General features: G+C 70.1%; 57 protein-coding genes and 1 tRNA gene (1 of these 58 cut by a window edge). 27 read left to right on the top strand and 31 right to left on the bottom strand.

Features of this window, described 5'->3' with window-relative positions; translation table 11 throughout:
- Positions 1-79 precede the first annotated feature (79 nt).
- The 5 genes from ACIBEJ_RS19825 to ACIBEJ_RS19845 all read right to left on the bottom strand — a co-directional run bounded on the left by ACIBEJ_RS19825 (position 80) and on the right by ACIBEJ_RS19845 (position 5,153).
- Positions 80-868 (bottom strand): type II secretion system F family protein, encoded by a 789-nt coding sequence (locus ACIBEJ_RS19825; protein WP_397184187.1) that lies wholly within the window; start codon positions 866-868, stop codon positions 80-82.
- Positions 869-870: 2 nt separating this feature from the next.
- A complete protein-coding gene (locus tag ACIBEJ_RS19830; protein ID WP_397184188.1) occupies positions 871-1,563 on the bottom strand; it encodes a type II secretion system F family protein in 693 nt (230 codons plus the stop codon).
- Complete coding sequence (locus ACIBEJ_RS19835; RefSeq protein WP_397184189.1) at positions 1,560-2,711, bottom strand: TadA family conjugal transfer-associated ATPase; 1,152 nt, start codon at positions 2,709-2,711, stop codon at positions 1,560-1,562. Before ACIBEJ_RS19835 ends, ACIBEJ_RS19830 begins: the two co-directional genes overlap by 4 nt.
- The gene (ssd, locus tag ACIBEJ_RS19840; protein WP_397184190.1) at positions 2,711-3,754 is read right to left on the bottom strand and encodes a septum site-determining protein Ssd; all 1,044 of its coding nucleotides are present in this window, start codon (positions 3,752-3,754) and stop codon (positions 2,711-2,713) included. The genes ACIBEJ_RS19835 and ssd overlap by 1 nt, the downstream gene beginning before the upstream one ends.
- Positions 3,755-4,427: 673 nt before the next feature.
- Positions 4,428-5,153: an oxidoreductase gene (locus ACIBEJ_RS19845; protein WP_397184191.1), complete on the bottom strand. Its 726-nt coding sequence runs from the start codon at positions 5,151-5,153 to the stop codon at positions 4,428-4,430.
- A 237-nt stretch (positions 5,154-5,390) separates the two neighbouring features.
- Between ACIBEJ_RS19845 and acs the strand changes: the two genes are divergently transcribed.
- From acs to ACIBEJ_RS19875, 6 genes are all read left to right on the top strand, one after another.
- On the top strand, positions 5,391-7,364 hold the full coding sequence (gene acs / locus ACIBEJ_RS19850; RefSeq protein ID WP_397184192.1) for an acetate--CoA ligase: 1,974 nt from the start codon (positions 5,391-5,393) through the stop codon (positions 7,362-7,364).
- Between the two features lie 145 nt (positions 7,365-7,509).
- Complete coding sequence (nhaA, locus tag ACIBEJ_RS19855) at positions 7,510-8,736, top strand: Na+/H+ antiporter NhaA (RefSeq protein WP_397184193.1); 1,227 nt, start codon at positions 7,510-7,512, stop codon at positions 8,734-8,736.
- Between the two features lie 31 nt (positions 8,737-8,767).
- Positions 8,768-9,217, top strand: a complete 450-nt coding sequence (locus tag ACIBEJ_RS19860) for a phage holin family protein (RefSeq protein ID WP_397184194.1) — start codon at positions 8,768-8,770, stop codon at positions 9,215-9,217.
- On the top strand, positions 9,207-10,121 hold the full coding sequence (locus ACIBEJ_RS19865) for an alpha/beta fold hydrolase (RefSeq protein ID WP_397184195.1): 915 nt from the start codon (positions 9,207-9,209) through the stop codon (positions 10,119-10,121). The genes ACIBEJ_RS19860 and ACIBEJ_RS19865 overlap by 11 nt, the downstream gene beginning before the upstream one ends.
- Positions 10,118-10,564, top strand: coding sequence for a DUF309 domain-containing protein (locus tag ACIBEJ_RS19870; RefSeq protein WP_397184196.1), 447 nt, complete (start codon positions 10,118-10,120; stop codon positions 10,562-10,564). Before ACIBEJ_RS19865 ends, ACIBEJ_RS19870 begins: the two co-directional genes overlap by 4 nt.
- Before the next feature lie 21 nt (positions 10,565-10,585).
- Positions 10,586-11,200 (top strand): pentapeptide repeat-containing protein, encoded by a 615-nt coding sequence (locus tag ACIBEJ_RS19875; protein WP_397184197.1) that lies wholly within the window; start codon positions 10,586-10,588, stop codon positions 11,198-11,200.
- On the opposite strand, the gene ACIBEJ_RS19880 is transcribed toward ACIBEJ_RS19875, so the two are convergent.
- Positions 11,197-12,387, bottom strand: coding sequence for a MarP family serine protease (locus tag ACIBEJ_RS19880; protein ID WP_397184198.1), 1,191 nt, complete (start codon positions 12,385-12,387; stop codon positions 11,197-11,199). The genes ACIBEJ_RS19875 and ACIBEJ_RS19880 overlap by 4 nt on opposite strands.
- Positions 12,388-12,468: 81 nt before the next feature.
- On the opposite strand from ACIBEJ_RS19880, the gene ACIBEJ_RS19885 reads away from it, so the two are divergent.
- The gene (locus ACIBEJ_RS19885) at positions 12,469-12,789 is read left to right on the top strand and encodes a hypothetical protein (RefSeq protein ID WP_397184199.1); all 321 of its coding nucleotides are present in this window, start codon (positions 12,469-12,471) and stop codon (positions 12,787-12,789) included.
- Here ACIBEJ_RS19885 and ACIBEJ_RS19890 read toward each other — a convergent pair.
- Positions 12,736-13,386, bottom strand: coding sequence for an NUDIX hydrolase (locus ACIBEJ_RS19890; RefSeq protein WP_397184200.1), 651 nt, complete (start codon positions 13,384-13,386; stop codon positions 12,736-12,738). The two genes, ACIBEJ_RS19885 and ACIBEJ_RS19890, sit on opposite strands and share 54 nt — an antisense overlap.
- Positions 13,387-13,583: 197 nt before the next feature.
- A complete protein-coding gene (nth, locus tag ACIBEJ_RS19895) occupies positions 13,584-14,240 on the bottom strand; it encodes an endonuclease III (protein WP_397184201.1) in 657 nt (218 codons plus the stop codon).
- A 107-nt stretch (positions 14,241-14,347) separates the two neighbouring features.
- Between nth and ACIBEJ_RS19900 the strand changes: the two genes are divergently transcribed.
- The 3 genes from ACIBEJ_RS19900 (at position 14,348) to ACIBEJ_RS19910 (ending at position 16,807) form a co-directional block, all read left to right on the top strand.
- Complete coding sequence (locus ACIBEJ_RS19900; protein WP_157248725.1) at positions 14,348-15,028, top strand: Crp/Fnr family transcriptional regulator; 681 nt, start codon at positions 14,348-14,350, stop codon at positions 15,026-15,028.
- Positions 15,029-15,391: 363 nt separating this feature from the next.
- Positions 15,392-16,069: an alpha/beta fold hydrolase gene (locus tag ACIBEJ_RS19905; RefSeq protein WP_397184202.1), complete on the top strand. Its 678-nt coding sequence runs from the start codon at positions 15,392-15,394 to the stop codon at positions 16,067-16,069.
- Positions 16,070-16,258: 189 nt separating this feature from the next.
- Complete coding sequence (locus ACIBEJ_RS19910; RefSeq protein ID WP_397184203.1) at positions 16,259-16,807, top strand: MFS transporter; 549 nt, start codon at positions 16,259-16,261, stop codon at positions 16,805-16,807.
- A 12-nt stretch (positions 16,808-16,819) separates the two neighbouring features.
- On the opposite strand, the gene ACIBEJ_RS19915 is transcribed toward ACIBEJ_RS19910, so the two are convergent.
- The 3 genes from ACIBEJ_RS19915 to ACIBEJ_RS19925 are packed head-to-tail and all read right to left on the bottom strand — an operon-like array spanning position 16,820 to position 19,543.
- A complete protein-coding gene (locus ACIBEJ_RS19915) occupies positions 16,820-17,170 on the bottom strand; it encodes a DUF3703 domain-containing protein (RefSeq protein ID WP_397184204.1) in 351 nt (116 codons plus the stop codon).
- Positions 17,167-19,173 carry a heavy metal translocating P-type ATPase gene (locus ACIBEJ_RS19920; protein ID WP_397184205.1) on the bottom strand — a complete coding sequence of 669 codons (2,007 nt, stop codon included), beginning with the start codon at positions 19,171-19,173 and terminating at the stop codon, positions 17,167-17,169. Before ACIBEJ_RS19920 ends, ACIBEJ_RS19915 begins: the two co-directional genes overlap by 4 nt.
- The gene (locus ACIBEJ_RS19925; RefSeq protein ID WP_397184206.1) at positions 19,166-19,543 is read right to left on the bottom strand and encodes a winged helix-turn-helix domain-containing protein; all 378 of its coding nucleotides are present in this window, start codon (positions 19,541-19,543) and stop codon (positions 19,166-19,168) included. The genes ACIBEJ_RS19920 and ACIBEJ_RS19925 overlap by 8 nt, the downstream gene beginning before the upstream one ends.
- A 180-nt stretch (positions 19,544-19,723) precedes the next feature.
- Between ACIBEJ_RS19925 and ACIBEJ_RS19930 the strand changes: the two genes are divergently transcribed.
- On the top strand, positions 19,724-20,248 hold the full coding sequence (locus ACIBEJ_RS19930; protein ID WP_397184207.1) for a hypothetical protein: 525 nt from the start codon (positions 19,724-19,726) through the stop codon (positions 20,246-20,248).
- 108 nt (positions 20,249-20,356) lie between these two features.
- Here ACIBEJ_RS19930 and ACIBEJ_RS19935 read toward each other — a convergent pair whose 3' ends face one another.
- From ACIBEJ_RS19935 to ACIBEJ_RS19955, 5 genes are all read right to left on the bottom strand, one after another.
- On the bottom strand, positions 20,357-20,680 hold the full coding sequence (locus tag ACIBEJ_RS19935; RefSeq protein ID WP_397184208.1) for a DUF6247 family protein: 324 nt from the start codon (positions 20,678-20,680) through the stop codon (positions 20,357-20,359).
- Between the two features lie 88 nt (positions 20,681-20,768).
- On the bottom strand, positions 20,769-21,557 hold the full coding sequence (locus tag ACIBEJ_RS19940; protein WP_397184209.1) for an MBL fold metallo-hydrolase: 789 nt from the start codon (positions 21,555-21,557) through the stop codon (positions 20,769-20,771).
- Positions 21,554-22,393 (bottom strand): NUDIX hydrolase, encoded by an 840-nt coding sequence (locus ACIBEJ_RS19945; protein WP_397184334.1) that lies wholly within the window; start codon positions 22,391-22,393, stop codon positions 21,554-21,556. Before ACIBEJ_RS19945 ends, ACIBEJ_RS19940 begins: the two co-directional genes overlap by 4 nt.
- 59 nt (positions 22,394-22,452) lie before the next feature.
- Entirely contained in the window at positions 22,453-22,911 is a 459-nt protein-coding gene (locus ACIBEJ_RS19950; RefSeq protein ID WP_397184210.1) for a RidA family protein, read from the bottom strand.
- Positions 22,908-23,063, bottom strand: a complete 156-nt coding sequence (locus tag ACIBEJ_RS19955) for a DUF4177 domain-containing protein (RefSeq protein WP_181019660.1) — start codon at positions 23,061-23,063, stop codon at positions 22,908-22,910. Before ACIBEJ_RS19955 ends, ACIBEJ_RS19950 begins: the two co-directional genes overlap by 4 nt.
- A 77-nt stretch (positions 23,064-23,140) precedes the next feature.
- Between ACIBEJ_RS19955 and ACIBEJ_RS19960 the strand changes: the two genes are divergently transcribed.
- Positions 23,141-24,142 (top strand): ArsA-related P-loop ATPase, encoded by a 1,002-nt coding sequence (locus ACIBEJ_RS19960; RefSeq protein WP_397184211.1) that lies wholly within the window; start codon positions 23,141-23,143, stop codon positions 24,140-24,142.
- On the top strand, positions 24,139-25,272 hold the full coding sequence (locus ACIBEJ_RS19965) for an ArsA family ATPase (protein WP_397184212.1): 1,134 nt from the start codon (positions 24,139-24,141) through the stop codon (positions 25,270-25,272). The genes ACIBEJ_RS19960 and ACIBEJ_RS19965 overlap by 4 nt, the downstream gene beginning before the upstream one ends.
- Positions 25,273-25,313: 41 nt before the next feature.
- Here the strand turns inward: ACIBEJ_RS19965 and ACIBEJ_RS19970 are convergent, their stop codons facing one another.
- Positions 25,314-25,610 (bottom strand): WhiB family transcriptional regulator, encoded by a 297-nt coding sequence (locus tag ACIBEJ_RS19970; RefSeq protein WP_148036282.1) that lies wholly within the window; start codon positions 25,608-25,610, stop codon positions 25,314-25,316.
- A gap of 242 nt (positions 25,611-25,852) precedes the next feature.
- Here ACIBEJ_RS19970 and ACIBEJ_RS19975 point away from each other — a divergent pair, with 242 nt between their 5' ends.
- Positions 25,853-28,069 carry a transglycosylase domain-containing protein gene (locus ACIBEJ_RS19975; protein ID WP_397184213.1) on the top strand — a complete coding sequence of 739 codons (2,217 nt, stop codon included), beginning with the start codon at positions 25,853-25,855 and terminating at the stop codon, positions 28,067-28,069.
- 357 nt (positions 28,070-28,426) lie between these two features.
- Here ACIBEJ_RS19975 and ACIBEJ_RS19980 read toward each other — a convergent pair whose 3' ends face one another.
- A complete protein-coding gene (locus ACIBEJ_RS19980) occupies positions 28,427-28,882 on the bottom strand; it encodes a GatB/YqeY domain-containing protein (protein WP_397184215.1) in 456 nt (151 codons plus the stop codon).
- A 60-nt stretch (positions 28,883-28,942) separates the two neighbouring features.
- Between ACIBEJ_RS19980 and ACIBEJ_RS19985 the strand changes: the two genes are divergently transcribed.
- Positions 28,943-29,836, top strand: a complete 894-nt coding sequence (locus ACIBEJ_RS19985; RefSeq protein WP_397184216.1) for a metallophosphoesterase — start codon at positions 28,943-28,945, stop codon at positions 29,834-29,836.
- Positions 29,837-29,908: 72 nt separating this feature from the next.
- Positions 29,909-29,982: transfer RNA gene (locus ACIBEJ_RS19990), tRNA-Pro, on the top strand.
- 94 nt (positions 29,983-30,076) lie between these two features.
- Here the strand turns inward: ACIBEJ_RS19990 and ACIBEJ_RS19995 are convergent.
- Entirely contained in the window at positions 30,077-30,322 is a 246-nt protein-coding gene (locus ACIBEJ_RS19995; RefSeq protein ID WP_397184217.1) for a hypothetical protein, read from the bottom strand.
- Between the two features lie 201 nt (positions 30,323-30,523).
- On the opposite strand from ACIBEJ_RS19995, the gene ACIBEJ_RS20000 reads away from it, so the two are divergent.
- The gene (locus tag ACIBEJ_RS20000; RefSeq protein WP_397184218.1) at positions 30,524-31,162 is read left to right on the top strand and encodes a hypothetical protein; all 639 of its coding nucleotides are present in this window, start codon (positions 30,524-30,526) and stop codon (positions 31,160-31,162) included.
- Positions 31,163-31,308: 146 nt separating this feature from the next.
- Here the strand turns inward: ACIBEJ_RS20000 and ACIBEJ_RS20005 are convergent, their stop codons facing one another.
- The 3 genes from ACIBEJ_RS20005 to ACIBEJ_RS20015 all read right to left on the bottom strand — a co-directional run bounded on the left by ACIBEJ_RS20005 (position 31,309) and on the right by ACIBEJ_RS20015 (position 34,562).
- Positions 31,309-32,856 carry a CBS domain-containing protein gene (locus ACIBEJ_RS20005; RefSeq protein ID WP_397184219.1) on the bottom strand — a complete coding sequence of 516 codons (1,548 nt, stop codon included), beginning with the start codon at positions 32,854-32,856 and terminating at the stop codon, positions 31,309-31,311.
- A gap of 321 nt (positions 32,857-33,177) precedes the next feature.
- Positions 33,178-34,002 (bottom strand): HNH endonuclease, encoded by an 825-nt coding sequence (locus tag ACIBEJ_RS20010; protein ID WP_397184220.1) that lies wholly within the window; start codon positions 34,000-34,002, stop codon positions 33,178-33,180.
- 284 nt (positions 34,003-34,286) lie between these two features.
- Positions 34,287-34,562: a hypothetical protein gene (locus tag ACIBEJ_RS20015; protein WP_397184221.1), complete on the bottom strand. Its 276-nt coding sequence runs from the start codon at positions 34,560-34,562 to the stop codon at positions 34,287-34,289.
- A 619-nt stretch (positions 34,563-35,181) separates the two neighbouring features.
- Here ACIBEJ_RS20015 and ACIBEJ_RS20020 point away from each other — a divergent pair.
- On the top strand, positions 35,182-35,568 hold the full coding sequence (locus ACIBEJ_RS20020; protein WP_397184222.1) for a RidA family protein: 387 nt from the start codon (positions 35,182-35,184) through the stop codon (positions 35,566-35,568).
- Between the two features lie 39 nt (positions 35,569-35,607).
- Here ACIBEJ_RS20020 and ACIBEJ_RS20025 read toward each other — a convergent pair whose 3' ends face one another.
- Positions 35,608-38,580 (bottom strand): BTAD domain-containing putative transcriptional regulator, encoded by a 2,973-nt coding sequence (locus tag ACIBEJ_RS20025; protein WP_397184223.1) that lies wholly within the window; start codon positions 38,578-38,580, stop codon positions 35,608-35,610.
- Positions 38,581-38,699: 119 nt separating this feature from the next.
- Between ACIBEJ_RS20025 and ACIBEJ_RS20030 the strand changes: the two genes are divergently transcribed.
- Together ACIBEJ_RS20030 and ACIBEJ_RS20035 are read left to right on the top strand one after the other, a co-directional pair.
- Positions 38,700-39,200, top strand: a complete 501-nt coding sequence (locus ACIBEJ_RS20030; protein ID WP_397184224.1) for a hypothetical protein — start codon at positions 38,700-38,702, stop codon at positions 39,198-39,200.
- Complete coding sequence (locus ACIBEJ_RS20035; RefSeq protein ID WP_397184225.1) at positions 39,197-40,723, top strand: MFS transporter; 1,527 nt, start codon at positions 39,197-39,199, stop codon at positions 40,721-40,723. The genes ACIBEJ_RS20030 and ACIBEJ_RS20035 overlap by 4 nt, the downstream gene beginning before the upstream one ends.
- A 123-nt stretch (positions 40,724-40,846) precedes the next feature.
- Here the strand turns inward: ACIBEJ_RS20035 and ACIBEJ_RS20040 are convergent, their stop codons facing one another.
- From ACIBEJ_RS20040 to ACIBEJ_RS20055, 4 genes are read right to left on the bottom strand one after another with little or no spacing between them, the layout of a single operon-like run.
- Positions 40,847-41,359, bottom strand: coding sequence for an AAA family ATPase (locus ACIBEJ_RS20040; protein WP_397184226.1), 513 nt, complete (start codon positions 41,357-41,359; stop codon positions 40,847-40,849).
- The gene (lysS, locus tag ACIBEJ_RS20045) at positions 41,356-42,948 is read right to left on the bottom strand and encodes a lysine--tRNA ligase (RefSeq protein ID WP_397184227.1); all 1,593 of its coding nucleotides are present in this window, start codon (positions 42,946-42,948) and stop codon (positions 41,356-41,358) included. The genes ACIBEJ_RS20040 and lysS overlap by 4 nt, the downstream gene beginning before the upstream one ends.
- Positions 42,945-44,351, bottom strand: coding sequence for a purine-cytosine permease family protein (locus ACIBEJ_RS20050; RefSeq protein ID WP_397184228.1), 1,407 nt, complete (start codon positions 44,349-44,351; stop codon positions 42,945-42,947). Before ACIBEJ_RS20050 ends, lysS begins: the two co-directional genes overlap by 4 nt.
- A 9-nt stretch (positions 44,352-44,360) precedes the next feature.
- Positions 44,361-44,711 carry a YybH family protein gene (locus ACIBEJ_RS20055; protein WP_397184229.1) on the bottom strand — a complete coding sequence of 117 codons (351 nt, stop codon included), beginning with the start codon at positions 44,709-44,711 and terminating at the stop codon, positions 44,361-44,363.
- Positions 44,712-44,788: 77 nt separating this feature from the next.
- On the opposite strand from ACIBEJ_RS20055, the gene ACIBEJ_RS20060 reads away from it, so the two are divergent.
- Both ACIBEJ_RS20060 and ACIBEJ_RS20065 read left to right on the top strand, forming a co-directional pair.
- Complete coding sequence (locus ACIBEJ_RS20060; protein WP_397184230.1) at positions 44,789-45,517, top strand: glycosyltransferase family 2 protein; 729 nt, start codon at positions 44,789-44,791, stop codon at positions 45,515-45,517.
- Positions 45,502-46,470 carry a ketopantoate reductase family protein gene (locus tag ACIBEJ_RS20065; protein ID WP_397184231.1) on the top strand — a complete coding sequence of 323 codons (969 nt, stop codon included), beginning with the start codon at positions 45,502-45,504 and terminating at the stop codon, positions 46,468-46,470. Before ACIBEJ_RS20060 ends, ACIBEJ_RS20065 begins: the two co-directional genes overlap by 16 nt.
- On the opposite strand, the gene ACIBEJ_RS20070 is transcribed toward ACIBEJ_RS20065, so the two are convergent.
- Positions 46,436-46,963 (bottom strand): DUF6886 family protein, encoded by a 528-nt coding sequence (locus ACIBEJ_RS20070; protein ID WP_397184232.1) that lies wholly within the window; start codon positions 46,961-46,963, stop codon positions 46,436-46,438. The two genes, ACIBEJ_RS20065 and ACIBEJ_RS20070, sit on opposite strands and share 35 nt — an antisense overlap.
- Positions 46,964-47,076: 113 nt before the next feature.
- Here ACIBEJ_RS20070 and ACIBEJ_RS20075 point away from each other — a divergent pair, with 113 nt between their 5' ends.
- Both ACIBEJ_RS20075 and ACIBEJ_RS20080 read left to right on the top strand, forming a co-directional pair.
- The gene (locus ACIBEJ_RS20075; protein WP_397184233.1) at positions 47,077-47,475 is read left to right on the top strand and encodes a hypothetical protein; all 399 of its coding nucleotides are present in this window, start codon (positions 47,077-47,079) and stop codon (positions 47,473-47,475) included.
- A 63-nt stretch (positions 47,476-47,538) separates the two neighbouring features.
- Positions 47,539-49,443, top strand: coding sequence for a nitrate- and nitrite sensing domain-containing protein (locus ACIBEJ_RS20080; protein WP_397184234.1), 1,905 nt, complete (start codon positions 47,539-47,541; stop codon positions 49,441-49,443).
- 24 nt (positions 49,444-49,467) lie between these two features.
- On the opposite strand, the gene ACIBEJ_RS20085 is transcribed toward ACIBEJ_RS20080, so the two are convergent.
- The 3 genes from ACIBEJ_RS20085 to ACIBEJ_RS20095 are packed head-to-tail and all read right to left on the bottom strand — an operon-like array spanning position 49,468 to position 51,253.
- Complete coding sequence (locus tag ACIBEJ_RS20085; protein WP_397184235.1) at positions 49,468-50,316, bottom strand: TolB family protein; 849 nt, start codon at positions 50,314-50,316, stop codon at positions 49,468-49,470.
- Between the two features lie 40 nt (positions 50,317-50,356).
- Entirely contained in the window at positions 50,357-51,097 is a 741-nt protein-coding gene (locus tag ACIBEJ_RS20090; RefSeq protein ID WP_397184237.1) for an MBL fold metallo-hydrolase, read from the bottom strand.
- A gap of 15 nt (positions 51,098-51,112) precedes the next feature.
- Entirely contained in the window at positions 51,113-51,253 is a 141-nt protein-coding gene (locus ACIBEJ_RS20095; RefSeq protein ID WP_397184238.1) for a hypothetical protein, read from the bottom strand.
- Positions 51,254-51,567: 314 nt separating this feature from the next.
- Here ACIBEJ_RS20095 and rho point away from each other — a divergent pair, with 314 nt between their 5' ends.
- The 3 genes from rho to ACIBEJ_RS20110 form a co-directional block, all read left to right on the top strand.
- A complete protein-coding gene (rho, locus tag ACIBEJ_RS20100; RefSeq protein ID WP_397184239.1) occupies positions 51,568-52,650 on the top strand; it encodes a transcription termination factor Rho in 1,083 nt (360 codons plus the stop codon).
- 16 nt (positions 52,651-52,666) lie between these two features.
- Positions 52,667-53,518 (top strand): putative RNA methyltransferase, encoded by an 852-nt coding sequence (locus ACIBEJ_RS20105; protein ID WP_397184240.1) that lies wholly within the window; start codon positions 52,667-52,669, stop codon positions 53,516-53,518.
- Positions 53,519-53,662: 144 nt separating this feature from the next.
- Positions 53,663-54,659, top strand: the 5' portion of a protein-coding gene (locus ACIBEJ_RS20110; RefSeq protein WP_397184241.1) for a prolyl oligopeptidase family serine peptidase. 767 nt of this gene lie beyond the right edge of the window; 997 of the gene's 1,764 nt are visible here — the first part of the coding sequence; its start codon is at positions 53,663-53,665; the stop codon falls past the right edge of the window.

Here is a 54,659-nt window from a genome sequence, read left to right on the forward strand (position 1 = left end):
CTGCGTGCGTGCGCGGCTGTGGACGCGCCCTTCGCGCGTGTTGCGAGTGCGTGCACAGGTGTGGACAAGCGGGCGAGGGTCAGGGCAGGACGATGGTGGAGGCCAGGCCGGCGATGATCGGGACTACGCCCAGCAGTACGAACGCGGGCAGGAAGCACAGACCCAGCGGTGCCACCGCCTTCACCGCCACCCTGCGCGCAGCGGCCAGCGACGCGGCGCGCGACTCTTCCCTGGCGTCGTCGGCGAGGCGGGTGAGGACGTCGGCCACCGGCGCCCCGCTCAGCGCGGCCCTGGTCATGGCTCGGGCCAGCGGTGCGGTGGCGGGGTCGCGGGCCAGGTAGGCCCAGGTGGGCTCTGCCTCGGCCCCCAGCCGCAACTGGGTCCTCACCCACGACAGGCGGGTCGCCAGCGGACCGGGTACGGCCTCGGCCGCAGTGTCCACGGCTGTGCTGACCGGTTGGCCCGCCATCAGGCAGGCGACCATCAGGTCCGCGGCGAAGGGCAGATCGGCCTCGACCTTCCGGCGTTCCAGGCGGACCACCTGCGGCTCCTGCCGATGCAGGACCCAACCGGCCCCCATGGAGACGAGCACTCCGGCGGCCACCCCCACCAGCCCCCCGACCGCCAGCCCGGTCAACAACCCGGCGCAGGCCGCGTAGACGAGCGTGCGCCGGTCCGGCGGCCGGCGATCCGGACGTTCGAACCACCGGGGCGCACCTTCCCCAGGGTCACGCCCCAACCCCTCACCGGAGGACCGCAGGAACCGGTCATCAGGAGGTCGCAGGCGGAGGAGGCGGCGGGCAGGGGTGTCGGCAGGTAGCCAGCACCAGGCCGCCGCAGCGGCGAGCAAAGCTGCGAGCACGTACATGGTCAGGAGTCCAGCGCCGTCCTGGCCATGCGGCCGGTCCACCACAGGCCGCACGCGTCCAGCGAGATGCCCGCCACCAGACAGGCGAACCCAGGCAGCCCACCGAACAAGAAGTCGAGGGGACGCATCCCCATCCCCGCCGCCATCCCCACACCCAGCACAGGCAACCCGGCCAGCAACCTGGCCGTGGCCCGCGGCCCGGCCAGTTGGGCGGCGACGTCCTGCCGGTGCGCTCGAGCCGCCCGCAACGCCATGGCCACCCGCTCCACCAGGGCAGCCATCCCCGCCCCCACACCCACCCCGACGCTCCAGCACGCCGCCAGCCGCCGCAGCCCCTCACCGCCCTCCGGGGGAGCCGCGGCCACGAGAGCAGCGGCCACGTCGCCGCCGTCCCGCGCCGCCGCCGTCACCTCGCGCAGGTCGCCGGGCACGTCGACGGCCGCGATGGCCCGTGCCAGCGCCTCCCCCGGCGTACGCCCGGCCACCAACTCGGCCGACAACGCGTGACAAAGCTCGATCGAGGCCCGGCTCCAGTCATCAGCCACCCGCCCCGGCCGAGAAATCCGGAGCCGAAGCCCAGGCCCACGATCACGGCCCAGCACCCTGGCCAACCGGGCCGCGGGCGCGAGGCGAGCCCCGCCCCACACCCACACGAACCCGCCCACCGCCAGCGCGGCCACCACCACGGCGCTCACAGAACCTCCTCCAGCCGCCCGAAAGCCGGTCCAGCCAGCCCGCCACCCGCCGCGGGAAACGTCATGGCCGTCCGGGCCTCCACCAGCCCAGAAGGGGTGCGCTCCAGCAGGCAGATCTCCGCCACCCGCCGCCGTCCGTCGGCCCGGCTTCTGGCCAGGTGGACGACCACGTCGAGCGCGGCGGCGAGCTGGCTGTGGACCGCCTCCCTGCTCAGCCCCGCCGCGCACCCCAGCGCCTCCAGCCGCGCCGGCACGTCGCCCGCCGCGTTCGCGTGGAGGGTGCCGCAGCCGCCCTCGTGCCCGGTGTTGAGCGCCGCCAGCAGATCGACGACCTCGGCGCCCCTGACCTCGCCCACCACCACGCGGTCCGGCCGCATGCGCAGCGCCTGCCGGACGAGATCGCGCAGCCCGATCCCGCCCGCGCCCTCCAGGTTGGCCGGGCGGGACTCCAGCCGGACCACGTGCGGGTGCTCGGGACGCAGTTCGGCGGAGTCCTCGACGAGCAGCAGCCGTTCGCCGGGATCGGCCAGGGACAGCAGGGCGGACAGGAGCGTGGTCTTGCCGGTGCCGGTGCCGCCGGTGACCAGGAAGGCGAGCCGGGCGGCGACCATGCGGCCCAGAATCGCCGCGGCCTGCGTGGACAGCGTGCCCGCGGCCACCAGCGTGTCCAGCGTGAACGTCTGCCTCGGTGGCAGGCGCAGCGAGACGCACGTCCCGCCGGAGGCCACGGGCGGGAGGACCGCGTGCAGGCGTACGCCGCCCGCGAGCCGGGCGTCCACGTACGGGCAGGCGTCGTCCAGGCGGCGCCCCGCAGCGGCGGCCAGGCGCTGGGCCAGCCTGCGCACCGCGGCATCGTCGGCGAAGGCCACCCGGGTACGGCGCAGCCCGCGCCCGTCGTCCACCCACACCTCACGTGGCCCGTTGACCAGGACGTCGGTGACCTCTGGAACGGCCAGCAGAGGCTCCAGCGGCCCGGCCCCGATCAGGTCGGCGCACAGGGCGCGGGCGACGGCCAGGATCTCGGCGTCGCCGTACACGGACTTCTCGGCGCGCAGGGCGAGCGCGACCTGGGCGGCGCTCGGCTCGACCCCGGTGCGCGCCAGGCGGGCGCGCACGGCCTCGACCAGGTCGGCGGGCGGGGACTCCATCAGCGGTCCTGGGCGAGCGTGTGGACGAGGGCGGCGCACAGGCCGCCCAGGGCGGTGCGCGGCCCGAGGCGTGGGAGTTCGCCGCGGTTGAGTACGGCGGACAGGCGCGAGTGGTCGGACAGGGTGCCGGCGAGCGGGAGGTCCAGGCTCTCGGCCACGGCCCGCTCGTCGAGGACGCCGGGTCTGACCACGGCCCTGATGTCGGAGGTGTGCTCGCGCAGGTCGTGCACGACCTGCGCGGTGGCGAGGACGCCGCGCACGTCCGCCGTGGCCACCGCGAACGTGGTGTCGGCCCTGGCCAGGGCTTCCACAGCGGCGGGGTCGAGGTGGCGTGGCAGGTCGACCACGACGAGGTCGAAGCCGCGCCGCCCGGCTTCGAGGACCGCGCGCATGGCCGCGGGTGGAATAGGCGCGGCCCGTCCCCTTCCGAAGCTCAGCAGGGCCAGGTCGCCGAAGGCGGGCAGGGCGGCGCGGAGCGCGCCCGCGTTGACGCGGCCCTCGCGGGCCAGCAGGTCGCTCCAGCGGGCGCCCGCGGCCTCCTCGCGGCCCAGCAGCGCGTCGATGCCGCCGCCGAGCCGGTCGGCGTCCACGAGGAGGGTGGCGAGGCGGTCGGACGACGCCTTCAAGGCCAGACACGCGGCCAGCACGCTGGCGCCCGCGCCGCCGCGCCCGCCGGCCACGCAGGCCACCACACCCGCGCGGGATGCGGGCTCCAGGGCCTCCGCGAACTCCTCCACCAGGCGGCGCTCGTCGCCGGGCAGGTCCATGACGGCCTGGGCGCCGACCTCCACGCAGCGCCGCCAGGCGGCGGGGTCGGCGGGCTCGCGGGCGGCCAGGAAGACGCGCTCGCGCGCGGGCGGTGCGGTCTCGGCCACCTGCTCCGCCAGGTCGTCGCCGACCACGACCACGGGGGCGATGCCCCAGTAGGGGCGGGCCACGGCCGGGCTGGGCGCCACGTCGAGCTGTGTGCCCGCCGCGGCGGCCACGCGGACGAGGTCGTCGAGGAGGTCTTGGTCCTCGGTGATGACCAGGGGACGGTGCAATGGATGCCTCCCGGGGGGTTGGGAGGACAACCATGCGGGAGGGCGGGGGTGGGGGGTGGGGCCGAGCGGGGTTCTGTGGATGGGCCGCCGGCTGGGGAAAAGGGGCGACCCCCGCCGGGGGGGAGAGCGGGGGTCGCCTGATCGGTCCGGCTCCGGGGGGGTAGAGCCGGTCCCGTTTCAGAAGAAAGCTTTCAACACTTAACCAGAGCATGGCAAGGGACTTGCAATGCAAACCCGTGCACAGTCGCTCCAGTTTCGGGAGATACCACCGTATGCTGCCCGATCGACTCGAGTTTCGTCGAGGAGCAATCTCGCATTTTCGCTAAGTTTTTTCCCCGGGAGCTAACGATCACATAAAGGAGATCACTCAGCGTGATCATCACGGGAAGGTCACCCCGAGGCCCCTCCCGGACGGACCGCAGAGGTCGGACCGGTGCGCCACGCCGCAGTAAAGGTCTTGGTCCCAGGGGTTCCCATCAGGCCGAATCCGACGTAGAAAGGGGACACGGACCACTTGTCCGGGTGCGTCAGCCGGGTACCCACGCGCGACCAGCCGCGGGAGGCGCGTCGAGACGGGCTTGACCCGATCCGACGAATACAGGTGCACGCTTGGTAACCCGGTGTGATGCGCGGCAGACGGCGTCTCACGAACGAGGCGCCGTCAGCTATGTCATCACCCGCGCTGCATGGCCTCGCAGATCGCCGTCGTCTCCCTGACCCCGAGGCTTACCGCGGAGGCACACTGGCGTACCCACTGGGCCACCCCGTCGGAGGAACCCCGCACGTACGCCTTCAGAGCGGCCTCGTAGTCCTGCTCCAGGTGTCCCACCTCGACCGCGACGATCGACTTCGGGTCCAGTCCGTACTCCACCAGCGTGAGGCGCTCGGCGGCCCGCGCCACCACGCCGTCCGCGCTCCCGAAGGGCCGCAGCACGGCCAGCTCCGCGTGCACGATCGCGGCCAGGACCAGGGCCGCAGCCTTGGTGGGCGTCTCCAGGAGGCCGTAGAGCATCTCCAGCCTCGGCCCCGTCACCAGCGGCCGCCCCAGCGCGTCCGCGTCGACGAGACCGGCCGCGGCGACCGAATGGAGGCGGGCCAGCACCTGCCGGGGGGCCTTGCGCCAGGTCGGGCCGAGCCTGCCGACCTCGGCAGAGGCCCGTAGCGCGCCCTGGACGAGCGGGTCGGAGACCTCGTCGCGGCGCAGCGCGTCCAGCGTGACGTCGGAGCCCTCCAGCGCCGCCGAGGCCCGCGCGCCGCGCAGGGACGACTCGATGGACACCGCGGGACGGGCTCTACGCAACACCCGGTGCCGGTAAAGGCGGTCGACGGCTTCACGGGCCTCCTCGACGGCCTCGGGAACGCCGGGAAGCTGTGCGACTGCGGCCAGAGGGTCACTCACGCGTCCGACCTTACCTGTGGGTAACTCTCCGGCCTGCGAGGGGGCCCATAAAGCCAGACAAATTGGCCCGTTCCATCATTCTATGATTTCAAGATGACAACGGTTCAATTGCGACGGTAATGCGGTCGGATAAGCGCGGCGACCGGTCCGGACCTGTCTAGACCTCTTGTGTGAGCTGCCCGCCACCTGGTGAAGTGGGACACGACCTAACCAATCTGGCCATAGAAGGAGCACGAGGTGGCCCCGGAAACCCCTGGCACCGAGCCCCAGGCGCTGTCGAACCTGCTGCAGGAGAACCGCAGGTTCGCACCACCCGCCGACCTGGCCGCGGCCGCGAACGTGACCGCCGCCGCATACGACGAGGCGGCCGCGGACCGCCTCGGGTTCTGGGAGCGTGCGGCAGACCGTCTGACCTGGGCCAAGCGCTGGGACACCACGCTGGAGTGGAACCCGCCGTTCGCCAAGTGGTTCACCGGCGGGCAACTCAACATCGCCTACAACTGCGTCGACCGCCACGTGGAGGCCGGGCGGGGTGACAAGGTCGCCTACCACTGGGAGGGCGAGCCCGAGGGCGACAGCCGTACCCTCACCTATGCGGACCTGCAGCGGGAGGTCAACAAGACCGCCAACGCGCTCCAGGAGCTGGGCGTCGCCAAGGGCGACCGCGTGGCGATCTACATGCCGATGATCCCCGAGCTGCCCATCGCGATGCTGGCCTGCGCCCGCATCGGCGCGGTCCACTCGGTGGTGTTCGGCGGGTTCTCGGCCAGCGCGCTCAAGAGCCGCATCGACGACGCCGACGCCAAGCTGGTCATCACCGCCGACGGCGGCTACCGCAGGGGCGCGCCGTCCGCGCTCAAGCCGACCGTGGACGAGGCCGTGGCCGAGTGCCCGCAGATCGAGCACGTGCTCGTCGTCCGCCGGACAAATCAGGAAATCGCCACCAACGACCGCGATGTCTTCTGGGCCGACATCGTCGAACGGCAGAGCGATCAGCACACCCCCGAGCCGCACGAGGCCGAGGACCCGCTGTTCATCCTCTACACCAGCGGCACCACCGGGAAGCCGAAGGGCATCCTGCACACCAGCGGCGGCTACCTCACCCAGACGTCCTGGACGCACAACGCGGTCTTCGACCTCAAGCCCGAGACCGACATCTACTGGTGCACGGCCGACATCGGCTGGGTGACCGGACACTCCTACATCGTGTACGGCCCGCTCGCCAACGGCGCCACCAGCGTGATCTACGAGGGCACCCCCGACACCCCGCACCGCGGCCGGTTCTGGGAGATCGTGCAGAAGTACAAGATCACGATCCTGTACACCGCGCCCACCGCGATCCGGACGTTCATGAAGTGGGGCGACGACATCCCCGCGAAGTTCGACATGTCCTCCCTGCGCGTTCTCGGCTCCGTGGGCGAGCCCATCAACCCCGAGGCCTACGTCTGGTACCGCGAGCACATCGGCGGCAGCCGTACCCCGGTCGTGGACACGTGGTGGCAGACGGAGACCGGCGCGATCATGATCAGCCCGCTCCCGGGCGTGACCAGCGCGAAGCCGGGCGCGGCGATGCGCCCGCTGCCGGGCATCGTCGCCGACGTGGTCGACGACCAGGGCCAGAGCGTGCCCAACGGAGGCGGCGGCTACCTGGCCATCCGCGAGCCGTGGCCGTCGATGTTGCGCACGATCTGGGGTGACGACCAGCGCTACATCGACACCTACTGGTCGCGCTTCGAGGGCATGTACTTCGCCGGAGACGGCGCCAAGCGCGACGAGGACGGCGACATCTGGCTGCTCGGCCGGGTCGACGACGTCATGCTCGTGTCCGGCCACAACATCTCCACCACGGAGGTGGAGTCGGCCCTGGTCAGCCACCCGAAGGTGGCCGAGGCGGCGGTCGTGGGCGCGACGGACCCGGTCACCGGCCAGGCCATCGTCTCCTTCGTCATCCTGCGCGGCAGCGCGGAGGAGAGCGAGGACATCGGCGCCGAGCTGCGCAACCACGTGGCCAAGACCCTCGGCCCGATCGCCAAGCCGCGCCAGATCCTGATCGTGCCCGAGCTGCCCAAGACCCGCTCCGGCAAGATCATGCGCCGCCTGCTGCGCGACGTGGCGGAGAACCGCAGCATCGGCGACGTCACCACGCTGGCCGACAGCACCGTGATGAACCTCATCTCGGAGAAGCTCCCGTCCGCCAAGAGCGAGGACTGAGCCCCAGACAGAGGAAAGCCCCCATGGCGAGGACTATGGGGGCTTTCCCATGTTTGCGGGTACATTTATCACGGGTGTGCCGGGAAGTCTGGTCGGCGACAGGGGGAACCGACCCCAAAACCGCCACTCCCGAGGGGGAACCACGTTGCGCCGCGCCGCCGAGATCTGGCCGTTCCGGCCCACCGTCCGCTACGCCCGCACGCTCGCCGAAGCGCTGCGCGCGGAAACGATCGGCGGCATCGTCATGCTCGTGGCCACGGTGGCCGCGCTCATCTGGGCCAACGTCTCCTACGAGAGCTACGCCGCCCTCCGTGACACCAAGATCGGCCCGTCGGCGCTCCATCTCGACCTCGAACTCGTCAAATGGGCCCAGAACGGCCTGCTGACCATCTTCTTCTTCGTGGCCGGGCTGGAGGTCAAGGAGGAGTTCGTCCACGGCGAGCTCAGCAACCTGCGCAAGGCGGCCCTGCCGATCATCGCCGCGATCGCCGGCATGATCGTCCCGGCGGCCGTGTTCCTGCTGGTGAGCTGGGGCGCGCCGGACGCCGGTCGAGGGTGGGCGATCCCCACCGCGACCGACATCGCCTTCGCCCTGGCCGTCCTCGCCGTCACCGCCAGCGCGATGCCCGCGGCCTTGCGGGCGTTCCTGCTGACCAGCGCCGTCGTGGACGACCTCGGCGCCATCTCCATCATCGCGATCTTCTACACGGAGAACCTCAACCTGATCATGCTGGCCGCCGGGGTGGCGGTGATCGCCCTGTACGGGTTCCTGCAGTACAAGCGGGTCACGGGGTTGTGGATCTACCTGCCGCTGGCCGTGCTGGCGTGGTACTTCGTCGAGGTCAGCGGCGTCCACGCGACCGTCGCCGGCGTGGCGCTGGGGCTGCTCACGCGCGTGTGGGCCGAGGACTCCGAGGAGCGCTCGCCGTCGGAGACCGCCGACCACTACGTCAGGCCGCTGTCGGCGGGCTTCGCGGTTCCGGTCTTCGCGTTTCTGTCGGCGGGGGTGCAACTCAACTCCTCCAGCCTGAGCGGTATCTTCTCCGATCGGGTAGTTCTGGGGGTGGTGGCGGGCCTCGTGCTCGGCAAGTTCCTCGGGGTCTTCGGCGGTGCGTGGCTGTCGGTACGGCTCGGCCTGGCAAGGCTGTCGGACGAGCTGCACTGGCGGGACATGGCGGCGGTGTCACTGCTGGCCGGGATCGGGTTCACGGTGTCGCTGCTGATCGGCGGCCTCGCCTACGGACACGATCCGCAGCGTGCCGACGCCGTCACCACCGGAATCCTCGCGGCCAGCCTCATCGCATCCGTTCTGGCCGCATTGCTTCTCCACCTCCGGGTACGCAATCGCCGCAGGGCGCTGGATGATGTTTGACACGGCCACCAGGCCCCGATAGGAGACGTTCATGCAGCAGACCACGGAAGAGGAATCCCTGGGCTCTCTCGTCGCCCAGGCGAGCCAGCAGATCTCCACGCTGGTCCGCTCGGAGATCGAGCTGGCCAAGGCCGAGCTGAGGTTCGACGCCAAACGCGTCGGCACGGCCACGGGCCTGTTCGCCGCGGCGGCGTTCATGGCCCACCTGTGCCTGATCCTGATCTCGTTCACGATCGCGTACGTGCTGGACCAATGGCTGCCGACGTGGGCCGCCTTCCTCATCGTGACGGTCTTCTACCTGCTGGTCGCGGGGCTGCTGGTGTTCATCGGCATGCGCAGGCTCAAGGGGTTGGCCGGCATGAAGCGCACCGCGCGCTCGATCAAGGGACTCAAGGAGATCGCCGACCCGGACGAGGCTCCCGCGCCGACCGCGGGCCTGGCGGGCGCGCATCGCGAGCCGGTGAAGCCAGATGGCACCTGACGAGGCGTTCGTCCAGATCGAGGGGCCCTGGACACATCGCGGCGTCCACGCCGGCGGCACCCGCTTCCACGTCGTCGAGGCCGGGGACGGGCCGCTCGTCCTGCTGTTGCACGGCTTCCCGCAGTTCTGGTGGACCTGGCGGCGCCAGCTCGTCTCCCTGGCTGCCGCCGGCTACCGTGCGGTCGCGGTCGATCTGCGCGGCTACGGCGGCAGCGACAAGCCGCCACGCGGCTACGACCTGCCCACGCTGGCCGGCGACGCCGCCGGCCTGATCAGGGCGCTCGGCGAGACCCGTGCGATCGTCATCGGCCACGACTGGGGCGGGCTGCTGGCCTGGACCATGGCCGCCATGGACCCCAAGATCGTCAGCAGGCTGGTCACCGTCGGCGCGCCGCACCCGCTGCGCCTGCGCCGCACGCTGCTCAACCCCGGACAGTTCAGGGCCAACCGCCACGCCCTGAGCTTCCAGTTGCCGATCCTGCCCGAGCGGCGGCTCGTCGCCCGCGACGGCGCGCTCGTGGGCAGGCTGCTGGACGCCTGGTCGGGCCCCGGCTGGCCCGAGGAGGAGACCGGCCGCACCTACCGCGAGGCCTTCCGCATCCCCGCGGTGGCCCACCTCGCCCTGGAGTACCACCGCTGGTTCGGCCGCTCCCAGTTGCGGCCCGACGGCTTCCGCTACGCCAGGGCCATGCGCACGGAGGTCGAGTCGCCGACCCTGCAACTGCACGGCGCGCTCGACACCTGCGTCCTGCCGCGCACCGCGCAGGGCTCCGGCCGGTACGTCGCCGCGCCGTACCGCTGGAGGCTGGTCGAGGGAGCGGGGCACTTCCCCCACGAGGAGACCCCCGAGAAGTTCGACGCCGAGCTGCTCGGGTGGCTAGCCGACCCGGAGCCTGATCGATGAGAGACCGCGACAGCGAGGGCAGGCCGCGCAACGCGCGCCCCCGCGACGAGTTCGGCCGTCCCATGCCGTACGGCGCGGCCGGGGTCGCCCGCGTCCCCGACGACTACGCCCCCACCACCGAGCAGGCGCTCGACGACGGCCGCCGGTTCCTGTCCGAGAAGAAGCCGTTCCACGCGCACGAGGTGTTCGAGGGCCGCTGGAAATGCGCCCCCGACGACGAGCGCGAGCTGTGGCAGGGCCTGGCCCAGATCTGCGTCGGCCTGACCCACCTGCAGCGGGGCAACGGGCGCGGGGCCCTGACCCTCTTCAGCCGCGGCGCCGCCCGCATCCAGGGGTACGGCCCGCCGTACGACCAGGTGGGCAGGGCGGCGACGGCGTTCGGCGAGGACAGCGACGCGGGCGAGGCCATCGCCCTGATCCTGCGCGAGCTCGAACTGTCGTAACCCGCGGCTAGCCTGACGGGCATGGCCGAACGCAAGCACGGGGTGCCCGCCCCGCCCACCGAGTCCGCGATCAGGTCAGGCGAGTGGGACGGTCGTGACCTGGACCACGAGACGTTCCGCCGCGTGTTGTTCGTCGACGTCGACATGACCGAGATGATCAACCGCGGCTCGACGTTCGAGGAGTGCACGTTCTCGCAGGTGCGCTTCAACGTCTCCGAGCACGACGACTCCAGCTTCGTCAACTGCACGTTCCGGCGGTGCTCGTTCTTCGACGCCACGTTCAGGGCGTGCAAGTTCACCGGCAGCATGTTCGACGGCTGCAGCTACGGGCTGCTGAAGGTGGAGGGCGGCGACTGGTCGTTCGCCGGACTGCCCGGCGCCGACCTGCGCGGCAGCGCCTTCCACGGGGTGCGGCTGCGGGAGGCCGACCTGACGGGGGCCCGGCTGGAGAAGTCCGAGCTGCTGCGCTGCGACCTGTCGGGAGCCTGGCTGCACAGCGCCGACCTGACCTCCTGCGACCTGCGCGGCAGCGACCTGGCCGCGCTCGACCCGCAGGTCACCACCGTCAAGAAGGCGGTCATCGACTCCTTCCAGGCGACGGTCGTGGCCGCCGCGCTGGGCTTCGACGTGCGCTAGTCGCAGCGCTGCGTGCTGGCGGGCCTGACGTCGGTGCGCCCGGCCACGGCGTCGGGGCGTACCTCGTCGGCGGTCAGCACGTAGCCGGTCTCCTCCTGGCTGATGGCCGCGGCGAAGATCACGCCGAAGACCTTGCCGTCCACGGTGAGCAGCGGGCCGCCGGAGTTGCCGGGCAGCACCTTGCCGCGGATCTGGTAGACCTGCCGGGTGACGTTGGTGCTGCGGTAGATGTCGGGGCCCCTGGCGGGGGTCTTGCTGCGGATGCGGGCCGGCTCGGCGGTGAAGCCCTTGCCCTTGGGGTAGCCGGCGATGATCGCGCTCTCCCCGCTCCTGGCCTGGCCGTCGAACTCCAGGTCGGGCAGGCCGAGCTGCGGCACGTGCAGGATCGCGATGTCGCGCTGCGGGTTGTAGCGGACCACGGTCGCCGCGTGCTTGTTGCCGTCCTGGTCGACGACCTCCAGGTCGCGGGTGACGCCGGCGACCACGTGCGCGTTGGTCATGATCCGGTCGCGTTCGTAGACGAAGCCGGTGCCCTCGATGTGCTTGTTGCAGCTCTCGGCGTTGCCCTGCACCTTGACGATCGAGGCGCGGGCCTTCTTCAGCTTCTCGCCCTGCAGCACGCTGACGTCGGGCGGCGAGACGTCCACCCACTGGTCGCCGCCGATCGCGTCGAACACCGGCGGGAACTCCGAGTTGTCGATGAACTGCTTGAACGGCTGCTGCCAGTTGCGCGCGGCCTGCGGGATCGCCTCGTCGACCGTGGTCAGCAGCAGCGAGTCCTTCACCTGCGAGACCAGGGGCGTGAACGACGTCGAGACGATCAGCGACCCGATCAGCCACGCGATGACCAGCACCGACAGCGCGCTGGAGAACGTGCCGCCGACCGCGTCGGCCAGCTTCGCCGGCTCCCAGGTGACGTGCGAGCGCACGACCGCCCCGATCGTCGAGGAGGCGAACTGGCCGATCGTCGCCGTCAGGAAGACGATCACGATGGCGAGCAGTGCCTGCTCGGTGGGCCCGCTGACCACGGCCTTGGAGATCGGCGGCGCGATGAACACCCCGAGCACGGCCCCGCCCACGAACCCCACGAAGCTCATGACGCCGATGATGAAGCCCTGCCGGTAACCCGAGATGCCGAAGGCGATCACGAGGCCGATCAAGATGAGGTCAAGCAGATCACCGCGCACGCTTCAAAGGTAACCAGCAACCGGGTCAAGTGTGCACGCCTTCGCCCAGGACAGCCTTACCCTCCGGGCTAGCGTGACGGCGTGAGCGTGCGCGAACTCGTCGAGGCGGCCCTGACCGACCCCGATCCCGCGGGACCCGTCCGGAGGCGTGCGATCAGCGCGCTGCGAGCGCGTGGGGACTCGGAGTCCTTCACCCTGGCCAGACGCCTGTGCGCGGCGGAGAGCGCGGCTGAGCGGCTGCTGGGGGTGCACATCATGGCCGACCTGCCCGCCTTCCGGCTCCGGTCGCTGCCGATCCTGCGCTACCTGGCCGTAGGCGACGACGATCCGCGCGTACGGCACGCAGCCCTAACCTCGGCGGGCCAGCTTGACGGCCTCGGGCGGAAGATCCTCGGTCACTGACGGGTCCCACGGCCGCGCGAACCCGCTCATCCCCAGCACCCCGTCCAGCAGGCTCGCCGTGAACCCCCACACCAGCATCCCGCGCACCCGGAACGCCGGGCCCGCGTAGCCGCCCGGATGCCGCAGCGTGAACCGGTTGCCGGGATCCACCAGCTCCGCGACCGGCACCCGCTCCACCGACTCGACCTCGTCCGGAGCCGCCGCGTGCACCGCCGACGGCGTGTGCCACCAGCCCAGCACCGGGGTGACCCGGTTGTCGCTGCGCCAGATGTAGACCTCCGGCATCGTGCACACGACCGTCACCCCCTGGGGCAGCAGCCCGGTCTCCTCCTCCGCCTCCCGGAGCGCGGCCCGCACAGGACCGCCGTCCTCCGGGTCCACGCCGCCGCCGGGGAAGGCGGGCTGGCCGGCGTGCCTGCGTCCGCGCGAGCTGCGCTGGATCAGCAGCACGTCGGGCCCGAGGGGGCCCTCGCCGAACAGCATCAGCACCGCCGCCTGCCGGCCGGCGCCGTCGGCGGGCGGGCGCATGTCTCGGGGAGGTTGCGTGCGTACGGCTTCCGCCGCCAGTTGGTCGAGCCAGTCGGGCACCTGCGTCACGAACACCCCAACGCGATCGAGGGCGGACAGCTTCCCGCCGGTTTCCCCGGGGTCCCTTCCCCTGGGTCCTTTCCCATGCTCACGCCCAGGGTCCCTTCCAGGGGCTCACTCCCGGGGTCACTTCCCGGGGTCACTTCCCGGGATCACTTCCCGGGGTCCATTCCCCGGGGCTCACTCCCGGGGTCCATTCCCGGGGTTCAGGAGAAGGGGCCGGGTCTGACGAGTTTCTGGGCGGCCTTCTCCTCCGTGGGGCCGGTGCCGTACGAGGGGCAGAGGGCGGCCAGGGGGCACACGCCGCACGCGGGCTTGCGGGCGTGGCAGATGCGGCGGCCGTGCCAGATGACCCGGTGGGAGAAGATCGTCCATTCGCGCTTGGGAAGGAGCTCCGCGACCACGTGCTCGATCTTGACCGGGTCGGTCTCCTCGGTCCAGCCGAAGCGGCGTACCAGGCGCTGGAAGTGGGTGTCGACGGTCAGGCCCGGCACGTCGAACGCGTTGCCGAGGACCACGTTGGCGGTCTTGCGGCCGACGCCCGGAAGGGTGACGAGATCTTTGAGCTTGCCGGGGACCTCGCCGCCGTAGCGGTCGCAGACGGCCTGGGCCATGCCGATGATCGAGTTGGTCTTGGCGCGGAAGAAGCCGGTCGACTTGATGATCGTTTCCATCTCGGCGCGGTCGGCCGAGGCATAGTCCTGCACTGTCGGATATTTCGCGAAAAGGGTTGGAGTAACCATGTTGACCCTTTTGTCCGTACACTGCGCCGAGAGGATCGTCGCGACCAGCAGCTCGAGCGGGTTACCGAAGTCGAGCTCACAGTGGGCGTCGGGGTAGGTTTCCGCCAGTATGCGATTCATCCGGCGCGCCCTGCGCACAAGGGCGAGTCTCGACTCAGTGGGCATCTCCCTAGCCTAAGTGTGTGGCGGGGAGTGGGGTGCGTCACAATGGCAGCAGAGGAGGCAGAGTGAACACCGAAGACGTGCTGGGCAAGGCCCCCCTGTTCGCCGCGCTCGACCGTGAGAGCGCAGCGGCGCTGCGCACGAGCATCACCGAAGTCCAGCTGTCCAAGGGACAGACGCTCTTCCACGAGAACGAGACGGGCGACCGTCTCTACGTCGTGCTCGAAGGCAAGATCAAGCTCTCCCGGCAGTCCCCGGACGGCCGCGAGAACCTGCTGAGCGTGCTCGGACCGAGCGAGATGTTCGGGGAACTGTCGCTGTTCGACCCCCGGCCGCGCACCGCGACCGCCACGGCTCTGACGGATGTACGGCTGGCCGGACTCGGCCACGACGACCTCCGCCCCTGGCTGACCGGCCGCCCCGAGGTGGCTCTGCACCTGTTGCGGGCGCTGGCCCAGCGGCTGCGGCGTACCAACGACGTGCTGGCCGACCTGGTCTTCACGGACGTGCCCGGACGGGTGGCCAAGCAGTTGCTCGACCTTGCGGAGCGCTTCGGCACCAAGACCGACGACGGCCTGCGCGTCCACCACGACCTGACCCAGGAAGAACTTGCCCAGTTGGTGGGCGCTTCGAGGGAGACGGTGAACAAGGCACTGGCCGACTTCGCCCAGCGAGGCTGGCTGCGCATCGAGGCCAAGGCGGTCGTCATCCTTGACATGGACCGCCTCCACAACCGCTCCCGCTAAAGACAAGGTCCTCACGGGGGGGCGCGCTACGCGCGAGAGGGCTCAGGCAGTTCTGTGTGGGGGCCAAGCCCCCACACCCCCAGGCCAAAGGCAAGGTCCTCACGGGGGCGCGCTTCGCGCGAGGGCGCTCGGGCGTCCTCAGTGGGGGGCCAAGCCCCCCACACCCCCAGCCAGGGCCTCCGGCCCCGGACCCCGAGCGTTGCCCCGGGCCCTCCAAACCCTTCGGGCGCAAGGGCCAGGTCAGGCAGAAGCCACCAAGCCTGCCATTCCCGATGAAAGCACCCAGTCCGACCGGCTCGCACAGTCCAAAGCACGGGCGAAATCGCGTTGCCGTGGCGGCCGCCGGGCCGACAGAGTGCCACGATGACGGAGATCCTTCTGTTGCCCGGCGGTGGGCGGACGTCCACGGACTGGCGGCTCGCCGCGCCGCTACTGGAGGCGGCAGGGCTGCGCACAGTGGCGGTCGAGTTGCCGGACCTGGGCTCATGGTCCTGGGCTGGAGCCGTCGAGTCCGTGGGTGAGGCGATCAACGCCCACGGATTGGAGCATCCCGCGGTCGTCGGGCACTCGCTGGGCGGCATCGTCGCGGCCCTGTGGGCCTCAGAGCATCCCGAGTGCCCGCTCGCGGTCAATCTGGACGGACATACCAATCCCACCGGACCCTTCGACGGAGTCGACTCGGTCGGTGCCGAGCACACCATGCGCGCCTTCCTCTCCGAACAGACGGCGGGCGATCCGGAGATGACCCACTTCATCGCGCAGATGGACGCGCTTGACCTCATCGCCGTCTACCGGGCGGCCCGCTGCCCCCTCCTCGTCGTCTCCTCCAGCGGCGCGGACCTGAGCGCGATGTTGCCTCCAGCCGTCTCAGCGGCCTTCGACGCCTACGTCCGCGGCTTCGCTCGTGAACTGACAACCGCCGCCGAGCAGACTCCGCTGCTCTCCCTCGCCGACCTGACCACCGGCCACGACATGCATCTGGAGGCTCCACACGAAGTGGCGCACCTCGTCCTCGGCCACCTGAGATCCTCGGCCGCCTGAGCTCCGGCCACCAGGGCCTCCGGCCCCGGACCTCGAGCGTTGCCCAGGAGTGTCCGATCCCCTAGTCCGACACAGCAAGGCTGGGCAGAACCACGGGCCCAGGGTGCGCACAGCAGCGGGGGTGGTGACGGCGAAAAGCAAGCCCACGGTTGCAAGTGATCATCAAGCGCCCCTGACTAAGGTCAAGTTGTGACCGGACGATGGCAGATGATCGCGGCCCTGACCTTATGCGTGGCGCTCTTCTCAGTGAACTGGACTGTCCTGAACGTCGCCCAATCCACCATCTTCTTAGACCTCGGCCTGACCCAGCTGGCAGACATCCTGCTGACCTACGCCTACCCCGCCGGCCTCCTGGCCGTGCTGATCCCCATCAAAGGCCGCCTGGGCACGCTCCTGTGGGGCATGGCCGGCTTCGGGCTGGCGACGGCGGCCGGCGCCCTGGCCGTGAACGGTGAGATGCTCATCGCCTGCCGTTTCGCTCAGGGGCTGGCCGCGGCGGTGGTGCTGCGGGCCGGGTACGAGCTGGCCAAGGTACATTTCCGCGACACCACCTGGTGGCCGGCGGTGGCGATTCCGGCGGTGGTGGCCGCGCTGGGGCTGACGGCGGGACCGGTGCTCGGTGTGATCATCACCGAGTTCCTGTCGTTCCGGTGGATCTTCCTGGTCGCCGTGCCGCCGACCGTCGTCGCGCTGGTGACGGTGGGCCTGTTGACGCCGCGGGGCCGTCCCGCGCCGTGACTCCGGCCGGGGTCAGGTGGAGCGCAGCAGCGGTGCCAGGTCGGGCGGGATCGGCATGGGCTGGGTGAGGGGCACCGTGGCGCGGCCGGTGTTGCCCTCGGGGTATCGACCGAGCACGGAGCCGGGCGCGGCCACGATGATGCGTACCACCTGACCCAGCGCCTCGCGGCGATCACGCTGACGCACGGCCAGGGCGAACATCGACAGGTGGTTCACGGTGTGCGGCCACGGCCAGGGCTGGGAGACGATGTGGGCGCGCTCCAGGTGCCGCCACCGTTCGTCGGGGTCGGTGGTGGTGCGCGCGGCGCGCATCTCGGCGCGGTAGGCCGCGCGGACGTGGGCGGGCATCGGGCGGCCGATCATCGGGTTTCCTCCTGAGGGGTGGGGGCGCGGCATCCGTCGGTGCTGCCGGTTGCCGGAAGGCCGACCGTCTGCAGGATCGGGAGCGGAGCCGGCTTGGGCTGGGCGTGGTCGGCGGTGCGCAGGGCGGGATGCCGGGGCAGGCGCGTACGGCGTCCGGCGCGGATCCCGTTGCCGATGACGAGGACCTCGGCCAGTTCGTGGGCGGCGACGACGGTGGCCAGGCCGAGAACGCCGGCGGCGGCCAGCGGGACCAGCGCGACCAGGATGCCGCCGGACAGCAGGAGGTTCTGGGTGAAGATGCCGCGAGCCGCCCGGGTATGGGCGATGGCGTCCGGCAGCCGCCGCAGATCCGCACCCATGAGGGCGATGTCGGCCGCCTCGATCGCCACGTCACTGCCCATGGCGCCCATCGCGATCCCGGCGTCCGCGGTGGCGAGGGCGGGGGCGTCGTTGATGCCGTCGCCGACCATGGCCACCGCCCCGCGCGCCCTGAGCTCGGTGACGATCCTGGCCTTGTCGGCGGGCAGCAGTTCCGCGCGTACGTCGGTGACGCCCGCCTCGGCGGCGATGGCGGCGGCGGTACGGGCGTTGTCACCGGTGAGCATGACGACCTCGACACCCTGCCGCCGCAGCATGGCGACCGCCTCGGCCGCCTCAGGCCGGATCTCATCCCGTACGGCTACCGCGCCGAGCAGTACCTCGTCGTGCTCGACCAGCACCACGGTCGCCCCCGCGTCCTGCAACCGGGCCACATCCCCCGCGAGCGGGCCGGAGGCGACGAACCCTGGCTTTCCCAGGCGAGCCGGACGCCCCCCGACCGTCCCCCGCAGACCGTGGCCGGGCACGGCCTCCACCTGCTCAGCCACCCGCGGATCCGGCCAGGCGGCCAGGATCGCGGCGGCCAGCGGGTGCTCGCTGCGGGCCTCCAGGGCGGCGGCGACGGCCAGCACCTGGTCACGGGCACAGCCGGGCGCGGCGACGACGTTGATCACTGCGGGCCGGTTGCGGGTCAGCGTGCCGGTCTTGTCCAGAGCGACGATCTTGACCTTTCCCAGGGCCTCGACCGCGGCCCCACCCTTGATCAGTACGCCTGCCCTGGAGGCCGCGCCGACGGCGGCCACGACGGCGACCGGGACCGACAGCGCGAACGCGCACGGCGCGGCGGCCACCAGCACCACCAGGGCGCGTTCGATCCACACGCCGGGGTCGCCGAGCAGGCTGCCTCCGGCGGCGATCAGCACCGCCAGGACCAGCACGCCGGGCACCAGCGGCCGGGCGAACCGCTCGGCCAGGCGCTGACCGGCGCCCTTGCGCTCCTGGGCCTCCTGGACGATGTGGACCAGGCGGGCCAGCGAGTTGTCGCGCGCGGTGGCGGTGACGGTGATCTCCAGGGCTCCGGTGCCGTTGACCGTTCCGGCGAAGACCTCGGCGCCGGGACCCGTCTCGACGGGTACGGACTCGCCGGTGACGACCGAGGTGTCCAGTGCGCTCCGGCCGGAGGCGACCACGCCGTCGGTGGCCAGCTTCTCGCCGGGCCGTACCAGGAGGAGGTCGCCGACGCGCAGGCCGGCGGCCGGGACCTCGATCTCGGCGCCCCCGCGCAGCACGCGGGCGGTCGGGGGCGCCAGGTCCAGCAGCGCGCGCAGGCCGTGCCGGGTACGGGCTATCGCGTAGCCCTCCAGCCCCTCCGCGATCGCGAACAGGAAGGCCAGCGTGGCGGCCTCGCCGTACTCGCCGAGAGCCACGGCGCCGGCGGCGGCGACGGTCATCAGCAGGCCGACGCCGAGCCTGCCCCGCAGGAGCGCGCGCAGCGCGCCGGGGACGAACGTGGCCGCGCCGACGAGCAGGGCCGTCAGTTGCGACAGGGTCGCCCAGACGCCGGGGGCGGGCAGGGAGGCCAGCAGCAGCGCGCCCGAGACCGCGGCGGCCTGCAGTTCGCGCACCTGCCAGATCGGCGCGGGGGCTGGGCCGGGGGTGTCGGTGGTGCAGCACGCGTCAGGCATGGGGCTGCCCGTAGTCGCCGGGCTCGCAGTGTTCGCCCTCGGGGGTGTGCGCGCCCTGGTCGACCAGCAGTACGAGGGAGGCCAGCTCGGCCAGCGCGTGGGCGAGCTTGGCGTCGGCCAGCTCGTAGCGGACCCGCCTGCCCACCGGAACCGTGCGCACCAGGCCGCAGCCGCGTAGGCAGGCGAGGTGGTTGGAGACGTTGCCGCGGGTCATGTTCAGCCGCTCGGCGAGGTCGGCGGGGTAGGCGGGCGCGTTCAGCAGCTCCAGCAGCAGCCTGCGCCGGTTCTCGTCGGCCAGCGCGGTGCCCACGCGGGCCAGCGCCTCGGCGTTGACGGCGACGGCGAGCGCATGCGGGTTGGGGCTCTCCATGCCTGAACAGTACAGCCAATCCTGAATTAAGCCAATGCTGAATCATTCCGGTTGTTCGCCAGGAGGCAGCCCGTACGGCCTTGTCCGGATAACTCCGACACGCCTTCACCAGCCACAACGTTCTTGTCAGCGTGGGTCCCGGCGGAGCGCACGGCTCCGCGCAGGCAGAGAGGAACCCCGTTGTCCAGACTCATCAAGGCCGCGTTCACCTCGGCGGCGCTCACCGGCGCCCTCGCGCTGCCGGCCACGGCCGCCGGCGCGGTGCCCAGCACCCAGAGCGGCACGCAGACCACCGCGCAGCACTTCGCCGGTGAGAGCGCCCCCTGGACCGCCCAGACGACCGGAGCCTGGGGGAACATCCCGACCGCGTCGATCAACGTCACCGTGCCCGCCGGCACGACGCGCTTCGTCAACGCCCGTTTCACCGCCGAGTCCCTCTGCGTGGGCCCCGCCAACACGTGGTGCACCGCACGCGTCGTCGTGGTCAACTCCGCCGGCACCACCACCGAGCTGAACCCGGTCGTGGGCACCGACTACAAGTTCGACACCCCGGGTGGGGACGAGCAGGCACACGCCCTCGAACGCTTCTCCGGCCCCCTGGGCCCCGGCACCTACACGGTCCGCGTCCAGGGCCTCCGCATCGCCGGCATCACCCAGTTCGTCCTGGACGACTACGCCTTCGCGGTCAACCTCGTCCAACCCTGACACGTGCCGACGGCCGGCTGCCCCGACCAGGGTCAGCCGGCCCAGGTGATCGCGTAGACGTGGATCACCCTGGTGTGCTGGCGGAGACGTGAAAGTTGACCGCGTACTTCACGAGGCGGTGCGACGTGCGTACTCGTCGACCAGGCTCGGCCAGCCCAGGATGACCTCCTCGGCGGGCACCATGCCGGCGGCGCCCTCCGCCACCTCCGCGCGTGCCTGCTGGTAACCGGGCTGGGAGTAGGTCAGTGAGCGGAGATGCCAGAGGTTGAGCACTGCCGCCAGTTCCTTCCACCGCCAGTCCTCATGGGCGGCCGCCACCATCGCGGCCTGATACTCCGCCCGGAACTGCTCGTGGTAGCGCTCGGGCAGCCGGGCACGGATCTCGCTGGGATCGTGCGCGATGGCGTGCGGCTCGACTGGTTGAGCGCTCATCCCTGCCCTCCCACGGCTCGTCGGTGGTCTGTTCCTCAGGGTAGCGGGACCTGGGCGGGTCGAGCCGAGGATCCGGGGAGGGGGTCGGTTACTCGGCTGAGAGGTAGGCCAGTTGGGCTCGGACGGAGATTTCGGCGACCGGCCACAGGGAGGGGTCCACGTCCGCATACACCGTCTCGACGATCTCGCGGGGGGTGCGGGCGCCGTTCTTGCGGGCCTGGCGGATCTGGTCGAGGCGTTGGCGGCGGTGCGCGATGTAGCCGTCCAGGGCGGCCAGCGGGTCGGCCAGTACGGGGCCGTGGCCGGGCAGCAGGGCGTCGGCCTCCAGGTCCTCGGCGGTCTTGCGCAGGCGGTCCAGGCTGTGGAGGTAGTCGGTGAGGCCGCCGTCCTGGGCGATCACGGTGGTGCCGCGGCCCAGGACGGTGTCGCCGGTCAGCATCGCGCGGTCCGCCGGGAGCCAGAAGCACAGGGAGTCGAAGGAGTGCCCAGGCGTGGCGTACACGTGCAGCTCCACGCCCCCGGCCCGCACCACGTCACCGTCGCCCAGCCCCTCCGAGCCCAGCCGGTGCTGGGGGTCGAGGGCGTGGACCGGGGCGCCGACGAGTTCGGCGAAGCGCCTGGCGCCGCCGCTGTGGTCGTGGTGGCCGTGGGTGAGCAGGATGTGGCGGACCCGGCGTTCGCCGAGGTGGGCGACGACCCGCTGGAGGTGGGACTCGTCCGCGGGGCCCGGGTCGACGACGATCACCTCGTTGGTGCCGATCACCCAGGTGTTGGTGCCGTCGAGAGTCATCATGCCGGGGTTGGGGGCGAGAAGGTTCTCGGCGTGAGCCGTACGGGATCCGTCGGGGGTGTCGATCGGGAGGTAGAGACCGCTCATGACACCATCAACCGCATCTCCCCCTCAATCTCTACCGCTCGCGGAAGAATAGTGACAATTTTCCGCTGTACGGCCAGCGCATCGCCGACCGAAGCGCACGCGGCCAGTTCGTTGAGCGTGTGGTAGGTCGGCGGCATGAGGAAGATCTCGCCCTTGGCGGCCAGTTCGAGCGCCTCGGACGGACGTTTCCACGCGACCTGGTCGGCCTCGCCGCCCACGTCGCGGGTGCGCTGGCCGGGCGGGAGGACGGCGGCGAAGAACCGGGTGTCGAACCTGCGTTCCTCGATCTCCGGGGTGATCCAGTGCGACCACGGCTTCAGCAGGTCGGAGCGGAGCACCAGGCCGCGTTTGGCCAGGAAGTCGGCGAAGGCCAGGCTCCGGTCGATCAGCGCCAGCCGGTCGGCCTCCCAGCCGGCGCCGGTGGTGTCGGCGACCACGGAGTCGGTGCCGGGACCGGCCAGCAGTACCCCGGACTCCTCGAACGTCTCGCGGACCGCCGCGCAGACCAGTCCGCGGGCGGTGCGCTCGTCGGCGTTGAAGACCTCGCCCCACTCCCGGGGCGAGGGCCCCGCCCAGGCGACCGCGTGGTCGGTGTCGCGCGGGTCCACGGAGCCGCCGGGGAAGACGTACGCGCCCGCGGCGAAGGCCATGGTGGTCTTGCGCCGCAGCATGTAGACCTCCAGCCCCTCCCCGAACGGCCCAGCCCCGGACGGCCCAGCCCCGGACGGCTCCTCCCTGAGGATCACCACGGTCGCGGCGTCCCGGGCGGGGACCGGTTCGATGCGTCCCGCGTCGAGGGCGCGTGCGCGGTCGGCCAGATCCTTCGGCAGGGGGATACCCGTCACAATGACCTCCAACTAGAACATCACTCGGTCATGGTGACATATCCGATCCCTCAGGAGACCTCGGCGATCAGTTCCACCTCGACCGACGCCCCCAGCGGGAGCGCGGCCACGCCCACCGCGCTGCGGGCGTGCACCCCGGCGTCGCCGAAGACGTCGCGCAGCAGCTCACTGGCGCCGTTGCCCACGCCGGGCTGGCCGGTGAAGTCCGGCGCGCTGGCCACGAAGACCACGACCTTGACGATCCGTACGACCTTGGACAGGTCGCCGACCTGCGACTTGAGCGCGGCGACCGCGTTCAGAGCGCAGATGCGCGCGTGGCCCGTGGCCTCCTCGGCGCTCACGTCCGCGCCGACCCTGCCGGAGCCGACCAGCTTGCCCTCGACCATGGGCACCTGGCCCGAGGTGTAGACGAGGTCGCCGGTGCGTACGGCCGGCGTATAGGCGGCCAGCGGCGGCACCACCTCGGGCAACGTCAGCCCGAGCTCGGCGAGCTTCTCCTCGGGGGTCATGCCTTCTCCCTCTTGAAGTACGCGACGAGGTTCTCGGCGTTGGGACCCGGCACGATCTGGACCAGTTCCCAGCCGTCTGAGCCGAAGTTGTCCAGGATCATCTTGGTGTTGTGGATCAGCAGCGGCGCTGTGAGGTACTCCCATTTCTTCATGCGGCTCAGCGTAGTGTGACGGAGGTCAAAGGCCCCGCAGGAGGTTTCAGTAAGTGACCGCCAGGTAGCCTCGAATCGTGGACTCTCGGGACACCGATTGGGACGGCGTGCGGCTGCACGTCGTCACCGGCAAGGGCGGCACCGGCAAGACGACAGTGGCCGCGGCGCTGGCACTCGCGCTGGCCGCGGGCGGGCGCAAGGTGCTGCTCGTGGAGGTGGAGGGCAGGCAGGGCATCGCGCAGATCTTCGACCTGCCGCCGCTGCCCTACGAGGAACGCAAGATCGCGGTGGCCCCCGACGGCGGCGACGTGTACGCCCTGGCCGTCGATCCGGAAGAGGCCATGCTCGACTACATGGAGATGTTCTACGGCATGCGCCGCGCCGGCCGCGCGCTGACCCGGATGGGCATCGTCGACTTCGCCACCACGGTGGCGCCGGGCTTCCGCGACGTCCTGGTCACCGGCAAGACCACCGAGGCCGTGCGCAGGCGGGCCAAGAACGGCAGGCGGGTCTACGACGCCGTGGTGCTGGACGCGCCGCCGACCGGCCGGATCACCCGTTTCCTCAACGTCACCCAGGAGGTGGCGGGGCTGGCCAAGGTCGGGCCGATCAAGAACCACTCCGACCTGGTGAGCGGGGTGGTGAAGTCCCCCGAGACGGCTGTGCACTTTGTCACGCTTTTGGAGGAGATGCCGGTTCAGGAGACTCTGGACGGCCTCGCCGAATTGCGTTCTGCCGGGCTTCCGCCTGGCGGAATTTTCATCAATATGGTTCGTGAATCACTGCTTCCGCAGGCCGTACTTGACTCGGCTGTCAAGGGCCGATTCGACGTGGGGGAACTCACACTGGGCCTCAAGGCGGCCGGGCTGGCCGACGGCGCCGACGCCGCGGCGGTGGCGGAGTCCCTCGTGGGAGAGGTGGTGGAGCACGCCCGCCGTACCGAGATCGAGAGGGCCGAGCGCGCCTCGCTCGACCAGGCCGACCTGCCGCGCTACGAGCTCCCCCTGCTGGCCGACGGCGTCGATCTGGCCGGCCTTTATGAGCTGGCCGCAAGCATCCGAAACCAGGGAGCCGCGTGAAGAAGCCCGCCCCCCTCGACGTCGACGCCATCCTCGACGACCGAGGGACCCGCATCATCGTCTGCTGCGGCGCCGGCGGCGTGGGCAAGACCACCACCGCCGCCGCGCTGGGCCTGCGGGCCGCCGAGCGCGGCCGGTGCGCGGTCGTGCTGACCGTCGACCCGGCCAGGCGGCTGGCCCAGTCGATGGGCCTCAGCGAGCTGGACAACACCCCCAGGCTGGTGCACACCGCCGTGGAGGGCGACGGCCAGCTCTTCGCGATGATGCTCGACATGAAGCGGACCTTCGACGAGATCATCGAGGCCCACGCCGACCCCGAGCGGGCCAGGCAGATCCTGTCGAACCCCTTCTACCAGTCGCTGTCGTCCAGCTTCTCCGGCACGCAGGAGTACATGGCGATGGAGAAGCTCGGGCAGCTACGCCGCTCGGACGAGTGGGACCTGATCATCGTCGACACCCCGCCCTCGCGCTCCGCGCTGGACTTCCTCGACGCCCCGGAACGGCTCGGCCGCTTCCTCGACGGGCGCTTCATCAAGCTGCTCACCGCGCCCGCGAAGGCCGGAGGCAGGAGCGCGTTCCGGCTGCTCAACGCCGGGTTCGGGCTCGTGGCGGGAGCGATGACCAAGCTGCTGGGCGCGCAGGTGCTGAAGGACCTGCAGACGTTCGTGTCGGCGCTGGACGCCGTCTTCGGCGGGTTCAGGCAGCGGGCGGAGACGACCTACCGGCTCCTGCAGGCGCCCGGCACCGCCTTCGTGGTCGTGGCCGCGCCCGAGCGCGACGCCATGCGCGAGGCCTCGTACTTCGTCGAACGGCTCGCGGAGGAACGCATGCCGCTGGCCGGGCTCGTGGTCAACCGGGTGCACCTGTCGCCCGCCGCCGGACTGTCGGCGGCGCGCAGCGCGGCCGCGGCGGAGGACCTGGAGTCCAAGGGCGAGCACGAGCTGACCGCCGCCGTGTTGCGGCTCCACACCGGGCGGATGCAGCTCGCGGCCCGTGAGCACCGGGAGCAGGAGCACTTCGTCTCCGCGCACCCCACGGTGCCTGTCGTCCAGGTCCGCGCCATGTCGGAGGACGTCCACGATCTGGCGGGTCTACACCGGATCGGGGAGCTCCTGGCTTCGGGAGCATGAAAGCACGGCCGACGTCCGCCGGCCGTGCCTCCCCTACGGGGTTAGCCCGCTATCAGCTCGTTGGTCCGTTCGTACTCTTCCTTCGCGGACTCGAGCAACTCCCGCCACGAGTCCACGTCTGGCCGTCGCCTCAGCAGCGCCCGCCGTTCCCGCTCGGTCATACCGCCCCACACCCCGAACTCGATGCGGTTGTCGAGCGCATCGGCGAGGCACTCGGTACGGACCGGGCATCCTCGGCAGATGAGCTTGGCCCTGTTCTGCGCGGCTCCCTGGACGAACAACGCGTCCGGATCCGCACCTCGACAGGCGGCACGGGAGGTCCAATCCGTGATCCACATTTTCGACCCCACTCCCCTTAGGTGGTCAGTCGTCACTTGGGGCCGACGGGCGCGGGCGCCGAGCCTCCGTATTCAGTTGCCGCAGAGGAGAACGTATGCAACGAGACGTTCGGGCCGACAGACCCCAGAGGACCAATTTCTCGCCCGAGTGTTGACCGGGAATGACTAGTCACCCCTTCCAGTCAAGGCGAAATGGGGTTCGGTTACCGATAACGTCACTCTTTCGACGTACTCTTGGTGCTGTGCAAGCTCAGGGCAAAGATCGTTCATCACCAGTCACGAACGTCATCCGGCTCATCGCCGCGGGGGCGGCCGCGGGTGTGCTGACGGCCGCCATCGCGCTGCCCGCAGTGGGCGGCGCCGGGGTGACGGCCAAGTCAGCCATGGAGGATCTCAACCTCAAGCCGGAGGAACTGGACGAACCCCCGCTGCCCGAGCGCACGGTGCTCAAGGACTCCACGGGCAAGCAGATCGCCCAGTTCTTCTTCGAGAACCGCCAGTCGGTGACCCTCGACAAGGTCTCGCCGATCATGAAGACGGCGCTGATCTCGATCGAGGACTTCCGCTTCTACGAGCACGGCCCGATCGACATCGAGGGCACCATCCGCGCCCTCCTCAAGAACATGACCTCGGGCGGCGTCACCCAGGGCGGCTCCTCGATCACGCAGCAGTACGTCAAGCAGGTGCTCTTCAACGCCGCCGAGACCGACGCCGAGCGGGCCGCCGCCATCGCGCCCACGGTCTCGCGCAAGCTGAACGAGTTGCGCTACGCGCTGGCGATCGAGAAGAAGTACACCAAGGACCAGGTCCTGGAGAAGTACTTCAACATCGCCTACTTCGGCGCCGGCGCCTACGGCGTCCAGGCCGCCTCCAAGCGCTTCTTCGGCAAGTCGGCCAGCGAGCTCAACCTCCAGGAGGCGGCGACGCTGGCGGGAGCCGTACAGAATCCGAACAGGACCGACCCCAACGTCAGCAAGGAGTCGCGCGCGGCGCTCCTGGAGCGGCGCAACATCGTCCTGGACCGGATGCACCAGCTCGGCAAGATCACCGTCGCCGAGCGGGACGCGGCCAAGGCCACCAAGCTCGGCTACAAGGACACGAAGTTCCCGGGCGGCTGTGAGACCAGCCCGTATCCGTACTTCTGCCTCTATGTGCAGTACGAGATCCTCAGCAACGACAGCTTCGGCAAGACCCCCGAGGAGCGCAAGAAGCTCCTGCAGCGCGGCGGGCTGACGATCAAGACCACGATCGACCCCGACATGCAGAAGGCCGCCGACAAGGCGATCAAGAACTGGGTCAGCACCAAGGACAAGCCGGTCGCCTCGCAGGCCATGATCGTCCCGGGCACGGGCGAGATCAAGGCGATGGCCGCCAGCCGCAAGTTCGGCAACAACAAGAAGAAGAACGAGATCAGCTACAACGTCGCGGCCGACGCCGAGCACGGTGGCGGCGGCGGGTTCCAGCAGGGGTCGACGGCGAAGCCGTACACGCTGGCCGCGGCCCTCGAAGAGGGCTACAAGTACGGCGACGGCTTCCCCTCACCGGCCGGCTACAACGCGCCCAGCTACGGCTCCTTCCGCGACTGCAAGGGCAACCGCGTCGGCGAGCCGTCCCACCAGGTGCGCAACTCCAGCGAGGGCGGCGGCGGCTTCAAGACGCTGCAGTCGGGCACATGGGGCTCGGTCAACACGTTCTTCATGAAGCTCGAAGAGCGCGTCGGACTGTGCAAGACGGTCAAGATGGCCAAGAAGCTCGGCCTCAAGCGGGCCGACGGGCAGCCGCTGCGCGAGTTCGAGACCTTCACGCTCGGCATCAACGAGACCGACCCGGTCACCGTCGCCAACACCTACGCCGTCTTCGCCTCGCGCGGCAAGCACTGCGAGCCGCTGGCCATCACCGAGATCATCGACCGCTACGGCAAGGCCAAGCGGTTCAAGCCCAAGTGCTCGCGGGTCATGGACGAGGAGGTCGCCGACGCCGTCAGCGGCATCCTGTCCGGCGTGTTCACCAAGGGCACCATGAGCGGCGTCGGCGGCATCGGCAGGGACGCGGCGGGCAAGACCGGCACCACCGACGGCTACACGGCCGCGTGGTTCGCCGGCTACACCCCGAACCTGGCCTCCGCCGTCAGCATCGGCGACCCGCGCGGCGCCTTCGACAACCGCCTCATGAACGTCACCATCGGCGGCCGCGGCTACTCCTACGTCTACGGCGCCTCCATCTCCGGCCCGATCTGGAAGCAGTCGATGATCGCGGCGCTGAAGGGGATCGAGCCGGTGGAGTTCGAGCCGGTGAACATGGAGCGCTTCGGCGGGTGCGGCGACATCTGCGCGCCCAAGCCGGTCAAGAAGGACAAGGGTCCCAGGGAGAACGGCGAGCCGGACGATCCGGGCGCCGATCCGTTCGACATGTTCGAGATGGACGACGGCGAGTTCGGACCCATCACCCCGGGCAACTAGTCACCCAACCGTTGAGAGGCCTCCGTGAGGCCTCTCAACGCGTTCCAGGCCCCTTTTCCGGTACGGCGGGCGGTGCGGGTGCCTGCTTCGCCGGGTTTCTCGGGTTTCTGCTTGCCGGTGGTTCCCTGGGTTCCGTGGGTGCCGGTCTTTTCCGGGCTTCTGCTTGCCGGGTCTTTCCGGGTTTCTGCTTGCCGGTCGTTCCCTGGGTCCGCGGTCGCCGGTCAGCGGGGCGACGTCGCGGCGGCCCGCCCGTCAGACTGCCGGCCGTGGAAGGGCGGCCCCGCGGGGGGACGGCGGGTGGTGGGTGGCGGCGGCTTTGCCGTAACGGATGGTGGGGTTTATACCGAGACCGGCCCGCTACGAGGACAGGCGAGCGCGCACGGCGGCGGCCACGCGGCCCCCCTCGGCGCGCCCGGCGACCATGGGGTTGAGGACCTTCATCACCGCGCCCATCGCCTTGGGACCCTCCGCGCCGCTCTCCGCGACGGCGGCGTCGACCAGCGCGTTCAGCTCCTCGTCGGAGAGCTGCGCCGGCAGGTACTCCTCCAGCACCGCCTGCTCGTCCAGCTCGGCCTGGGCCTGCGCGGCGCGCCCGGCGTTGCCGAACGCCTCGGCCGCCTCGCGGCGCTTCTTGGCCTCCTTGGTCAGCACCTTGACGATCTCGTCGTCGCTGAGCTCCCTGGCCTGCTTGCCCGAAACCTCCTCCACGTTGACCGCCGCCAGGGCCATCCGGATCGTGCGGAGGCGGACCTCGTCCTTGGCCTTCATGGAGGCCGTCAGGTCGGCCTTCAGCTTGTCCTTCAATGCGCTCATGCGCTCCATCTTGCCGCTTGGACGGCACCTCTCGTGCCGGATGTCGGGCATCATGAGTAGGTGAGGAAAGCCGCCGCCATACCACTGTCCCTGCTGGGTCTCGGCATCGCCGGTCTCGGGTACGCCTCGGTCGTCGAGCGCAACTGGTTCCGGCTGCGCCGATTCGACGTTCCGGTCCTGGCCCGGGGGCAGCGCCCCGTGCGCATCCTCCACCTGTCCGACCTCCACCTGACGCCAGGCCGCAAAAAGCTCATCAACTGGGTACGCTCGCTCGGCTCCCTCGAACCCGACCTGGTCGTCAACACCGGCGACTCGATCGCCCACCCCGACGCCGTCCCGTCCCTGCTGCACGCCTTGGAGCCGTTGCTGTCCCGCCCGGGATTGTTCGTCTACGGCTCCAACGACCTGTACGCCCCGGTCTTCAAAAACCCCGTGCGCTACCTCTGGCGCACCAGCCGCAACGAACGCCGCCAGCACGTACCCTCCCTTCCCTGGCGAGAGCTGGGCGAAGGCATGGCGGCCGAAGGCTGGCTCGACATGAACAACACCACGGCCCGCCTGAAGCTGGCCGACCTGGACGTGGCCGTGGCCGGCATCCACGACTCCCACATCGACCGCGACCGCTACGACCTCGTAGCAGGCCCCGCCCCCGCCGACGCTGACCTCTGCCTGGGCGTCATGCACTCCCCCGAGCCCCGCAACATGACCCGCTTCGCCGCCGACGGCTACCAGCTCCTGCTCGCCGGCCACACCCACGGCGGCCAGGTCTGCATCCCCTTCTACGGCGCCCTGGTCACCAACTGCGGCATCGACCCCGCCCGCGTCAAGGGCCTCAATCGCCACGACTCCGCCTGGCTCCACGTCTCCGCCGGCCTGGGCACCTCCCCGTACGCCCCGGTCCGCTTCGCCTGCTTCCCCGAGGCCACGCTGCTCACCCTGGTACCGCGCCGGTGACCGATTAAGCGGTCCCAAGCACCCGCGAAGTCCGCTAGACTTTCCCAAGCACGCGCAAGACCGGCGTGTGACCGGGGTGTAGCGCAGCTTGGCAGCGCGCTTCGTTCGGGACGAAGAGGCCGTGGGTTCAAATCCCGCCACCCCGACCCAGCAAGACCAGGTAGAGGGCTTGATCCGCCAAGCGGGTCGGGCCCTTTTCTGTTGGTAGAAGTCGATAGGAGCCGATCGGGCGGCCGAGCTTCAATCCGTCGGCCTGTCGCCGACGATTGCGCTGATCGCGTGGGCGCTCTTGTAGATCGCCGGGTGCATCCAGCAGACGTCCTTTTGCGTCTCTACATCGTCACCGCCGAAATCCTGTTGCCGATCAAGACACCACCTCTGCGGCAGGTAGAGAACAGGGGCGAGCATGGATACGGACCACACATCAGAACCTCGATAGCACCGCCAGCTCGTGATCACGACGAGACTTTTCAGTGCCACGATCACCGGTTAGGTCTTCGAACTACTCACGAGCACCGAGAGGGCGCAAGCATGAGGCGCTGGACTATTGTCGCCGTAGGAATCGTGACCATGGCGACAGGAGTCTGTACGCCTGCTCACGGTGCAAGTGCGGCGCCCAACCCCGTCGATGCGCTCAAGCGGCAACTCATCGAACACCAAGGCGTAACGCTCTCTGAACGATGGACTATGAGGTACACCTTTAGCGAGACCAGCTATGTGTACTTGTACAAGAAGCTCGTCGAGTTCGGGAAGGGCAAGGCCATCGCCAGCGACACCCGATATCGCGCAGGCCACAAGTATGCAGGAGAGGGCGAGTTTCGGTATCTCACGTTTCCAGGCCAGGAGTATATGCAGGACAAGGGCCGGCGTTTGCCGAAGGGTAAGCGCTGGGTTCTAACAGAGGACAAGCAGTTCATACCGTTCGCGCACAGCCCCATCAAAGTCGCTGACCCGGCCGTCCTAAGAGCAATCCTTGCCACCGCCAAAGCGAAGCGCCCGGCCGGCGTCTATGACGGCACACGCACGACGATGTATGAGGGAGCCATCACTTTCGGGCAGCTCTATAAGGCGTCCCCGGGTACGTCCAAGCCGAAGGATCCCCAGGCGAAGATCACATGGCGGATTTGGCTCGGACGCGACCAACTGACGCGCCGCGTCTGGAGCACTTGGCGCTCACGGTCGCCACTTTCCGGCAGCAGGGAACCCACGGAGGTGCATGTGATGGACGCCCTATTCAGCGACTGGGGCACAAAGACACAGATCAACCGACCCGCAGCCGACGAAGTGATCACCAGCGAAGAACTTCACAAACTCATCGGCGACTAGCCCATCCTTGATGTCGCAGTGGCGACGTCGATCGCGCTCGGTGAGATGCGCGACCGCCAGAACCGAACCTCGATGACAACTGGCCTCCGCTTGCCACCGCGGGTTGAAACCGAGAAGCCCAGCCGCCATTCTCACCCAGCAAGGCATTATTGGGCCTCCGGCGCCGCAGCGTCCAGCAAGAGCAGCAGTTCATCAATAGCTTGGCCTTGCTCTGGCGACAGGGCATCCAAGGAGAAGTGCATGAGCGCGTTTCGGACCTTCCCTACCGTTTCCAGCAGGTTGAGCAGATCCGCTTGCTCGATCCTCCACCCCAGGGTCCGCCAACGTTCGACGTCGTCCAGTAGGTACCTATAGTTCCCGAAGGTCAGGTCCTTCGGCTCAAGGACCTTCTTCTTCTGATGCTTGGGAATGGCCGCACGGAGTTCCTCCACGCGGAAGACCTCCGCCGCGTTCCTGAGCCTGGTCTCGGCATTCTCGATCAGCAGGAACGGGCGGGCGTGCTGGCCGAACTTTCCGCTTAGGTCCGCAGCGGTGACAATGCCTTCCACGCTTCTGCGATCATTACCTCGGACCAGGATGAAGCCGTCGCGCTGAATATATTCGATCAGGTCGAGCACGTTGGCATCATGGTCGACCACGTGAGCCCTCGTTATGGCGTCCGCGAGCGTCGGCGTATCGGAGGCCACATACGCCCTACCGATCGATTCCCATGTCACAGCGCCGAGGAGCGCACCGTCCTCGTCTATGACCGGCACCTGCGAGAACCGCTTTCTCAACATCATTGTCCTGGCCGCGGTCAAGGAAGCGCTGGGCAGCACGGAAACAGCCTTGGACGGCAGATCTCCGAGACGGAGTTTGCCTGATGTCTGCTTCGCGGCGGATTCTGGAACAGTTTTCCCGTCCGAGGTCGATGCCGGCTGCTCGTCCGGCTCCTTCTCCATAGGCACCAAGGCGACCGTGTTGTCCACGGAACCCTCGGTGAAGTGCGGGCGCGTTGCCAGTCCGACGTCTGCCAGTTCGCCGCTAACCCGCTCGATGACTGCCGCTGTGCGTCGCCATTCGCCCCAGTGAGCAAGAAGATGACGGATGGACAGCGTCTTCGGCGAGCTAGGGTCCTCTTCCACCTGTATGACCGCTTCTTCCAGCAACTGGGAGACACTGGTGATCTCCGGATCCCCCTCGACTCCCGGGTCGACGCCAGTCTCGGCGAGGTGAGCGATCCGTCGCGGCATCTCATGGCGTCGGAGGCGAGCGACGGTGAGGAGGGAGCCGATGCTTGCGCGCAGGTCTGGTTTGAGCTCGTCCCGGATCAGCCGCTTACCCAGCCAATCGACGCCCCGAACATGGGGGAACTCGGGGTTGCCATCGGGCCGATACTCGTAGCCACCCGATACTCTGCCGATGGCGACCTTGCCTAGCTCGGATTTCAACGGCATGAGGACGAGATCGCCGAGCTCAATCTCACGGGCAAACCCCCAGGTCTGCCCCGTCACATGTCCTGGCGACAAGCTTGGGTACTCACGGGCGGCTGCGACTCTGAGCTGCTCTTTCGTGGGATAGGCGGAAAGGTCGCCGAGCTCGTACCAACTGATCATCGCTCTACCCTCGTGGAGGGCAACCGTCTCGACCTCCCCGTCCTGACCACCCCGGACCACCCAAGCCGCAGGTCCCTGGCTACGTCGTGTCTCGCTCACAGCACCGCCCCTCTCCAATGCCGCGCCACAGGCTGCCTCAGCACTCCCGGCAGGCACGGAAGCTCGTTTACCCGGACCATGGCCGGATCATGCGGGTACCAATGATGCGTCAAGATCTCTGACCGCTCCACGACTTTCCGCACTGTCGCGTGCGTCGATTGTCATGCCTCACCGCCGAGGTGATGAGGCAGGCTGCGAGTGCGGCGGTCTCTATGGGCAGCGCCTGTGACCGCCGTCGCGCGGGTGGGGGGCGTGGCGCCGTCGGCCCGTTTCCTGTTCGATTGTCAGCCGTGTGGGGAAACGCTCCGCCGTACTGGATGATCATCCAGCGGCGCGGAAGCGTTCATACCGTTCCTCGATCAGCTCTGGCTTTGGGCGATCCGCTCTACGGCGGGGCAGCACCAGGTCCAATCCATGCATCTCCTGCAAGCCGTGCTTCAGCATCGGCCCATCGATCTCTTGCAGGATGTCCGAGCGCACTTCGATCACCAGATCGGGACGCACGCCCAGGATGTGCTGGTCATACGCCGCGTGGTGGATCTTGCACAACGCCATCCCGTTCGAGATCGCTGGGACACCACGTTCCTCACGGTCAGGGATGATGTGGGCGGCATCCAGAAGTGACAGGTGCCTTAGGCGGCACATCGCGCAACTGGTTTCGTACGCCTGGATCACCCGCTGGCGAAAGACTGGCTGGTGCAGTCGCCGCCTGGTCATGCTGACGGAGTAGCGTCGCTCGATCTCGCTCACCGGCCCGTCAAGGGCGATGTGGCGCTGCGCCTCCTCCAGCGCAACGGCCACCTGCAGCTGATCGGTTTCCATAGCCCGGATCCATACCGGGAAGAACGGCAGATACAGACCCTGCTTCACGCCGAAGAACCAGATGAGAGGCAGGTCGCGCTCGTAAGCGCGGCGGAGTCCGACGTTGGTGTACAGGTTCGGGTTGTCCCCCTGGAACTTGTAGCGGAGGAGGCCGTCCTGACCTACCTGGTCTTCGTACGGCGCGCGGGCGCCGTCAGAGGTGTAGGTAGTGAGGATGGAGAGGGCGGCGGCCATTTCCTTCGGTTTGCGGATACCCAACTGGTTGTCCACCAGCGGAAATGCTCGCCCCTCGAACTGGAAGCCCAGGAGTTCGGCGCGGGACACCACTGGATTCTCCGGAGTGCAACGCTGCCGGAGCCATGCCATGGCAGCCGCTCGTACCCGACTGTCCAGGCCATCATCCAGGGACATGATCACAGTCAGATTTCTATACCCGACTCCGGTCCTGTCGCTACTGCGAATTCATGGGATCAACCAGTGCCGACTGCGGTGGCAAGGACATTGTGGGCACGGAGACGTTACCGGTTGGGACGGCCATCGACTGTTTGTCGAGGCCACCTGCAGCGACCGGCTTGGTGCCGCAGGTGGACTTGGCGTTTTCGACGTTCTCAGTGGTTGCCGGGGTGGTAGTGGGCATGGATTTCTGCGCGGGCGGCTTCCTCGGGGGTTAGCCAGCGCAGGACTATGTCGTCGAACAGGTCGGCGTCGATGCTTTCTTCCAGGTCCTGGGGGGTGGCGCCTAGGCGTTGGTAGTGGACCTGGGGGAGGGCTGTGGGGCCGGGGTCGGCGATGTGAGTGATCACATACAGGGCCGGGCGATCGTTCTGGTAGTTCAAGGCATGCTCGAACCACATGCCCGGCTGGGGGATGACGCTCTGGGTCACACCGATCATTCTCCGTTGTCGGAGGGGGTTGTGGAGGGTGAACATGCCAGCTCATCAGGCTGTACGCCAAGTTTCCGCGGGTAGCGGGTCTTCGTCAGAGCATCGGACTCATGACCCGTGGGTTCACGCGGGGGCTATGCGTAATTTGGGGGCGGCGGGGGCTTTTCGTGTTGAGGTGCGGATTGTGGTTTTTTGCGCGGCGTCGATGCGACGGGGTTTGTGCTTGCTGGCCGGCGTCGGTGTCTCCGGGCGTCGAACTAGTTGATGGGCGTTGCGGCTTCCGGGCGCGCTATCCGCGTCGCGTTCGGGGCTGCGTCGCTGGTTGGTGGGGGTCTGAGGGGTTGCGTTCGGGGTGGCGGTGTGGGGTCGCGGTCGTCCGGGGGTCGGCCGCTGGCCTCGCCAGGTGCTCTGTGGAGCGCCTGGCGAGGGGTACTTCTGGTTGCGGCAACCGCGGATGGTAGCGCCTGTCCCCCGACTCGGGCGCCGCTCCGCATGACGGAGACTACTCTCCGTATAAGTTTCGTCGCAACCGGTTATAGAGATCTCCACCTGCCTGCGGCCAATTAAGTGGCCAATCCGCGGGGGTTCTTGGAGAGGGTGCGCAGGTAGCGTGCGGGTTATGGAGATCACTGCGCGCGAACCGGGTCGTGGGGTGTATGCGGCTACGGGTGACTATGTCCACGCGGTCGAAGTGCGTGGGGCTGAGCGGCTGGTGTTTGTGGCGGGGACCATGGGGCTGGATGATCGGGGGCGGCCTGGGGGCTCGCTGGAGGATCAACTGGGGCTTATCTGGGCGAATATTCGGGCCATTCTGGCCAGTGCTGATATGACCGTGGACAACATTGTTCGGGTCACCAGCTATTTGCGGGATCCGGGCTATGCGGAGGCCAATGCCGCCGCCCGGGTGGCGGCGCTCAAGGGGCGGGCGGTGGCGACGACGGCGATTGTCGCGCGGACGCTGGTCGACGACTGGCTGGTGGAGGTCGAGGTGATCGCTGCGGGGTGAGGGCCGTGGTGACCAGACGTTCCGGGAGCGGGATCGGGTCTACGGGGTCGGGGTTTCGGGTGGGCTTTGGCGGCCCTGGTTGTAGGCGGTGTCGAAGTCTTGGCCCAACGACGCGCGTAGGCGGGTCGTGATGCGGTTGACGTCGAAGCGTTCGCCCTCCGGGAGCGGGGCGGCTACCGACAGGCGCAGGGCCGCTGCCTGGCCGAGGAGGGTTGCGGCTTCGCGCGCGGAGGCTGTCGCGCCTGCCAGACCCTCCAGGGCCAGGGCCACCGCTCTGGGGTCGCCTACAGCTTGGGCTCGGGTCAGGCTTTGTTCGTGGCGGGTACGCGCCGCCGCGTACGAGCCGCGCATCTCCTCGATGAAACCCAGCTCGGCGAAGATCAATGCCAGGGCGGCGTCGGAGTCCAGGGCGTGGTCCCAGTCGATCCAGGCCAGGAGATGCGCCTCGGCCTCGTCCAGGCGGTCTTGGCGGCGGGCGCTCAAGGCCAGGCCCAGGGCGGCGAACTCCTCCCCCACCGTGTAACCCTGCTCCACCGACAGGGCCATGGCCCGGGTATGCAGCACGTCGGCCTGGTCGTGGGCGCCGGCCAGGAGGGCCAGGCGTCCTAGCTGGGACATCTTGTCGGCTACTTCGGTCCACAGGCCGAGTTCTTCGGACATGCGCAGACCCTCCCGGTGTACCCGGGCCGCCTCGGCATAGTCGCCGACGATCTCGGCGTGCCAGGCCACCGCGAAGCCCGCGTGGGACTGGCCCCAGCGGTCGCCCAGCTCGGCGAACAGGTCCAGGCTCTCCCTGCCCCACGCTTGGGCGCGGTCGAGGTCGCTGCGGAGCAACGCGTGGCGGGCCTGGACGGCGCGGGCGAACGCCGTCCCCCACTGGTCGCCTATGGCGGCGAAGGAGGCCAGGGCGCGGTTGGCGAGTTCTTCGCCGGAGTCCGGGTCGCCGATGCCCAGTTGCGCGGTGGCGAGGAACGTTTGGGCACGGGCCAGGCCGGAGAGTCGGGCGAGGTCGGTGGCGGGGGCCGGCACGGGGACCGAGGTGATCGCCTCGCCGGTGCGCAGGGTGAACGCGGCCAGCCAGGTCCGCGTGATGTCGCCCGGGTCGGTGATCTGGGACAGCCACCTGCGTCCCTCGCCGAGCCGTCCGCGCAACACCCAGTACCAGGCCAGCGCGTTGACCAGCCGCTCAGAAGAAGAAGCAGGGCCGTGGGGGGTCAGGGCGGCACGGAAGTTGGCGGCCTCCGCGTCCAGACGCAGCAGCCACTGCCGTTGTTCAGGCCCTCGCAGGTACGGCTCGGCCCGCTCAGCCACCGCGAGGTAGTACTCCCGGTGCCGGAGCCGCATCTCCTCGCTCTCCCCCGCCTCCAGCAGCCGTTCCTGGCAGTACGCCGCCACGGACTCCAGCAGCCGGTAACGCGGCCCGTCGCCCACCACGACCAGCGAACGGTCCACCAGCCGGGGCAGCACCGACAGCGCGTCATCGCCGCCGACCGCCTCGGCGGCCTCCAGCGTGCACCCATCAGCGTGTACGGCCAGCCGCCGCAGCACCATCTGCTCATCAGCCCCGAGCAGTTCCCAACTCCAGTCGATCATGGCCCGGAGTGTGCGCTGCCGGGCGGGCACGTCGTTGCGACCGGCGGTCAGCACCCGGAACCGGTCGTCGAGGCGCGCGGCCAGTTCCCGCACTCCCAGCGCCCGGACCCGGGTGGCGGCCAGTTCCAAGGCCAGCGGGATCCCGTCCAGGCGGCGGCAGATGGCCGCGACGGCGTCGGGATCGAGCTCCGCGCCGGGCGCGGCGTCGGCGACCCGGGCGGCGAACAGCCGTTCCGCGTCCTGCTGGGCCAGGGTGGGCACGTTCCACACCTGTTCGCCGGCGACGCCGAGTGGTTCCTGGCTGGTGGCGAGGACACGCAGGTCGGGCGCGGTTCGCAGGAGGAGCGCCACGAGCTGGGCGACGGGTTCTGTCACGTGCTCGCAGTTGTCGAGGACGAGCAGCATGCTCTTGCCGCGCAACGCCTCGGCCAGCCGCCCGGCCAGGTCCGGGCCTTCGTCACGGACACCGAGCGTCGCGGCGACGACCTCCGTCACGGCGGCCGCGCCGGGCGAAGGGAGTGTGGCGGATCCGGCCAGTTCGACGAGCCAGACCCCGTCGGCCATCCGGTCGATCTGTCGCCCGGCGGTCTCCAACGCGAGCCGTGTCTTTCCCACGCCTCCTGGCCCCGTCAACGTGACCAACCGGCCTTCACCGAGCAGGCCGACCACCGAGGCCACCGCCTCATCCCGCCCCACCAGCCCGGTGAGCGCAGCGGGCAAATTGGTGAGCCGGGCCGCCCGCACCGGCGCGTCCAGTGAGGCGTCCTGCCGAAGGATGGCCTGGTGGAGCGCGGCCAGATCAGGCCCTGGCTCCAACCCGAGTTCCTCGTCCAGCAGCACCCGCAGGGCACCGTAACTGTCCAGCGCCTCCTTCTGCCGCCCGGCCCGGTACAGGGCTCGCATGTGGGCCGCGCGCAGCCGTTCACGCAAGGGGTGGCGACCGACCAGGTCGCCGAGCTCGTCGGCGAGCAGCGCGTGCTCGCCCAGCTCCAGCCGCGTCTCGGCGTGGTCTTCCAGGGCGGTGAGCCGCAGTTCCTCCAGACGCGCGATCTCGGCGCGCGCGAACTCCTCGTCGGCGAAGTCGATCAGCGCGGGCCCGCGCCACAACGCCAGCGCGTCGGCCAGCAACGCCGCCCGCACCTCGGGGGCGCCGTTCCGGGCCTCGGTCAGGAGCGCCTGGAAGCGGCCGGTGTCGACGTCGGCGGGCTCGATCTGGAGGCGGTACCCGGAGGCGCCGGACACCACGCTCTCCTTGCCCACGATCCTGCGGAGCTGGGATACGCGGGTCTGGAGGGCTCCGGCCGGGTTGGCGGGCAGCGCGCCACTCCAGAGGGAGTCGATGAGCCGGTCTGCCGGCACCACCTTCCCGGGGTCGATGAGCAGGTGGGCCAGCAGGGCGCGGACCTTCACCTCAGGCACTCTGACCTGCGCACCCTCCGGTCCCCACACCGCGAGCGGACCAAGTACCCCGAAACGCATGAGCCTCACGGTAGTGGAGCTGGAGAAAACCTGGAGCGCCCGCAGGCACAGTCCACCGCATGAACGACGGACACCCCCGGCTGGCGGTGGTCACAGGCTCGGACCACTCGGCGGCCATGGTGATCGCTGAGCGAGCCTGTGCGCACCACGGCCTGGAGGTCGACGTGATCGACCTCGAGGCCGCCTGCCTGCCGGATCCCGCGCCCGACAGGCCGACCACCGTCCGCGACCAGACGGCCGCCGGACAGGCCCGCGGTCTCGCTGCCCCAGGCGAGCGGGCCATCGTTCGCGACCTGACGGCCGGGCGGGCGCGTGGTCGTGCGGCCGAGCGTGTTCCGGAGCTGGTGCCGCCGGCCGTACACGATCTGAGGCCCTGGCTTGCCGCGGCGGAGGGGTTCGTGGTGGTCGCGGTCAGGACGTGGTCGTTGCGCAAGGCGGTGTTCTGGTGTGCCGAGGCGTGGCGGGGCAAGCCGGTCGCGCTCGTGAGCGACCCGGCGCTGCTGATCCCGTCGGCCATCGATCGCATGTTGCTGAAACTTCTCAGACAGGAATTCTCATGAACAAGGCTGGACCCCGGCAGTGGTTCGGGCTCTCGATACTTCTGCTGCCCACCGTGCTGCTCTTCCTGGCGATGACGGTGCTGTTCCTGGCCACGCCGCAGATCGCGGCGGACCTGGACCCGAGTGGCGCGCAACTGTTGTGGATCAATGACATCTACGGCTTCATGATGGCCGGACTGCTCGTCGCGATGGGCACCGTGGGCGACCGGATCGGGCGCAGGAAGGTGCTGCTGTTCGGCGCGGCGGCCTTCGGGGTGGCGTCGCTGCTGGCGGCACTGGCGCCGAACGCGGAGCTGCTGATCGCGGCCCGCGCGGTGATGGGCGTGGGCGCGGCGGCGGTGATGCCGTCGACGTTGTCGCTGATCAGCAACATGTTCAAGGACGACAGGCAGCGTGGCACCGCCATCGGCCTCTGGGCGGCCTCGATCTCCGTCGGCGTGGCGGTCGGACCGCTGGTGGGCGGGCTGCTGCTGGAGGCGTTCTGGTGGGGCGCGGCCCTGCTGGCGGGCGTGCCGGTGATGGCGATCGTGCTGGTCGGCGCGCCGTTCCTGATCCCCGAATACCGCGCGCCGAAGACCGGCGGGCTGGACCCGCTGAGCGTGGTGCTGTCGATGGCGACGCTGCTGCCGATCGTGTACGGGGTGAAGGAGCTGGCCAAGTCCGGTCCCGGAGCGGTCTCGCTGGGCACGCTCGCGGTCGGCCTGCTGCTCGGCGTGGTCTTCGTGCGCAGGCAGTTGCGGCTGGAGAACCCGCTGCTGGACGTGCGGCTGTTCGCCAACAAGGTGTTCAGCGGCGCCCTGGGCGTGTTCATGCTGAGCGCGGTGGCGCTGGGCGGGGTGTATCTGCTGTTCACGCAGTACCTGCAGCTCGTGGCGGAGCTCTCGCCGCTGGAGGCGGGGCTGTGGATCCTGCCCGCGGCGCTGGCGCTGGTGGCCGTCTCGACGTTGTCGCCGGTCATCGCCCGCCGGGTACGGCCGGCGTACGTGATCAGCGGCGGCGCGCTCCTGTCGGTGCTCGGTTACCTGCTGATGACCCAGGTGGGCAGCGTCGCCGGCCTGCCGATGCTGATCACCGGCTTCTACGTGCTCTACCCGGGCATCGCCCCGGCGATGGCGCTGAACACGGCCCTGGTGATCGGCTCCGCGCCGCCGGAGAAGGCCGGCGCCGCCTCCGCGGTGAACACCACCGCCAGCGACCTGGGCACCTCGCTCGGCGTCGCGGTCCTCGGCAGCGTGGGCACGGCCGTCTACCGTGCGGCGATGCCCGCCGGGGCGCCCGACACCCTGTCCGGGGCCCTGGTGGCCGCGGAGAGCCTTCCGGGGCAGACCGGCGAGGCGTTGGTGGCGGCGGCGCGCGCGGCCTACACCGACGGGCTGAACGTCGCGGGCGGCATCGCGGCGGCGCTGGTGGCCGGGGCGATCGTCCTGTCGCTGACGATGCTCAGGAAGGTCCCCGCCACGAACGCCCCCGCCCCCGAGCCCAAGCACGCGGCGCCGGAACAGAAGGAGGCAGTGGCGATCTGACCTGAGGGATGCGCCCCGGGGCCTGAGGCTCCGGGGCGCATCACCGTCCCAGGCGCCCGGAGCCCACAACTCCGGGCGCGGCGGCGTCCCAGACGCCCGGAGCCCACAGCCCCGGGAGTGTCACTAACCCAGTGTTGCCAGGATCTCCTCCACCGTCTCCTCCACGGTCAGGTCGCTGGAGTCGATCCAGTGCCCGATCCTCGGCGTCTGCGTCCTCAGCACGTGGTCGAGCCCCGCCACCGTCCAGTCCCCGTAGCCCGTCTTGGCCCGCTCACGCTCCCGCCGCTCCACCGACGCGGGAGACGGCGCGAGCACCACGACGTGCAGCGGCCGGCTGCGGATCAGCTTGGCGAGGTTCTCCAGCTCCGCCCCCAGCACCACGTCCTGAAGGATCGGCGTGAACCCGGCCTCGTAGTAGCGGTCGGCGACCTGGGCGGCGATCGCGTGGCGCAGCCGGAGCTGGCGGAGCGCCTCGTCGGACGGCCGCGCCGACATCTCGGCCCGCCCGCCGACCACCATCCTGCGGAAGACGTCGCCGCGCACGTGCGCCGACCTGGGCAGCCGTTCGGCCAGCGCCTGGGCGACCGTGGACTTGCCCGACGCGGAGATGCCCGTGAGCAGAATGACGCCTCTCATGGGGACAGCAGCGTACGCACCCGGCCGGCCCCCACCGCCAGCAGGAGGGTCGGCAGCCTGGGCCCGGTGTCGCGCCCGGTCAGCAGGTGGTACAGCAGCGCGAAGAAGGCCCGCTGCGCCTGCTTCAGCTCGGGAGTCGGCTTGGCGTCCACCGGGAGCCCGGCGACCAGCTTCGGCACGCCGTACACCAGCGTGGTGAGGCCCTCGACCGACCAGTGCTCGTCGAGGCCGTCGAGCAGGAGGCGCACCGACGCGGCGCTGTCGTCGTCGAGCGCGGCCAGGCGCTCGGCGTCGGGTTCGTCGCGTACGCGGGTGCGCTGCTCGGCGGGGACCTGCGTGTCCACCCAGCGCTGGGCGCGGTCGAGGCGGGGCCGTACCTCGTCCAGGGTGGCGACGCCGTCGACGTCGCCCAGGATGCGCAGGGTCTGGACCTCGTCGCCGGTGGTGATGTCGGCGACGGAGGCCAGTGTGCGGTAGGCGAGCGGGTGGGGCGTGGCGGGCAGCGCGGCGGCGGCCGTGGTGGTGGCCCGGGTGTGGGCGGCCTTCTCGGCGGGCAGGCCGCCCCCGCCCGCGATCTTGCGGCCGAGCGCGTCCCACTCGTCGTAGAGGCGCTGGATCTCCTGGTCGAAAGCGATCTTGAAGGACTGCTCGGGCTTGCGGCGGGCGTACAGCCAGCGCAGGACCGGAGCCTCCATGATCTCCAGGGCGTCGGTGGGGGTGGGCACGCCGCCCTTGGAACTGCTCATCTTGGCCATGCCGGTGATGCCGACGAAGGCGTACATGGGGCCGATGGGCTGCTTTCCGGCGAAGACCTCGCCGACGATCTGCTCGCCGACGATCCACGCCGAGCCGGGCGAGTGGTGGTCGACGCCCGAGGGCTCGAACACCACTCCCTCGTACGCCCACCGCATCGGCCAGTCGACCTTCCACACGAGCTTGCCCCGGTCGTGCTCGGCCAGCCGTACGCTCTCGCCGAAGCCGCACGCGCACGTGTAGGCCAGCTCCGTGCTCTCGTCGTCGTAGGCCGTCACGGTGGTCAGGTCGCGCTCGCACAGCGCACAGTAGGGCTTGTACGGCGAGTAGCGCTCGACGGGCTTGGTCCGGTACTGGCCGAGGATCGCGTCGATCTTGACCCGGTGTTCCATGGCGCGCAGGATCTGCTCGCGGTAGGCGCCCGCGGTGTAGCGCTCGGTCTGGCTGATGGCCTCGACCTCGACGCCGAGTTCGGCCAGCGCGGCGGTCAGCGGCGCCTTGAAGTGCTCGGCCCAGTTCGCGTGCTCGCTGCCGGGCGGCGCGGGCACGCTGGTCAGCGGCTTGCCGACGTGCTCGGCCCAGGACGGGTCGATGCCGGCGGGCACGCGGCGGAAGCGGTCGTAGTCGTCCCAGGACAGCAGGTGCACGCAGGCCCGCCCGCGGCGCCTGATCTCGTCGGCGACCAGGTGCGGGGTCATGACCTCGCGCAGGTTGCCCAGGTGGATCGGGCCGGACGGGCTCAGGCCGGAGGCGCAGACGATCGGTTTGCCCGGTGCGCGACGATCCGCCTCGGCGATGACATCGTCTGCGAACGTGGCGACCCAGTCTGCGATCATCGTCCCATTCTGGCAGCAGGGGGCCGCCATCCGAGGGTGATCAGGAAGTACAGCAGGCCGCCGAGCACGAGCGCCACGACGACGCCCACGTTGGCCGCGCCGAACGTGCCCGCCCGCATCTCCTCGCTCATGAGGAAGCCGACGAGGTTCGCGATGTTGGGGTCGGCGGAGGTGATCAGGCCGAGGCCGGTGACCGACGCGGCCACCAGCGCGATCAGGCCGGGCCAGTTGAAGGCGGGCCCGCCCGTCCGCAGCAGCGCCTCGTCGTAGCGGCTGCCGCGGCGCCACATGTCGACGAGGAAGACCGCGACCCAGGCGGCCATGACCACCCCGATGATCGACAGGAACGCCTGGAAGGTGGCCAGGAAGTTGCCGGAGACGAACAGCAGGTAGTAGCCGCCGAGGACCATCAGCACGCCGTCGAACAGCACGGCCAAATGCCGCTTCACCGGTACGCCCAGCGCCAGCATGGACAGTCCGGACGAGTAGATGTCCATGATCGCCCCGGCCAGGAAGCCCCCGATCGCGGCCAGCAGGTACGGCAGCAGGAACCACGTCGGCAGCGCCGCGGCCAGCGCGCCCACGGGGTCGGCGGCGGCCGCCTCGGCCAGCTTGGGGTCGCCGCCCGCCAGCAGCACGCCGAACACCAGCAGGACCATCGGCGGCAGCGCGCCGCCCAGCGTGGTCCAGAGCGTGATCGCCGAGCCCTTGGAGCGTGCGGGCAGGTAGCGCGAGTAGTCGGCGCCGCAGTTGACCCAGCCGAGGCCCAGCAGCGTCATCGCGAAGATCACGCCGCCCGCCCAGGCGCCGGGCCCGCCCGTCGTGGGCAGGGAGAGGCCGAGCTTGGGCAGCATGAGCGCCATGTAGACGACCGTCAGGACGACGAAGGCATAGGTCAGGTACCGCTGGACGGTCATGATCATGGCGTGGCCGTACACGCCGACGGCGATCGTGACCAGGGCGGCGACCACGAAGCAGATCGCCAGCGCGGTGGTCTGGCCCAGGCCGGGCGCGAGCCTGGTCAGGATGGCGGCGCCGCCCTGCGCGGAGAGCGTGACCAGCACGGTCTCCCAGCCGACGTTGGAGATGTAGGACAGCAGCGCGGGCAGTTTGTTGCCCTGGACGCCGAACGGGGCGCGGCCGAGCGTCATCGTCGGCACGCCGGACCGGGCTCCGCCGACGGCCACCAGGCCGACCAGCCCGAACGAGAGCAGGTAGCCGAGCGCTCCGGCGGCGATCGCGGGTACGACGCCGAGCCCGAGTCCCACGATGTAGACGCCGAAGGCGATGCCGAACAGGGACAGGTTGGCGGCCGCCCACGGCCAGACCAGGTCGAAGGGCCTGCCGCGGCGCTCGTGCTCCGGCACCGCGTTGATGCCGTTCCGCTCGACGGTCATCGTCATAGGCGGAGATTACAGCCGGGTGTTCTGGTCGTGCAGCAGCAGCCACGCGTCGCCGACGCGGGTGAAGACGAGGCTGACGAGGTTGCGCGCGTGGTAGTCGCCCTCGTGGTAGTCGGCCTCGTAGACCGAGACCAGCGTGCCCTCGGTCTCCTTTTCCCAAATCCGGCACATTTTCTGCGTCCAGTCAAGTTCGGAAAACCACTCGCGATGGAAGTCCAGGACCGCCTCGCGGCCTTCGAGTGTCTTGCCGTTCGGGAGGACCACGATCACGTCGTCGTGCAGGGTCTCCGCGTACGCCTCCAGGTCACGGTCGGCGATGGCCGCGAGGTGGGCTTCTATGGTTTTCTGGACAGAAATCATGATCTAAGGATATAGATCCATTAGCCGTGCAAGGCAATGTCAAGCCGCCTGCAGGCACGCGGGGAGACCTTGTCCCCATGAAGCACTCCGCCAGTGTCACCGTCGTGGTCCCGGCAATGAACGAAGCCGAGAACCTGCCTCACGTCTTCGCGACGCTGCCCTCCTGGATCGACGAGGTCATCCTGGTGGACGGCAACTCGACCGACGACACCGTCGCGGTCGCCCGCACGCTCCGCCCCGACCTGCACGTGGTCACGCAGACCGGCAGGGGCAAGGGCAACGCCCTCATCGCCGGCTTCGCCGCCGCCAAGGGCGACATCATCGTCATGATCGACGCGGACGGCTCGACCGACGGCCGCGAGATCGGCCGGTTCGTCGAGGCCCTGATCGAGGGCGCCGACTTCGCCAAGGGCTCGCGCTACGTGCCCGGCGGCGGCTCCAGCGACATCAGCGTGCTGCGCTCGTTCGGCAACCGGGTGCTGACCGGCCTGACCAACATGCTCTACGGAACGCGCTACACCGACCTCTGCTACGGCTACAACGCGTTCTGGGCCCGGCACCTCGACGCGATGGCGCTCGACTGCGACGGCTTCGAGATCGAGACGCTGATGAACGTGCGGGCCGCCCAGGCCGGTCTGCTCATCCAGGAGGTCCCGAGCCACGAGCACTGCCGCATCCACGGCGAGAGCAACCTGCACGCCGTGCGCGACGGCTGGCGCGTGCTGAAGACGATCCTGCGCGAGCGCAACCGGGGCATGGTCGCCACTCCGGCGCCTAGTAGCCTCGGATCATGCGCTATATCGTGATCGGCGCCGGCGCCGTTGGCGGCACCATCGGGGCCAAGCTCTTCCAGGGCGGCCACGACGTGCTGCTGATCGCCCGCGGCGCCCACTACGAGTCCCTCCGCGCGAGCGGCATGAAACTGATCTCCCCGTCCGGCTCCGAGACGCTGGGCATCCCGGTGTCCGACGGTCCCGTCCCCACGGGCGACGACGACGTGATCGTCCTGGCCACCAAGTCGCAGGACACCGTCGCCGCCCTGGACCCGTGGTCGCGCGACCTGCCGGTCGTGCTGGCCCAGAACGGCGTCGCCAACGAACCGGTCGCGTTGCGGCGCTTCGAGCGTGTCTACGGCATGTGCGTCTGGCTGCCCGCCCTGCACCTGGAGCCCGGCGTGGTCATCTCGTACGGCACGCCGCACCCCGGCATGCTCCACGTCGGCCGTTATCCACAGGGTGTGGACGACCTGGCCACGCAGGTGAGCGCGGATCTGGCCAAGAGCGGGTTCGTGGCGCGGGCCGTACCGGATGTCATGCGGTGGAAGCACGGCAAGCTGCTCGGCAACCTCGGCAACGCGGCCGAGGCCCTGTGCGAGCCCGGCGGCTACGGCGACATCCACCAGCAGGCGAGGACCGAGGCGATGGGCCTGCTCGACGCGGCCGGGATCGCCTTCACCACCCAGGACGACGAACGGCGCCTGCGCGGCCACCTCGTGGACCTCGCCCCGATCGACGGCGTCGCCAGAGGCGGCGGCTCGTCGTGGCAGAGCCTGGCCAGAGGCGCGGGCACCATCGAGGCCGACTACCTCAACGGCGAGATCGTGCTGCTGGCGCGCGAGCTCGGCCGGCCGGCGCCGGTCAACGAGGTGCTGCAGCGCGAGGCCAACCGGGCGGCCCGCGAGAAGCTGCCGCCCGGCTCGATGACCGCCGCCAAGCTCCAGGCGCTCATCGACGAGCGTTCCGCAGCCGTATCCCGCTGAACTCCAGCGTGCTGGCGGTGACCTCGTTCCAGAACGGCCAGAGGTTGTCCAGCACGCGCAACTGGATGCCGGCCTCCTCGTGCAGGTCGAAGAGATCGGTGACCGGCTCGGGCGGCCCGAGCGGCTCCACGGCGACCCTGGCCACGACCGCGTGCGGCGGGTCGCCGATGGGCGCGAAGGGGCCCGCGGGCAGCCGGTAGGCGAACAGCCGGACCTCCATGATCGCCTTGAGCCAGGCGTACTCGATGGCGTGCACCCGCTCGCCGCCGCCGGCGCCGATGATCCGCTCGGCGTCGCGCTCGGTCGTGCGCGGGCCCTTCCACGCCATCGCCCGCGGGCAGGCGCGCGGGAACCAGTAGTCGGGGCAGCGCTCCGGGCCCACCGCCCAGACGTACGGCTCCCGCTGCGTCGAGGTCTTCGCGACATGCGGCTCGAACCGCTTGATCGTCGGATCTTCCGAGAAGTGCAACACCTGTCCTGGTCCGGGTCTCATATGACCATCCTGACGCCCTGACCAGCCGGAAGCCTCCTTTCCCGCCCCGACACGGCGAAGGGCCCGCATATCCCCGCCCTGGACGGGCAGTTCGACGGTCGAGGTGAGTTCAGATGATCGTTTTGGGTCTTGTCCTAGTCCTGATCGCCACCGGTGCGATCGTGGTCGCGTCTATGGAGCCGAGCGCGACGGCCACCGACGCCTCCTTCACCGTCTTCGGCTACGGCTTCGCGCCGAACCATCTGGAGATGTTCGTCGCGGGCGCCGTCGTCGCGGCGGTCCTGCTGCTGGGCATCGCGATGGTCAACTCCGGCTCGCGCCGCGCGGCCATGCGTCGCAGGGCGCTGCGGCACAACCGCTCCGAGGCCGCCCGGCTGGAGGAGGAGAAGCGGGAGCTCGAACGCAAGCTGGAGCGCGAGCGTCACTCCGACGACCAGCGCGAACGTCACCCCGACGACCAGCTCGTGGCGGGCGCCCCGGCGCAGCGTCGTCCGGAGGATCGTCCGGCATAGCGGCTTTTATCCGGGTGTTCGGTGTATCGTGCGAGGCGCTCTCATCGTGCACCCGGAGGTCGCATGCCCCCCCAGCGTGGCCGCCCCATTGCGCTCAAGCTCCTCGTCCTGCTCTTCGTCCCGCTCATCTCGCTGGTGGGCCTGTGGGCGTTCGCGGCAGGACTGACCGGTGGCGACGGACTGCGCCTGCTGGAGATCAACAAGCTGGTCACGAACCTGTCCGACCCCGCCGAACAGGTCATCGTCCAGCTCCAGCAGGAGCGCCACCTGTCCGTCGAGCACATCTCCGGCAAGCGGCAGAGCGCGCAGGTCGCCAAGCAGCGCGGGCTGACCGACAAGACGCTGACGCGCTTCCACCGGCTCGCGGCCGCGCAGCAGGACCTCTCCCCCGAGATGGACACCCAGTTGCGCGGCCTCAGCACCGCCCTTGAGCAACTGCCCGACATCCGGCGCATCGCCTCCGGCGGCGCCCCGCGCGCCCTCGACGTGATCATCGGCTACAACCGGATCGTGGACGCGGCCTACCGCCTGCACGACGCCATGATCCTGGTCCCCGACACCTCGCTCTACCGGCAGGCGCACGCCGTCACCATGCTCGGCGAGGCCAAGGAGTTGCTCGCCCGCGAACGGGCCATGGTCGTGGTCGTGCTGGCCGCGGGCAAGGTCGGCGAGGCCGAGCGCGAGGCGTTCACCGGGATGGTGGCCAACCGGCGGCTGCTCTACACCCAGGCGCTGGCCCAGCTCGATCCCGGGCTGCGGCTGCCGTACGAGAGTCTGACCCAGGGGCCCGCCTACCGCGAGTTCCTCGAACTCGAGGACCTCCTGCGCAGCCAGGCCACCGTCAACGGCCTGCCCGCGGGCGCGGCCACCTGGCCCACCGACGCCGACAACCTGTGGGCCGCGGTCGAGCGCAACCAGATCTTCGCCGTCCAGGGCATCGTGGCGCGGGTCAACCCGGCCGCCAACGCCATCCTGCTGAAGATCGGCATCGCCGGCGGCGTCGGGCTGCTCGCCGTCATCGCCTCCATCGCGCTGTCCCTGCGCTTCCGCCGCCGCCTCGTGCGCGAGCTCGCCGCCCTGCGCGCCGCCGCCGCGGAACTGGCCGAGGTACGGCTGCGCGGCCTCGTCCAGCGCCTGAAGGCCACCACGACCCAGGCGCCCGAGCCGGTCCAGGTCATCCCGCTGGAGGTCGCGGCCGACACCTCCGAGGTGCGCGACATCATGCAGGCGTTCAACAGCGTGCAGTCCACCGCCGTGGAGGCCGCCGTCGGCCAGGCCAGGCTGCGCCACGGCGTCAACCAGGTCTTCGTCAACCTCGCCCGGCGCAACCAGTCGCTGCTGCACCGCCAGCTCCTGCAGCTCGACAGCATGGAGCGCGGCGCCGAGGACCCGGAGGCGCTGGCCGACCTGTTCAAGCTCGACCACCTGACCACGCGCATGCGCAGGCACGCCGAGAGCCTCATCATCCTGTCCGGCCAGGCGCCGGGACGCGGCTGGCGCAACCCGGTCCCGATCCTGGACGTGCTGCGCGCCGCCGTCGCCGAGGTGGAGGAGTACCAGCGGGTGGAGATCCTCCAGCCGCCCGCCCTCGCGCTGTCGGGCGCCGCCGTCACCGACGTCGCCCACCTCGTGGCCGAGCTGGTGGAGAACGCCACGCTGTTCTCGCCGCCGCAGACCCGCGTGGACCTGCGCAGCACGACCACGCCGCACGGGCTGACCATCGAGATCGAGGACCGCGGGCTCGGCCTGCCGCGCGCCGAGATCGACGAACTCAACGCGCGGCTGGAGGAGACGCCCGAGTTCGACCTGGCGCAGAGCGACCGGCTCGGGCTGTTCGTGGTGGCGCGGCTGGCGGCCAGGCACGACATCAGGGTCCGGCTCGGACCCTCGCCTTACGGCGGCCTGACCGCCCTCGTCGCGCTGCCCTCAGGGCTGCTTCACGAGCACGCGGCACTGGTCAACCGGTGACTCTCGTCGGCCGGTGACCTCTCGTCAGCCGGTGACCTGGAGCAGGGCCGCGTCCTTGGCGGCCGCGGGCTCGGTCAGGCGGCGTACCTCCTGGCCGTCCTTGTCGAGGATGACGACCCGGCCCGCGCTCCTGACCACCATGCTGCCGTCGGGCCGGTAGAAGGCGCCGGTCAGCCGGCCCTTCACCGGGATCGACAGCTTCTTGCCCGTGGTCGTGTCCAGCAGCACCGGCGAGAACGCCGACGGCCACGTCCCGTCGCCCAGCGCCTGCGGGTTGGCCGGGACCTGCACGACCACCCTGCTGCCGTCGGGCGACAGGCTCTGCACGTGGGTGACCCACTTGACGCCCCTGATCTTGGCCGCCTTGCCGGTCTTCGTGTCGAGCCGGTAGAGGCCGTTGGCCTCGCCCGTGTACCCCGCCAGGTAGCGGCCATCGGCCGACCACGCCAGGTGGCACACGCCCTTGGAGGAGCCGAGCTTGCGCGCGCCCGTGCCGTCGGCCCTGACCGCCATGACGGTCTCGCCCTGGACGTAGGCGACCTGCTTGGAGTCGGCCGACCAGGTCGGCGTCAGGCAGGGCGTGCCGCCCTGCAGCTTGGTGGCGACGGTCGTGAGCTTGCCGCCCGCTTTCACCACCAGCTTGCCGCCCTGGGTGATCCAGGCCGCCTTGCGGCCGTCGGGCGCCGCCGCCATCTGCGGCATCGCGCCCGTGCCCGCCAGCGTGCTCCAGCCCTCGCCCTTCTCGTACGCCCGTACCTTGCCGGTCTTGTCGTAGGAGAAGTAGACAAGCTTCTCCTGGGCCGCCGTGGCCGTCTGGGCCGTCATCGGCACGACCAGCGCGGCGCCGAGCACGACGCCTACAAGCACCTTCATGGAATTCCCCCCGCTCACGAAAACTGTCCCCTCTTTGATGTCACAACTGGACGAAGGGTTCGGGGAAATGCGACGTGGCGAGCAGCTTGTGTTGCGCGCGGACCCGGGCAACCTGGTCCAAACGGGTCTTCGCCGCCAGGTCCGAGTCGTCGTCGTAGACGTAGCGGATCGACGGGTCGGCGAGCTGCACCGGGTGGTGCAGGATGTCGCCGAAGATGGTCACGCCGTCGGTCTCGACGATCTGGTGGCCGGCGGTGTGGCCGGGCGTGAGCCGTACCCACAGGCCCGGGGAGAGCTGCGTGTCGCCCTCGACGACGTGCAGGCCGTCGCCGAGCGGGTCGAGTACGGCGGTCCTGATCGTGTCGGAGACGGCCTCGACCTCGGCGCGCTGGACCACGTGGCGGGCGTTGGGGAAGACGGGCACGCCGCCGGTCACCGAGCCGCCGCAGTGGTCGCTGTGCAGGTGGGTGATGACGACCGTGTCCACGTCCTCGGGCGCGGCGCCCGCGGCGGCCAGTTCGCCGAGCAGGCGGCCGGGCACCGGCGCCCACACCGCGGCGGGCGAGTCGGCCGCGCCGATGCCCGTGTCGACGAGCGTGAGCCGGCCGTCCTGCCCGCGCAGCAGGTAGCAGTGGAAGTGGAGCGTCCACAGGCCCTCGTCGGCGGGTGCGCCGAGGAAGGTCTCAAGGAACGGCAGGCGGAGTGCCGGGCCCATGGGGCCGACGGCGTCGCACAGAGGCGTGATCTCGACGCCTGCCACGGTGGTCGAAGGGTGGGGCATCCGCCCAGATTAGGGCTAAGCGGCCACCGGGTGCCTGGCGACGTAGTCGTTCTCCAGATCCGCGGCGTAGACGGCGCGGCAGCACGTGGAGCAGCGGTACATGATCGGGCCCTCGTCGAGCTCCGTCTGACACCTCGGGCACTGGGTGCTGGTCATGATGGCGATCCCCCTAGGACGTTCTGTCACAACTATGAAAGCTCCCGCGGATTGCAGCGTCCCTGCAGCCCGCTTGACATGTTCTACGCCGTCGTGCATCACATCTGGGGGGCGAACAAGCGAAGACCCCCCGGGAATAGCACCGAAGGGCTAGACGTTCTGGGGAGCGGAACGTGTGATACGTTTCGGAGCAGCGTCGAGCTGATGGCTCCGCTGCACTCCCCTTCTGGTGGCCCCGCCCGTGTTGAGGGCCCGGCCCACCGTCTTCACCACCTTAGCCGACCTGTGTCGGCATGCCCTCAAGGAGGGTCATCATGTCTGTGCAAACCATTCCCAAGCAGCGCTCGCAAGCCCCCGCGCGGCAGGTCACCGGCCTGCTCGACGTCCGGGGGAAGACCGCCCACCTGGGCGATCTGCGCATCCCCGCCGAGCGGGCCCACCAGCTCGAACTGCGCCACGGCGACCGGGTCGCCGGCGTCGCCGCCGGCGGCAAGCTGACCTCGGTCGAGAGCGTCAACGGCCGCGCCGACTGGCGCGAGCGGCCGCACTTCGCCGACCTCACCCCCATCCACCCCACGGAACGGCTCGCCATCGAGACCGACTCCCTGACCACGCGGGTCATCGACCTGTTCGCGCCCATCGGCAAGGGGCAGCGCGGGCTCATCGTGGCGCCGCCCAAGGCGGGCAAGACCATGGTCCTGCAGGCGCTGGCCGCCGCCGTCACCGCCAACCACCCCGAGGTCCACCTCATCGTGCTGCTCGTCGGCGAGCGGCCTGAGGAGGTGACCGAGATGCGTGCCACGATCTCCGGCGAGGTCTTCTCCTCGACCTTCGACCACCCCGACGCCGAGCACACCGCGATCGCGGAACTGGCCATCGAACGCGCCAAGCGCCTCGTGGAGCAGGGCGAGGACGTGGTCGTGCTGCTCGACTCGCTGACGCGGCTCGGGCGGGCGTACAACAACCTCTCGCCCGGGACCGGGCGCGTGCTGACCGGCGGGCTGGCGGCCGCCGCCCTCTACCCGCCCAAGCGCTTCTTCGGCGCCGCCCGCAACGTGCTCGACGGCGGCTCGCTCACCATCCTCGCCACCGCCCTGGTCGGCACCGGCTCCAAGCTGGACGACAGCCTGTACGAGGAGTTCAAGGGCACCGGCAACAGCGAGATCCACCTGACCAGGGACCTGGCCGAGAAGCGCCTGTTCCCGGCCGTGGACCTCGAGGCCTCCGGCACGCGCCGCGAGGAGATCCTGCTCGACGGCGGCGAGCGGCAGGTCGTGTGGAAGCTGCGCCGCATGCTCACCACGCTCGACCGCGGCAAGGGCACCGAGCTGCTCATCGGCAAGCTCCGCGAGACGCCCTCCAACGCCGCCTTCCTCCTCGAGGCCGCCGCGTCCTGAGGTCCACAATGGACGGATGCTCGCCGACGCCGTCCCGTACCTGCTCTGCCCCGTCTGCGGGGGCCCGTTCGAACTGCTGCCCGGCACGGTGCGCTGCGCCTCGGGTCACGCCTTCGACGTCGCCCGCCAGGGGTATGTGAGCCTGCTGACCGGCTCGAAGCCGCCGGGCACCGCCGACACGCCCCAGATGGTCGCCTCGCGGGAGGCGTTCCTGGGCGCGGGCCACTACGCGCCGCTCGCCGCCGAACTGGCCACGATCTGCTCGGACGCCTCCGTCGTCGTGGACGCGGGGGCCGGAACCGGCTACTACCTGGCGCGGGCGCTCGGCCCCTCGGCCGTCGGGATCGCCTTCGACGTCTCCAAGCACGCGGTGAAGCGGGCCGCGCGGGCGCACGAGCGCATCGGGGCCTTCGTCGGCGACGTGTGGCAGCCGCTGCCGATCGCCAGCGGGGTCGCGGACGTGGTGCTGGACGTGTTCGCGCCGCGCAACGGGCCGGAGTTCGCCCGCGTCCTGCGCGCGGGCGGGCGGCTGGTCGTGGTCACGCCGGCCGCCGGGCACCTGCGTCCGCTGGTCGAGGAGCTCGGGCTGCTCACGGTCGACGAGGACAAGCGCGAGCGCGTGGCGCGCGCTCTGCCGGACTTCGCTCTGGCCCGGCAGAGCGTGCTCGCCTACGATCTTGAGCTGGGCCCGGACGAGATCGCGGAAGTCGTCCGCATGGGCCCGAGCGCGTGGCATCTGGAGGATGATGTTCTGAGGGCCAGGATTTCCCGGCTCTTCGCTGAGAAAAACCTGGGGAAAGTGTCAACCAACGTGGCATTTGAACTGTCTATCTTCGTGACCGCACCACGATCAAGGCGCGTTCCTTGACGGACATATGCGACCCGTGTTACTGATGGGGTATTTAGTCCGAAATTCCCCCACATTCCTCAAGTATTTCCGCGACACAGGCGCAATACTGGACGCCAACCGCGCCCGGCAAGCGCGCGGTGCCAGAGGGAGGGGACGCGCCGGATGAAGGCGGAGGAACGCTGGCAGGCCAGGTTCCGGGCGCCGAGAATGACGTTGCCCACGTGGGCGCGCCAGGCCCCGAACCGCTCGATCTACAGGAGCAACGCCACCGGAACCTGGGAGCTGTACGCCTGGGACCGCACCGCCGGAGTCACCCGCCAGGTAACCGAGCAGCCCAAGGGCACCGCCCACGCCGCCATCGACCCCACCGGCCAGTGGATCTACTGGTTCGCCGACCCCGAGGGCGACGAGCTCGGCGGGTGGATGCGGCAGCCGTTCAACGGCGGCCCGGACGAGCCCGTGGACCCGTCCATCCCGGCCGGCCAGCCGGGCGGCATCTCCCTGTCGGCCACCGGCGCCGCCGCCATCAGCCTCGCCAGCGAGGGCTCCTTCCGCATCCACCTGGTCCAGCCGGACGAGCCCGCCAAGCTCCTCTACGAGCACACCGAGGCCGGCTGGGTCGCCGACATCTCCCTCGACGGCTCCCTCATCGCCATCAACCACGGCGAGTACGGCGACTTCCGCCGCCCCGCGCTGCGAGTGGTCCGCCCCTGCGGCGAGACGGTGGCCGAGCTCTACGACGGCCCCGACAAGGGCGTGATCGGCCTCAGGTTCGCGCCCCTCATGGGCGACCGCCGCCTGCTCACGCTGCACGAGCGCCGCAGCCGCCTCGAACCCCTGGTCTGGGACCCGGCCTCGGGCGAGCAGCGCGAGATCTGGCTCAAGGACCCGGGCGACCTCAACGCCGAGTGGTATTGCGACGCCCGCGCCCTGCTCATCACCCGCGAGGACCGCGCCCGCAGCTACCTGCACCGCTACGACCTGGGCGGCGGCGGCCTCACCCCGATCGAGACGCCCCACGGCGTGATCGACGAGGCGGCGCCGCGCCCCGGCGGCCACGTGGAGTACTCCTGGTCCAGCGGATCACGCCCGCCCGTGGTGCGCTCCAGCAACGGCCAGGTCGTGATGAACCCGGCGGGCCCGCCCGCACCGCCCAGCG

This window comes from Nonomuraea sp. NPDC050790 (assembly GCF_044456745.1).
Taxonomy (GTDB): Bacteria; Actinomycetota; Actinomycetes; order Streptosporangiales; family Streptosporangiaceae; genus Nonomuraea.

Coding starts and splice junctions, on each gene's coding strand:
- ACIBEJ_RS19825 (WP_397184187.1), bottom strand. CDS start 868: ATGTACGTGCTCGCAGCTTTGCTCGCCGCTGCGGCGGCCTGGTGCTGG.
- ACIBEJ_RS19835 (WP_397184189.1), bottom strand. CDS start 2,711: ATGGAGTCCCCGCCCGCCGACCTGGTCGAGGCCGTGCGCGCCCGCCTG.
- ACIBEJ_RS19860 (WP_397184194.1), top strand. CDS start 8,768: ATGCAGCAGACCACGGAAGAGGAATCCCTGGGCTCTCTCGTCGCCCAG.
- ACIBEJ_RS19865 (WP_397184195.1), top strand. CDS start 9,207: ATGGCACCTGACGAGGCGTTCGTCCAGATCGAGGGGCCCTGGACACAT.
- ACIBEJ_RS19870 (WP_397184196.1), top strand. CDS start 10,118: ATGAGAGACCGCGACAGCGAGGGCAGGCCGCGCAACGCGCGCCCCCGC.
- ACIBEJ_RS19875 (WP_397184197.1), top strand. CDS start 10,586: ATGGCCGAACGCAAGCACGGGGTGCCCGCCCCGCCCACCGAGTCCGCG.
- nth (WP_397184201.1), bottom strand. CDS start 14,240: ATGAATCGCATACTGGCGGAAACCTACCCCGACGCCCACTGTGAGCTC.
- ACIBEJ_RS19905 (WP_397184202.1), top strand. CDS start 15,392: ATGACGGAGATCCTTCTGTTGCCCGGCGGTGGGCGGACGTCCACGGAC.
- ACIBEJ_RS19915 (WP_397184204.1), bottom strand. CDS start 17,170: ATGATCGGCCGCCCGATGCCCGCCCACGTCCGCGCGGCCTACCGCGCC.
- ACIBEJ_RS19920 (WP_397184205.1), bottom strand. CDS start 19,173: ATGCCTGACGCGTGCTGCACCACCGACACCCCCGGCCCAGCCCCCGCG.
- ACIBEJ_RS19925 (WP_397184206.1), bottom strand. CDS start 19,543: ATGGAGAGCCCCAACCCGCATGCGCTCGCCGTCGCCGTCAACGCCGAG.
- ACIBEJ_RS19935 (WP_397184208.1), bottom strand. CDS start 20,680: ATGAGCGCTCAACCAGTCGAGCCGCACGCCATCGCGCACGATCCCAGC.
- ACIBEJ_RS19940 (WP_397184209.1), bottom strand. CDS start 21,557: ATGAGCGGTCTCTACCTCCCGATCGACACCCCCGACGGATCCCGTACG.
- ACIBEJ_RS19950 (WP_397184210.1), bottom strand. CDS start 22,911: ATGACCCCCGAGGAGAAGCTCGCCGAGCTCGGGCTGACGTTGCCCGAG.
- ACIBEJ_RS19955 (WP_181019660.1), bottom strand. CDS start 23,063: ATGAAGAAATGGGAGTACCTCACAGCGCCGCTGCTGATCCACAACACC.
- ACIBEJ_RS19970 (WP_148036282.1), bottom strand. CDS start 25,610: ATGTGGATCACGGATTGGACCTCCCGTGCCGCCTGTCGAGGTGCGGAT.
- ACIBEJ_RS19980 (WP_397184215.1), bottom strand. CDS start 28,882: ATGAGCGCATTGAAGGACAAGCTGAAGGCCGACCTGACGGCCTCCATG.
- ACIBEJ_RS20000 (WP_397184218.1), top strand. CDS start 30,524: ATGAGGTACACCTTTAGCGAGACCAGCTATGTGTACTTGTACAAGAAG.
- ACIBEJ_RS20020 (WP_397184222.1), top strand. CDS start 35,182: ATGGAGATCACTGCGCGCGAACCGGGTCGTGGGGTGTATGCGGCTACG.
- ACIBEJ_RS20030 (WP_397184224.1), top strand. CDS start 38,700: ATGAACGACGGACACCCCCGGCTGGCGGTGGTCACAGGCTCGGACCAC.
- ACIBEJ_RS20035 (WP_397184225.1), top strand. CDS start 39,197: ATGAACAAGGCTGGACCCCGGCAGTGGTTCGGGCTCTCGATACTTCTG.
- ACIBEJ_RS20040 (WP_397184226.1), bottom strand. CDS start 41,359: ATGAGAGGCGTCATTCTGCTCACGGGCATCTCCGCGTCGGGCAAGTCC.
- lysS (WP_397184227.1), bottom strand. CDS start 42,948: ATGATCGCAGACTGGGTCGCCACGTTCGCAGACGATGTCATCGCCGAG.
- ACIBEJ_RS20050 (WP_397184228.1), bottom strand. CDS start 44,351: ATGACGATGACCGTCGAGCGGAACGGCATCAACGCGGTGCCGGAGCAC.
- ACIBEJ_RS20055 (WP_397184229.1), bottom strand. CDS start 44,711: ATGATTTCTGTCCAGAAAACCATAGAAGCCCACCTCGCGGCCATCGCC.
- ACIBEJ_RS20060 (WP_397184230.1), top strand. CDS start 44,789: ATGAAGCACTCCGCCAGTGTCACCGTCGTGGTCCCGGCAATGAACGAA.
- ACIBEJ_RS20065 (WP_397184231.1), top strand. CDS start 45,502: ATGCGCTATATCGTGATCGGCGCCGGCGCCGTTGGCGGCACCATCGGG.
- ACIBEJ_RS20070 (WP_397184232.1), bottom strand. CDS start 46,963: ATGAGACCCGGACCAGGACAGGTGTTGCACTTCTCGGAAGATCCGACG.
- ACIBEJ_RS20075 (WP_397184233.1), top strand. CDS start 47,077: ATGATCGTTTTGGGTCTTGTCCTAGTCCTGATCGCCACCGGTGCGATC.
- ACIBEJ_RS20080 (WP_397184234.1), top strand. CDS start 47,539: ATGCCCCCCCAGCGTGGCCGCCCCATTGCGCTCAAGCTCCTCGTCCTG.
- ACIBEJ_RS20085 (WP_397184235.1), bottom strand. CDS start 50,316: ATGAAGGTGCTTGTAGGCGTCGTGCTCGGCGCCGCGCTGGTCGTGCCG.
- ACIBEJ_RS20090 (WP_397184237.1), bottom strand. CDS start 51,097: ATGCCCCACCCTTCGACCACCGTGGCAGGCGTCGAGATCACGCCTCTG.
- ACIBEJ_RS20095 (WP_397184238.1), bottom strand. CDS start 51,253: ATGACCAGCACCCAGTGCCCGAGGTGTCAGACGGAGCTCGACGAGGGC.
- rho (WP_397184239.1), top strand. CDS start 51,568: ATGTCTGTGCAAACCATTCCCAAGCAGCGCTCGCAAGCCCCCGCGCGG.
- ACIBEJ_RS20105 (WP_397184240.1), top strand. CDS start 52,667: ATGCTCGCCGACGCCGTCCCGTACCTGCTCTGCCCCGTCTGCGGGGGC.